Annotated in this window: 56 protein-coding genes, 1 tRNA gene and 6 pseudogenes (1 of these 63 running past the window's edge); 23 read left to right on the top strand and 40 right to left on the bottom strand. The window is 68.8% G+C overall.

Annotated elements, in window-relative coordinates; all coding sequences use genetic code 11:
• Window positions 1-1,282: the 5' portion of a glycoside hydrolase family 15 protein gene (locus BW737_RS04405; RefSeq protein WP_257210469.1), read on the bottom strand. 83 nt of this gene lie to the left of the window's left edge; 1,282 of the gene's 1,365 nt are visible here — the first part of the coding sequence; its start codon is at window positions 1,280-1,282; the stop codon falls past the left edge of the window.
• Window positions 1,215-1,814: a LytR C-terminal domain-containing protein gene (locus BW737_RS04400; protein ID WP_086615046.1), complete on the bottom strand. Its 600-nt coding sequence runs from the start codon at window positions 1,812-1,814 to the stop codon at window positions 1,215-1,217. Before BW737_RS04400 ends, BW737_RS04405 begins: the two co-directional genes overlap by 68 nt.
• Before the next feature lie 83 nt (window positions 1,815-1,897).
• Between BW737_RS04400 and BW737_RS04395 the strand changes: the two are divergent.
• A pseudogene (locus tag BW737_RS04395) lies at window positions 1,898-2,573 on the top strand (uracil-DNA glycosylase).
• 72 nt (window positions 2,574-2,645) lie between these two features.
• On the opposite strand, the gene BW737_RS04390 reads toward BW737_RS04395, so the two are convergent.
• The 5 genes from BW737_RS04390 to BW737_RS17700 form a co-directional block, all read right to left on the bottom strand.
• Window positions 2,646-3,419: a Rossmann-like domain-containing protein gene (locus BW737_RS04390; protein ID WP_086615047.1), complete on the bottom strand. Its 774-nt coding sequence runs from the start codon at window positions 3,417-3,419 to the stop codon at window positions 2,646-2,648.
• A gap of 177 nt (window positions 3,420-3,596) precedes the next feature.
• Window positions 3,597-3,672, bottom strand: a tRNA-Thr gene (locus tag BW737_RS04385).
• A gap of 42 nt (window positions 3,673-3,714) precedes the next feature.
• Complete coding sequence (locus tag BW737_RS04380) at window positions 3,715-4,551, bottom strand: DsbA family protein (protein ID WP_257210468.1); 837 nt, start codon at window positions 4,549-4,551, stop codon at window positions 3,715-3,717.
• A 163-nt stretch (window positions 4,552-4,714) separates the two neighbouring features.
• Window positions 4,715-5,113: a hypothetical protein gene (locus tag BW737_RS17705; protein WP_257210467.1), complete on the bottom strand. Its 399-nt coding sequence runs from the start codon at window positions 5,111-5,113 to the stop codon at window positions 4,715-4,717.
• A gap of 154 nt (window positions 5,114-5,267) precedes the next feature.
• On the bottom strand, window positions 5,268-6,494 hold the full coding sequence (locus tag BW737_RS17700) for a serine/threonine-protein kinase (protein ID WP_257210466.1): 1,227 nt from the start codon (window positions 6,492-6,494) through the stop codon (window positions 5,268-5,270).
• 374 nt (window positions 6,495-6,868) lie between these two features.
• Here BW737_RS17700 and BW737_RS04370 point away from each other — a divergent pair, with 374 nt between their 5' ends.
• The 3 genes from BW737_RS04370 (at window position 6,869) to BW737_RS04360 (ending at window position 10,201) form a co-directional block, all read left to right on the top strand.
• Window positions 6,869-7,996, top strand: coding sequence for an ABC transporter ATP-binding protein (locus BW737_RS04370; RefSeq protein WP_086615048.1), 1,128 nt, complete (start codon window positions 6,869-6,871; stop codon window positions 7,994-7,996).
• Between the two features lie 196 nt (window positions 7,997-8,192).
• Window positions 8,193-9,566, top strand: coding sequence for a DUF4032 domain-containing protein (locus tag BW737_RS04365; RefSeq protein ID WP_086615049.1), 1,374 nt, complete (start codon window positions 8,193-8,195; stop codon window positions 9,564-9,566).
• A gap of 62 nt (window positions 9,567-9,628) precedes the next feature.
• Window positions 9,629-10,201, top strand: a complete 573-nt coding sequence (locus BW737_RS04360) for a hypothetical protein (RefSeq protein WP_143233268.1) — start codon at window positions 9,629-9,631, stop codon at window positions 10,199-10,201.
• 408 nt (window positions 10,202-10,609) lie between these two features.
• Here BW737_RS04360 and BW737_RS04355 read toward each other — a convergent pair whose 3' ends face one another.
• Genes BW737_RS04355 through BW737_RS04335 form a run of 7 tightly spaced genes read right to left on the bottom strand, consistent with a single transcriptional unit; the run spans window position 10,610 to window position 15,822 of the window.
• On the bottom strand, window positions 10,610-11,596 hold the full coding sequence (locus BW737_RS04355) for an ADP-dependent glucokinase/phosphofructokinase (protein WP_257210465.1): 987 nt from the start codon (window positions 11,594-11,596) through the stop codon (window positions 10,610-10,612).
• A gap of 44 nt (window positions 11,597-11,640) precedes the next feature.
• The gene (locus BW737_RS17695; RefSeq protein WP_257210464.1) at window positions 11,641-11,802 is read right to left on the bottom strand and encodes a hypothetical protein; all 162 of its coding nucleotides are present in this window, start codon (window positions 11,800-11,802) and stop codon (window positions 11,641-11,643) included.
• 42 nt (window positions 11,803-11,844) lie between these two features.
• On the bottom strand, window positions 11,845-12,705 hold the full coding sequence (locus BW737_RS04350) for a ketose-bisphosphate aldolase (protein WP_086615051.1): 861 nt from the start codon (window positions 12,703-12,705) through the stop codon (window positions 11,845-11,847).
• Window positions 12,706-12,738: 33 nt separating this feature from the next.
• Complete coding sequence (locus BW737_RS04345) at window positions 12,739-13,590, bottom strand: carbohydrate ABC transporter permease (RefSeq protein ID WP_176760756.1); 852 nt, start codon at window positions 13,588-13,590, stop codon at window positions 12,739-12,741.
• Window positions 13,591-13,594: 4 nt separating this feature from the next.
• Window positions 13,595-13,768, bottom strand: a complete 174-nt coding sequence (locus tag BW737_RS17690) for a hypothetical protein (protein WP_257210463.1) — start codon at window positions 13,766-13,768, stop codon at window positions 13,595-13,597.
• Window positions 13,765-14,532, bottom strand: coding sequence for a carbohydrate ABC transporter permease (locus tag BW737_RS04340; RefSeq protein ID WP_257210462.1), 768 nt, complete (start codon window positions 14,530-14,532; stop codon window positions 13,765-13,767). Before BW737_RS04340 ends, BW737_RS17690 begins: the two co-directional genes overlap by 4 nt.
• Window positions 14,533-14,541: 9 nt before the next feature.
• The gene (locus tag BW737_RS04335) at window positions 14,542-15,822 is read right to left on the bottom strand and encodes an ABC transporter substrate-binding protein (RefSeq protein WP_257210461.1); all 1,281 of its coding nucleotides are present in this window, start codon (window positions 15,820-15,822) and stop codon (window positions 14,542-14,544) included.
• Between the two features lie 174 nt (window positions 15,823-15,996).
• On the opposite strand from BW737_RS04335, the pseudogene BW737_RS17685 reads away from it, so the two are divergent.
• The 3 genes and pseudogenes from BW737_RS17685 to BW737_RS04325 form a co-directional block, all read left to right on the top strand.
• Window positions 15,997-16,422: pseudogene (locus BW737_RS17685) on the top strand (DeoR/GlpR family DNA-binding transcription regulator); the annotation flags it as partial.
• A complete protein-coding gene (locus tag BW737_RS17680; RefSeq protein ID WP_338063863.1) occupies window positions 16,419-16,802 on the top strand; it encodes a DeoR/GlpR family DNA-binding transcription regulator in 384 nt (127 codons plus the stop codon). The pseudogene BW737_RS17685 and the gene BW737_RS17680, both read left to right, overlap by 4 nt.
• Window positions 16,803-16,862: 60 nt before the next feature.
• A complete protein-coding gene (locus BW737_RS04325) occupies window positions 16,863-18,098 on the top strand; it encodes an AGE family epimerase/isomerase (RefSeq protein ID WP_086615053.1) in 1,236 nt (411 codons plus the stop codon).
• Here BW737_RS04325 and BW737_RS04320 read toward each other — a convergent pair.
• Entirely contained in the window at window positions 18,037-18,789 is a 753-nt protein-coding gene (locus BW737_RS04320; protein ID WP_086615054.1) for a hypothetical protein, read from the bottom strand. The genes BW737_RS04325 and BW737_RS04320 overlap by 62 nt on opposite strands.
• A gap of 96 nt (window positions 18,790-18,885) precedes the next feature.
• On the opposite strand from BW737_RS04320, the gene BW737_RS17675 reads away from it, so the two are divergent.
• Both BW737_RS17675 and BW737_RS17670 read left to right on the top strand, forming a co-directional pair.
• Entirely contained in the window at window positions 18,886-20,178 is a 1,293-nt protein-coding gene (locus tag BW737_RS17675; protein ID WP_143233266.1) for a DUF222 domain-containing protein, read from the top strand.
• Window positions 20,157-21,188, top strand: coding sequence for an HNH endonuclease signature motif containing protein (locus BW737_RS17670; protein WP_257210459.1), 1,032 nt, complete (start codon window positions 20,157-20,159; stop codon window positions 21,186-21,188). The genes BW737_RS17675 and BW737_RS17670 overlap by 22 nt, the downstream gene beginning before the upstream one ends.
• Window positions 21,189-21,198: 10 nt before the next feature.
• On the opposite strand, the pseudogene BW737_RS04305 reads toward BW737_RS17670, so the two are convergent.
• From BW737_RS04305 to ispF, 4 genes and pseudogenes are all read right to left on the bottom strand, one after another.
• A pseudogene (locus BW737_RS04305) lies at window positions 21,199-22,438 on the bottom strand (hypothetical protein).
• A 129-nt stretch (window positions 22,439-22,567) separates the two neighbouring features.
• Window positions 22,568-23,563, bottom strand: a complete 996-nt coding sequence (rlmB, locus tag BW737_RS04300) for a 23S rRNA (guanosine(2251)-2'-O)-methyltransferase RlmB (protein WP_086615056.1) — start codon at window positions 23,561-23,563, stop codon at window positions 22,568-22,570.
• 73 nt (window positions 23,564-23,636) lie between these two features.
• Window positions 23,637-25,160, bottom strand: coding sequence for a cysteine--tRNA ligase (gene cysS, locus BW737_RS04295; protein ID WP_086615057.1), 1,524 nt, complete (start codon window positions 25,158-25,160; stop codon window positions 23,637-23,639).
• Window positions 25,161-25,211: 51 nt separating this feature from the next.
• Window positions 25,212-25,790 (bottom strand): 2-C-methyl-D-erythritol 2,4-cyclodiphosphate synthase, encoded by a 579-nt coding sequence (gene ispF, locus BW737_RS04290; protein ID WP_086615058.1) that lies wholly within the window; start codon window positions 25,788-25,790, stop codon window positions 25,212-25,214.
• 221 nt (window positions 25,791-26,011) lie between these two features.
• Here ispF and BW737_RS04285 point away from each other — a divergent pair, with 221 nt between their 5' ends.
• From BW737_RS04285 to BW737_RS04265, 5 genes are all read left to right on the top strand, one after another.
• Window positions 26,012-27,136 (top strand): methyltransferase domain-containing protein, encoded by a 1,125-nt coding sequence (locus tag BW737_RS04285; protein ID WP_257210473.1) that lies wholly within the window; start codon window positions 26,012-26,014, stop codon window positions 27,134-27,136.
• A 63-nt stretch (window positions 27,137-27,199) separates the two neighbouring features.
• The gene (locus BW737_RS04280; protein WP_086615060.1) at window positions 27,200-27,598 is read left to right on the top strand and encodes a hypothetical protein; all 399 of its coding nucleotides are present in this window, start codon (window positions 27,200-27,202) and stop codon (window positions 27,596-27,598) included.
• A complete protein-coding gene (locus tag BW737_RS04275) occupies window positions 27,595-28,227 on the top strand; it encodes a serpin family protein (protein WP_086615061.1) in 633 nt (210 codons plus the stop codon). Before BW737_RS04280 ends, BW737_RS04275 begins: the two co-directional genes overlap by 4 nt.
• Window positions 28,224-28,661 carry a serpin family protein gene (locus BW737_RS04270; protein WP_257210458.1) on the top strand — a complete coding sequence of 146 codons (438 nt, stop codon included), beginning with the start codon at window positions 28,224-28,226 and terminating at the stop codon, window positions 28,659-28,661. Before BW737_RS04275 ends, BW737_RS04270 begins: the two co-directional genes overlap by 4 nt.
• 71 nt (window positions 28,662-28,732) lie before the next feature.
• A complete protein-coding gene (locus BW737_RS04265) occupies window positions 28,733-29,182 on the top strand; it encodes a GNAT family N-acetyltransferase (protein WP_086615063.1) in 450 nt (149 codons plus the stop codon).
• 33 nt (window positions 29,183-29,215) lie between these two features.
• Here BW737_RS04265 and BW737_RS04260 read toward each other — a convergent pair whose 3' ends face one another.
• The 14 genes and pseudogenes from BW737_RS04260 to clpB all read right to left on the bottom strand — a co-directional run bounded on the left by BW737_RS04260 (window position 29,216) and on the right by clpB (window position 44,031).
• The gene (locus BW737_RS04260; RefSeq protein WP_338063860.1) at window positions 29,216-29,851 is read right to left on the bottom strand and encodes an HAD family hydrolase; all 636 of its coding nucleotides are present in this window, start codon (window positions 29,849-29,851) and stop codon (window positions 29,216-29,218) included.
• Window positions 29,852-29,882: 31 nt separating this feature from the next.
• On the bottom strand, window positions 29,883-30,380 hold the full coding sequence (locus tag BW737_RS04255; protein WP_086615064.1) for a hypothetical protein: 498 nt from the start codon (window positions 30,378-30,380) through the stop codon (window positions 29,883-29,885).
• On the bottom strand, window positions 30,377-31,174 hold the full coding sequence (locus BW737_RS04250) for an HAD-IIB family hydrolase (protein WP_086615065.1): 798 nt from the start codon (window positions 31,172-31,174) through the stop codon (window positions 30,377-30,379). Before BW737_RS04250 ends, BW737_RS04255 begins: the two co-directional genes overlap by 4 nt.
• Window positions 31,175-31,279: 105 nt before the next feature.
• Window positions 31,280-31,753, bottom strand: a complete 474-nt coding sequence (locus tag BW737_RS04245) for a hypothetical protein (RefSeq protein WP_086615066.1) — start codon at window positions 31,751-31,753, stop codon at window positions 31,280-31,282.
• Between the two features lie 125 nt (window positions 31,754-31,878).
• A complete protein-coding gene (locus BW737_RS04240) occupies window positions 31,879-32,745 on the bottom strand; it encodes a PTS system mannose/fructose/sorbose family transporter subunit IID (RefSeq protein ID WP_086615067.1) in 867 nt (288 codons plus the stop codon).
• 32 nt (window positions 32,746-32,777) lie between these two features.
• Window positions 32,778-33,633, bottom strand: a pseudogene (locus BW737_RS04235) (PTS mannose/fructose/sorbose transporter subunit IIC).
• Between the two features lie 37 nt (window positions 33,634-33,670).
• A pseudogene (locus BW737_RS19405) lies at window positions 33,671-34,163 on the bottom strand (PTS sugar transporter subunit IIB).
• Window positions 34,163-34,615 carry a PTS sugar transporter subunit IIA gene (locus tag BW737_RS04225; protein ID WP_086615068.1) on the bottom strand — a complete coding sequence of 151 codons (453 nt, stop codon included), beginning with the start codon at window positions 34,613-34,615 and terminating at the stop codon, window positions 34,163-34,165. Before BW737_RS04225 ends, BW737_RS19405 begins: the two are co-directional and overlap by 1 nt.
• Before the next feature lie 152 nt (window positions 34,616-34,767).
• Window positions 34,768-36,933 (bottom strand): NAD(+) synthase, encoded by a 2,166-nt coding sequence (locus tag BW737_RS04220; RefSeq protein WP_086615069.1) that lies wholly within the window; start codon window positions 36,931-36,933, stop codon window positions 34,768-34,770.
• Between the two features lie 1,259 nt (window positions 36,934-38,192).
• Window positions 38,193-39,284: a polymorphic toxin type 15 domain-containing protein gene (locus BW737_RS04210; protein WP_086615071.1), complete on the bottom strand. Its 1,092-nt coding sequence runs from the start codon at window positions 39,282-39,284 to the stop codon at window positions 38,193-38,195.
• Window positions 39,285-39,290: 6 nt separating this feature from the next.
• Window positions 39,291-39,668, bottom strand: coding sequence for a T6SS immunity protein Tdi1 domain-containing protein (locus BW737_RS04205; RefSeq protein ID WP_086615072.1), 378 nt, complete (start codon window positions 39,666-39,668; stop codon window positions 39,291-39,293).
• Window positions 39,653-39,991: a GAD-like domain-containing protein gene (locus tag BW737_RS04200; protein ID WP_086615073.1), complete on the bottom strand. Its 339-nt coding sequence runs from the start codon at window positions 39,989-39,991 to the stop codon at window positions 39,653-39,655. Before BW737_RS04200 ends, BW737_RS04205 begins: the two co-directional genes overlap by 16 nt.
• 547 nt (window positions 39,992-40,538) lie before the next feature.
• Window positions 40,539-41,246, bottom strand: a complete 708-nt coding sequence (locus BW737_RS04195; protein ID WP_086615074.1) for a TetR/AcrR family transcriptional regulator — start codon at window positions 41,244-41,246, stop codon at window positions 40,539-40,541.
• A gap of 82 nt (window positions 41,247-41,328) precedes the next feature.
• A complete protein-coding gene (gene clpB / locus BW737_RS04190) occupies window positions 41,329-44,031 on the bottom strand; it encodes an ATP-dependent chaperone ClpB (RefSeq protein WP_086615075.1) in 2,703 nt (900 codons plus the stop codon).
• A 239-nt stretch (window positions 44,032-44,270) separates the two neighbouring features.
• Between clpB and BW737_RS19125 the strand changes: the two genes are divergently transcribed.
• The 9 genes from BW737_RS19125 to BW737_RS04155 all read left to right on the top strand — a co-directional run bounded on the left by BW737_RS19125 (window position 44,271) and on the right by BW737_RS04155 (window position 50,769).
• Complete coding sequence (locus BW737_RS19125; protein WP_086615076.1) at window positions 44,271-45,005, top strand: hypothetical protein; 735 nt, start codon at window positions 44,271-44,273, stop codon at window positions 45,003-45,005.
• Window positions 45,006-45,128: 123 nt separating this feature from the next.
• Window positions 45,129-45,824 carry a hypothetical protein gene (locus tag BW737_RS04180; protein ID WP_086615077.1) on the top strand — a complete coding sequence of 232 codons (696 nt, stop codon included), beginning with the start codon at window positions 45,129-45,131 and terminating at the stop codon, window positions 45,822-45,824.
• 68 nt (window positions 45,825-45,892) lie between these two features.
• Complete coding sequence (locus BW737_RS04175) at window positions 45,893-46,564, top strand: hypothetical protein (protein ID WP_086615078.1); 672 nt, start codon at window positions 45,893-45,895, stop codon at window positions 46,562-46,564.
• Between the two features lie 72 nt (window positions 46,565-46,636).
• On the top strand, window positions 46,637-47,344 hold the full coding sequence (locus BW737_RS04170) for a hypothetical protein (protein ID WP_086615079.1): 708 nt from the start codon (window positions 46,637-46,639) through the stop codon (window positions 47,342-47,344).
• A gap of 92 nt (window positions 47,345-47,436) precedes the next feature.
• Window positions 47,437-47,706, top strand: coding sequence for a hypothetical protein (locus BW737_RS16025; RefSeq protein WP_180272052.1), 270 nt, complete (start codon window positions 47,437-47,439; stop codon window positions 47,704-47,706).
• Window positions 47,676-48,140, top strand: coding sequence for a hypothetical protein (locus BW737_RS04165; RefSeq protein ID WP_143233264.1), 465 nt, complete (start codon window positions 47,676-47,678; stop codon window positions 48,138-48,140). Before BW737_RS16025 ends, BW737_RS04165 begins: the two co-directional genes overlap by 31 nt.
• 68 nt (window positions 48,141-48,208) lie before the next feature.
• Entirely contained in the window at window positions 48,209-48,391 is a 183-nt protein-coding gene (locus tag BW737_RS04160) for an antitoxin (RefSeq protein WP_086615081.1), read from the top strand.
• A gap of 48 nt (window positions 48,392-48,439) precedes the next feature.
• Window positions 48,440-49,006: a prolyl oligopeptidase family protein gene (locus BW737_RS17650; RefSeq protein WP_257210455.1), complete on the top strand. Its 567-nt coding sequence runs from the start codon at window positions 48,440-48,442 to the stop codon at window positions 49,004-49,006.
• Window positions 48,937-50,769 (top strand): prolyl oligopeptidase family serine peptidase, encoded by a 1,833-nt coding sequence (locus BW737_RS04155; protein WP_257210454.1) that lies wholly within the window; start codon window positions 48,937-48,939, stop codon window positions 50,767-50,769. The genes BW737_RS17650 and BW737_RS04155 overlap by 70 nt, the downstream gene beginning before the upstream one ends.
• On the opposite strand, the gene BW737_RS04150 is transcribed toward BW737_RS04155, so the two are convergent.
• The 7 genes and pseudogenes from BW737_RS04150 to dnaK all read right to left on the bottom strand — a co-directional run bounded on the left by BW737_RS04150 (window position 50,770) and on the right by dnaK (window position 56,119).
• Window positions 50,770-51,291: a hypothetical protein gene (locus tag BW737_RS04150; RefSeq protein ID WP_086615082.1), complete on the bottom strand. Its 522-nt coding sequence runs from the start codon at window positions 51,289-51,291 to the stop codon at window positions 50,770-50,772.
• Window positions 51,288-51,413: a hypothetical protein gene (locus tag BW737_RS17645; protein ID WP_257210453.1), complete on the bottom strand. Its 126-nt coding sequence runs from the start codon at window positions 51,411-51,413 to the stop codon at window positions 51,288-51,290. The genes BW737_RS04150 and BW737_RS17645 overlap by 4 nt, the downstream gene beginning before the upstream one ends.
• A gap of 26 nt (window positions 51,414-51,439) precedes the next feature.
• Window positions 51,440-51,694, bottom strand: a complete 255-nt coding sequence (locus BW737_RS17640; protein WP_257210452.1) for a hypothetical protein — start codon at window positions 51,692-51,694, stop codon at window positions 51,440-51,442.
• Between the two features lie 295 nt (window positions 51,695-51,989).
• Entirely contained in the window at window positions 51,990-52,499 is a 510-nt protein-coding gene (locus BW737_RS04140; RefSeq protein WP_086615083.1) for a heat shock protein transcriptional repressor HspR, read from the bottom strand.
• Window positions 52,496-53,521, bottom strand: coding sequence for a DnaJ C-terminal domain-containing protein (locus BW737_RS04135; protein ID WP_086615084.1), 1,026 nt, complete (start codon window positions 53,519-53,521; stop codon window positions 52,496-52,498). Before BW737_RS04135 ends, BW737_RS04140 begins: the two co-directional genes overlap by 4 nt.
• Window positions 53,522-53,574: 53 nt before the next feature.
• Entirely contained in the window at window positions 53,575-54,144 is a 570-nt protein-coding gene (gene grpE, locus BW737_RS04130) for a nucleotide exchange factor GrpE (RefSeq protein WP_086615091.1), read from the bottom strand.
• 116 nt (window positions 54,145-54,260) lie between these two features.
• Window positions 54,261-56,119, bottom strand: a pseudogene (gene dnaK, locus BW737_RS04125) (molecular chaperone DnaK).
• Between the last annotated feature and the right edge of the window lie 421 nt (window positions 56,120-56,540).

The raw sequence follows: 56,540 nt of genomic DNA, 5'->3' as shown, positions 1-56,540 counted from the left end.
GCAGGCCGTCGGCCCGCACCTTCTCGGGCAGCGCGCCGGCATCCGTGCGGTGCGCCTCCAACCAGTCCAGCAGCGTGCGCGCCTCCTCGTCGCGGCCCAGACCGGCTGCCGACCAGGCCAGCAGGGCGGTCTCCGGCGTCCATGAGATCCCGTCGTCGCGCCACGACTCTCCGGGTGCCACTCCGCCGGCCGGCCGAGACATGCGGGCCACCGCCCCGTCCCTTACCGCCGCGACGCCATCCAGCGCGCGGGTGAACGGTGGGGCGACGAGCGCGATGGCCGCGTCGACGTCGTTCCCGCGCACGTGCCGCCCCCATCCGGGTGCGAAGCCGCGCTCCATGGCCGCACGCACCGTCGTAACGCGCACCTCCAGCAGTTCGGCGTCAGCGCCCACGTTGAGCCCCGCTGCCGCGAGCGCGACGGCGGCCTCCAGACCCAGCAGGGTGGGCGCCGCCGTCCCCAGCGTGACCGTCCGCTCCTCCACCTCCCAGTAGTCGGGCGACGCGGCCGGCAGATGCGAGGGCGTGTCCGTGAGTGCCAGCAGGAAGACGCAGGCCCGCGCGAGTGCCACCCCGAGCCGCTTCCCGAGTTCGCCGGCATCCGCCCCGTCGGCGAGCAGGCGGCCCGCCGCCCACAAGAACCAGCCGGCGCCATCGGATTGGGCGGGGCGGTCGTCGGGTACCACCCCCGTGGCCGTGTAGCGCGCCTCGAAGCCGCCGTCGCCGCGCTGCAGGGTCGCCAGCTGTGCCAGCACGTCGAGAGCCTGCGCCTCAAGCCCGACCGCCGCATACGCCGCAGCGGCGAAGGAGGCGTCCCGCGGCCAGACGTAGCGCCAGATGCTCACCGGGCCGGCCACGACGCCGCCGGACGGAAAACGGGTCGCGGTGCCGGAGTCAGGGGCACCGGGGTCGGCGAGCACGGGCCCGGTCAGGGACAGCAGGTCAATCAGCGCCGTACGGGCGAGTTCCTCCCAGCGGCCGGCCGGCAGCGTGGCCGCATTCAGATTCCGGCGGATTTCGGGAGCCAGCGAAGTCTGGCGTCCTGTCTGCTCGGGCGGCAGCACCACGGCGACGCCGTCGCCTCGCACCCACACGCCCCCGCTCAGCAGCGCGGGGCGTGGCGGCCGCCACGGCAGCAGAGCCACCCCGCCCACCACGGCGGCCGCCACGGGGATGCCGAGCAGCAGCGTGCGCCGGGGAAGGCGCCGCGGCGGATCACTCCTGGTAGTCGCTGCGCAGGACCACCACGATCGGATTGGACTGGGCTTCCGCAGCGGACTCAACCAACTCACCCGCCCCGAGCACGTCAGCGACGGCCTGCGCGGTGGCCGCCTGGTCGGCGGAGGCGTAGTAGACGGTGGTGTAGGCCGGCTCGGCGGCGCTGTATATGCCCTGGGAGACGGTCACGGAGGTGAAGCCGGCGTTATTCAACTTGTCGCCGGTGCGGGTGGCCAGACCGGTGGTGTCGGTGCCGTTGTGCACGGTGATGCCGGTGGTGAAGTCGGCGCTGCCGGTCGGCTCCTCGGTGGGCTGCGCGGTCGGTTCTGCGGTGGCCTGCCCGGCCTGCGTGGCGGCGGTGTCGGCGCTGTCATCGGCGGGGACGGCGGCAGTGGCGGTGGCGGTGGTACCCGTCCCACCGGAGTGGCGCCCGAGCAGTCCCACCGCACCCCACGCCAGCAGCGGCACGATGATCAGGATGGCCAGTAGGGGAATCCAGCTGCGCCAGGCGGGCACCTGGGCGCGATGAACCCCGACGGGCACCGGGCCGTCGGCGTCGGCGTCGAACTCGTCGTCGGGGTAGTCGTAGCGGCTCACACCGCGAGAATACCGGGAGGTCGACGCGGCGGCGGCTAATGCGCGCCGACACCCCGAGGCCGGAGCGGCGCTAGGCTCTTGGCGTGACCGAACCGAAGCCCCTGTCCGAGATCATCCACCCTCCTGGGCTCAGGCGCTCGCGCCAGTGGAGCCGACCATCCACGAGATCGGCGCGAAGCTGCGCGAGGAGATCGCGGCCGGCCGCGGCTACCTGCCCGCGGGCACCGACGTCCTGCGTGCCTTCACCTACCCACTCGACGACGTGAAGGTGCTGATCGTGGGGCAGGACCCCTACCCGACGCCGGGTCACCCGATGGGGCTGAGCTTCTCGGTGCAGCCGGGCGTGCGCCCGCCGCGGAGCCTGGAGAACATCTACACCGAACTGGTTAACGACCTGGGCGTCGCCCGCCCGTCTTCCGGGGACCTGACGCCGTGGTCGCTGCAGGGGGTCATGCTACTCAACCGGGTGTTGACCGTGCAGCCGGGCAAACCGGCCTCGCACCGAGGCTGGGGCTGGGAGGAGGTCACCCAGCGGGCCATTGAGGCACTGGTGGCGCGGAACCAGCCGCTGGTGGCGATTCTGTGGGGGCGGCCGGCGCAGTCGCTGTCCCCCATGCTGGGGGCGACGCCGATCATCGCCTCCCCCCATCCCTCGCCACTGAGCGCCTCACGGGGCTTCTTCGGGTCGCGCCCATTCTCACGAGCGAACGCGGAACTGGAGCGCATGGGGCGACGCCGGTCGACTGGCGTCTGCCCTGAGGCCCGCGTGCGAGTCTCGTATCAAAGCCCCGCGGCACGGGTGGAGCCGCCCCGCGGACCGTGGACAGCAGGTCACTGCCCGACGGCGTGCAGGTGCATGCGCGTGCCGGGGCCGATCTCACCGGAGGCGCCCAGCTTCTCCAGGTCAACGCCACTGCGCACGGAGAGCGCGGGCACGAATCCCGTTACGGTGGCGACCCCGAGGTCGAGGAACAGCGGATGCATGGGGGTGGAGGGTCCCACCAACACCGTATGCGCCCCGCCGCCGACGGCCAGGTCAATCAACCGTGGCATGGTCTTGTTGACCAGACTCGAGGAGGAGATGAACACGTAGTCGGCCTGCGGAAGCAGGTACTCGCAGGCCGAGTCCGGGTAGTCGCCGGGCCGGGGATCCCGCTCCAGCGTCCACACTTCGCCCGCCCGCCCCAGGGCACGGCCGGCGAAGGGAAAGTGGCCGATGATCGCCACTGTCTTGTCGGCGACGGCGTCACGGTATGGGTCGAAGACCTGAGCCCAGGTCAGGCCGTCACCGGTGGGGACGAATCCGTGGGAGGCGGCGACCTCGGAACGCGAGTACCAGGAGTTGATGGCGGCCAGCCCGACGCTTGCCTCGGCGAGGTTCCAACTCTTGACCAGTGCGGCGACGTCGCGCAGGGGCCGACCTGCGTCGGAGATGTCGGCGCAGGCGGCCGGGCGCGTGGTCGCGGTCAGTGACCAGGCAGAGCCCAGGCCGTCAACGGAGTTGAGCACGCGAGTCCAGCGCGGGCCGCGGTCGGAGGCGACGACGGCGACGCCGTCGGGGAGGTCGTCGATGAGAGCTTCGTAGACTTCCCAGGGACTGACCATCGCGGTTCTCCTTAAGGCTAGACAAGACTCGGCCGCAGAACCGAGCCGCACTTCACAGGTAAGGCTGACCTTATCGTTGTGCGCCGCGAGCCGCTATGCGGGTCTCAATAGGTGTCACAGACGCCGACCCGGAGTGCTGTCCGCGTGATCGTGCGGGGTAACCGTGCGGGAAAGTATTGGAGCCGCGTGTCGGACTCGAACCGACGACCTGCTGTTTACAAGACAGCTGCTCTACCAGCTGAGCTAACGCGGCGCGTGGGCGAGCTTACCCGACGCTTGACTACTGCGCCGACGTCTAGTCGGCCGCGGCGGCGCCCTGAATGTGGTCGGTGATGCCGGTCGCGGTGGCGATATCGCCCAGTTCGAGCTTCTCGGTGCCCAGGCAGACCGTCGGCGTGCCGGAGATCGAGGCCTCCGAGAAGGTCTGGTCACAGAGGTCGAGCCAGGCGCCGTAGGTATTCGCAGTGATGGCGGAGGCGATCTGCTCGACCACGTCGTCGCTGACTCCCGCCTCGGTAGCGGCCTGCGTAACCGACTCGGCGGTGATGGCCGAGGCGTCCTGCGAGGCGTAAATCTCAGAGAAGCGGGTCATGACCGCATGGTGGAAGGCGAACGCGGAGGCCGGGTCCTGATCGAGGACGACGCCCATGGCGTTGCACACCATATTGCTCCAACTGCTATCGAGGAACCTCGAAGTGTGCAGCACCAGGTTGATCGTGCCGTCGCCCAGCAGTGTCTCGATCTCCGTCTTGTGGAGCTCCTCGAAGTTGGCGCAGTAATGGCAGGCGTAGTCGAAGTAGATGTGCAGGTTCTGGGCGCCGTCCGTACTGGTGCCGGGCATGAGGTCGGGGCCGAAGACGAGCGAGCCGTCGGCACGAATGGTTGCCGGGAATCCATCACCGCTGGCCAGGTCCGTCACGATCTTTCCCCCCAGAGCACCCTCATCGCGCCCGGTGATCACCACCGCGGCCACCGTCCCGGCAACGGCCAGCCCGCCGATGCCGAGCAGGCTACGACGAGTAATTCGGGCGCGCCGCTCGCGGCGCTCCTGCTCCTCGCGCATGGCCCGGGCCTTAGCGCGCGCCGCCTCGCGGCGCTCGGCCTTGGTAGGACGTGGCTGGTTTGAGGCCACAAGCAACTCCTCAACTCGGGTTCGATGCCGCCGCCAGTCACGCGGCGCCTAGCACATTAAGCATTCTGCCTGTGAACCGCCAGGATGACACGGCTGTCAAATGCGGCCTGCCTCACGCCGTCGACCCGCGTGCCGCCGCCCGACCTCCGGGGCGGGAAGGCGCTTAGAAGCTGAAGGGGGCCAAGCGAGCCAGGGGGATGGCGCCAACGGCGAACAGAAACACGATGGCCACCGCGATGAGCGCGAACACGATGCAGCCGATGCGCCGACTCGAGCGGCTGCGCAGAACCAGGCCGATCAGGCGGGCGCCGCCCCGACGGGTGGGCGCACCCCAGGGCACGAACCACGTCACCAGCATGTAGGCGGTCGCCACCGGCATCAGGCACAGCCCTACCCGGTGGTAGTTGGTCCACGAGGTGAGCAGACTGGGAGGGGTGTCCGAAGCGAAGCCCAACGCCCTACCGGAGAAATAGAACACCACCACGGCAACGACGCCCCCCACCGCGCAGGCGGCGCCGCTGGCGACCAGGGAGCGCAGCAGGTACCAGGGGGTGGACGCCACATGCGGGAGTTATCGGCGGCGGAGGCGTAGCCCATGCGCAGGCGCCGCCAACGGCGGGCGTCGTCGGCCCGGCCGACGGTCCCGGCAATCACAACCAGCAGCGTGAAGCCGATGGCCACCCAACCGGGAATTGGCAACGCCAGCGCCACCAGCATCAGGAAGAACAAGGCGGCAACGGTGCGATGACGCCGGGGCTCCAGCGCCCATTCGGGCACCGCCCCGGGACCAGGCATGGAGGCTGCACCGGGCCCGCGGGGTGGGTGTCCCCGTAGCCGGGGGGCGCCGACTGGACGGGCGCGAATGATGGCGGCGCCGCTCCGTCCCAGCGGGACGCCGGGCCGGAGGGAGGCAGCGAGGCGGGCCTCGGCGCCGCTAGTGCGCCTTCGGAAGGCGCCGGCTGAGCGGCTTCGGCCTGCGGGGCGGGGCTCGCCACGATTCCGTATCCTCCGGGGGGCGACGACGAGTTCACCACCCCGTAGCCGGAGCCGGGCACTCCGCCGGATCCCGGACTCCCGGCGCTGCCGGCGGGCGAATAGGAAGAGTAGATGGCCCCATAGGTGCCGGTGTTGGTGTCCGCCTCGGTGGGCCTGGGAGCAGCCGCAGCGTCGGCATCGGCCTCGATGTCCGGCAGCACCTGGGCCAGGGCCGTCTGGCCGTCGCCGCCGTCGGCGATCTCATCCAGGACGCGCAGCAGGTCGGGGACAGGCAGGCGGTCGGCGGGATCGGGGGCGAGGGCCGCGGTGAAGGCGCGAGCGAGGGCCGGCTGGGTCTGTTCCAGGTCGCCCAGTTCCGGGGTGCCTGCGTACACACGACGGAAGACGGCCTGCCAGGGGCCGGAGCCGAAGGGCGGCCGGCCGGTAATGGTGAACAGCAGGACGCCGGCGCAGGCGTACCAGTCGACGTCGGGGTTGGGCTCGCCGCCATCGAGCATCTCCGGCGGGATGAAACCGGGCGTGCCGGTGACCTGGCCGGTTTGGGTCAGCCGGACGTCGTCGGCCACCTGGGCGATGCCGAAGTCGATCAGGACCGGCCCCTGTGCGCCCAGCATCACGTTGGAGGGCTTGAGGTCGCGGTGGATGACGCCGGCGGCGTGCACGGCGGCCAGCGCGTCGACCAGGCCGTGGGCGAGGTCGGACAGGTCGCGAATGTCGGTGTCCAGCCGGTACACGCCCGCATGGTCGATCTCGTGCTGGAGAGTCGGGCCTTCTATCAACTCGGTGATGACGAAGGTGACACCGGCGCCGTCCGCGCCGTCGCCGGTCTCGATGTCCAGGATGCGGGCCACGCGCGAGTCCTTGACGCGGGCGAGCACGGCAGCCTCGCGGTCCAGGCGCCGGCGGGCCGTCGGGTCCGCCGCGATCTGCGGGTGGAGGATCTTCATGGCGACGCGGTTGCCGTCGCGTCGACGGCTCCCAGACCACGCCCATGCCGCCGGCACCCAGGCGGCGCACCAGCTGGTAGCCGCCGACGTCGGCGCCCGCGCGCAGCCCAGCGAGGGCGGCGGGGGTGGCGCTGTTGGGACTCTGCGGCATGGCGACACAGTACCGGGAGGCGCCCCGGGCATCGCTGACGTGAGTGGATTCACAAGCCTTTGAGCGTTTTCCGGTCCGCTTCTGACTACCCGGACGGCATTGTCGTATGACAAAGTTAGTCCTACCCGGAGCAACCGCCCCGGCACGTGTCAATGCGGACACGCATCGGCACCTTTCACCACGGATCGTCCGGCACGTACCTGCCGGTGAAGGGATACCCCTTATGGCAACCGTCACCTTTGACCACGCCACCCGTATCTACCCGGGGAACGACACCCCGTCGGTGGACAGCCTGAACCTCGAGATCGCCGACGGCGAGTTCCTGGTCCTGGTCGGCCCCTCGGGCTGCGGAAAGTCGACCTCCCTGCGCATGCTCGCAGGCCTCGAGGACGTCAACTCCGGCCGCATCCTCATCGGCGACCGCGACGTGACCGACGTCCAGCCCAAGGACCGTGACATCGCCATGGTCTTCCAGAACTACGCGCTGTACCCGCACATGTCGGTGCACGACAACATGGGCTTCGCCCTCAAGATCGCCGGTACTCCCAAGGATGAGATCGACCGGCGCGTCAAGGAGGCCGCCAAGATCCTCGGCCTGACCGAGTACCTCGACCGCAAGCCTAAGGCCCTGTCCGGTGGTCAGCGTCAGCGTGTGGCCATGGGCCGCGCCATCGTGCGTAAGCCGAAGGTCTTCCTCATGGACGAGCCGCTGTCCAACCTGGACGCCAAGCTGCGTGTGCAGACGCGTACTCAGATCGCGTCCCTGCAGCGCTCGCTGGGCGTCACCACCGTCTACGTCACGCACGACCAGACGGAGGCCCTGACCATGGGTGACCGCATCGCGGTCCTCAAGGACGGCGTGCTCCAGCAGGTCGGTACCCCGCGCGAGATGTACGACAAGCCCGCCAACGACTTCGTCGCCGGGTTCATCGGCTCCCCCGCCATGAACCTGGGCCGTTTCACGGTCGACGGCGACATCGCCTCCATTGGAGCCGCGCGCGTCAAGCTGTCCCGGGCCACGCTCGATGCCATGGTCCCGGAGGACAACAACAAGATCGTCATCGGCTTCCGTCCCGAGTCTCTCGAGGTGGTCTCCGCGGAGGACGAGAACTCCATCCCGGTGCGCCTGTCCTTCGTCGAGGAGCTGGGAAGCGACGCCTACATCTACGGCGAGCTGGTCGGCGCCGAGGGCTCGGAGGACAAGCTCGGCTCCGGTGAGGACTCCAGCCAGATCATCGTCCGCGTTCCTCCGCGCACCGCGCCGGAGCCGGGCGAGACGGTGTACGTGCGCATCAAGCCGGGTGAGGAGCACATCTTCTCCGCCTCCACCGGCAAGCGCCTGCCCGCCTGAGTCGCCCCCGGCGAGACTGTGAGTTGAGCCCCGTTCCTCCGTACGAGGAGCGGGGCTCAGCCACAGGTCGACGGCGAGCATCGAAACCACAGGTATGGTTCGCCGTGAACTATTGAGCCCCAAGGCGATCGGCATCGCCTGCAACAACCCGGCGCCGTCGTCGAGTGAATCGCGGCGGACCTGAGAGAATGCGCCCATGCCCCAGTCCATGCAGATCACCGCGGCCACGATTGACCCGGCGCTGCTCGATCTCCCGTGGGAGATTCCATTGGAGGAGTGGCCGGCCGAGGTACTCGCCGCCCTCCCGCGGGGGCTTTCACGCCACATCGTGCGCTTCGTTAACCTCTCCGAACGCGTCATCGCCGTGAAGGAGATCGGCGAGTCCGTCGCCCACCACGAGTACGAGCTACTGCGCGACCTGCTCCGCCTGGGCGCCCCCTGCGTGACGCCGACCGCGGTCATCACCGGCCGCACCGCCCTGGACGGTTCGGCGCTCAACTCGGTGCTGGTCACCGAGCACCTGTCTTACTCCCTGCCCTACCGGGCACTGTTCAGCCAGTACATGCGCCCCGAGACCGCCACCCGGCTGATCGACGCCCTCGCCGTGCTGCTGGTGCGGCTGCACCTGCTGGGCTTCTACTGGGGGGACGTCTCCCTGTCCAACACGCTGTTCCGCCGCGACGCGGGCGCCTTTGCCGCCTATCTGGTGGACGCCGAAACCGGCGAGCTGCACACCGAGGGACTGACCGACGGCAAGCGCCTGTACGACATCGACATCGCCCGCACGAACATCATCGGCGAGCTGATGGACCTGCAGGCCGGCGCGCTGCTGGAGCCGAGCGTGGACACCATCGAGGTGGGCGATCGGATCGTCAGCCGCTACACCGAGTTGTGGGACGTGCTCACCGCCGAGGAGGCCTTCGACCTGGGCGAGCGGTGGCGGGTGCGTTCCCGCATTGAGAAGCTCAACGAACTGGGCTTCGACGTCGGAGAACTGACCATGAAGACCGAGGCGGACGGCTCGGGCACGCGCATGATCATCCAGCCGAAGGTGGTCGACGCCGGCCACTACCACCGCCAGATCATGCGGCTGACCGGCCTGGATGTGCAGGAGCGCCAGGGCCAGCGCATGCTCAACGATCTGCAGACCTTCCGCACCGTCACCGGCCGGAAGGACCAGCCGGTGGAGCAGGTGGCGCACGCCTGGCTGACCGAGGTGTTCGAGCCCACACTCGCCGCCGTCCCCATGGAGTTGCGCCGCAAGCTGGAGCCGGCCGAGATCTTCCACGAGGTGCTGGAGCACCGCTGGTACATGTCCGAGCAGCGCCAGCACGACGTGACCACCCAGGAGGCCGTGGACGACTACGTGCGCACCGTGCTTCCGCAGCACTGGGACGAGGAGTCCTACCTGTCGCTGGGGGACACCCAGGAGATGGAGGCCATCTTCGACGACGAGGAGCCGGTGCCCGAGGACGACGCGGACTTCGCCGCGCTCGACGAGGCCACGGCCAACGCCTTCGAACTCAACCCCATGGGCTTCACCGCCGGCATGAAGTTCAAGGGCGAGTAGCCCCCCGGTTCCATTGACGAGCGCGCAGCATCGTCGGCACGTCGGCATCAAGGACCCTGACCATGGGATGGCTTGAGACGCAGCCTATGCGCCGCTTCGAGGTGGCGACGCCGCCGCGGGACGCGGTGCGCTTCGTCATCGACCACCTGGCACCGCAGGGGTTCGCCCTGGAGCCTTGGGACCTGGACTCAGTACTGGCCGAACGGGGACCGTGGACCGGTGTGGTCCTGAGCGAAGGCAGCGAGGCCACCACTTTCTTGGCTGATTACCTTACCGAGGTATTTCCGTTCGTACTTGTTCTCCCTTGGATACGCCGCCAGCACGGACGCGTGCGCATGGCGGTCATTGCCCGTCCGCTGCACGGCTACGCGACGGCCAGCGAACTCATCTGCTGGCACTTCTCCCTCAATTCTGGAACCTTCTGGAGCCGCCCAGAGTACTTCGCCATTGATGTTATGGAGGGACTGACGGAGCCCCTGCGCGCGGCGGGCCTACTGCTCGCCGGCCCGGCAAAACCTTCCAGCTGGAAGACTTGGAAGACCCTGCCCACCGATCACCCGCTGCATCCCAAGCAGTGGCGAGCCATCAGCAAGGAGGCACGGCGCCGCGGCCGCCGACACCAAGGCGGAACGTGACCGTCCTGAGCGTCTTCCGGTCGCGACATTCGCGCCCAGGTGCGCTACCACGCCGCCGATGCGAGCGGGGAACCCTGGATGTCCTCCGGCGGGGCGTCCAGGAGCTTCCAGGATGTACGGGATGGACTCCATAAGGCAGCCGTGATGTCGAATCACGACCTTGGGGTACGTTCCACGACCCCGGGGTGGTCGTGGAACGTACCCCAAGGTCGTGGAATGCACCCGATTAAGCCCCAAGCCCAGACGCGTGTGGAGGGCCTGAGGACACGAAGCACGCGGAGTTGTCCAAATCCGGGACAAACGACCGTTGCGCACCGATGGGCATTTCGGAGATCGTTGGAATCACGCGGATCTTGGGAGCAGGCTCGGGCGCACTGGCGGCGTTTGTCCCGAATCTGGACACGCGACCTATAGCGCCCGCGCCAGGTGCGCTACGACGCCGCCGATGAAGGCGTCGCCCAGGCCGATGGTCGTCGGGGAGGCGGTGCTCACCGCGAAGCCGGGGGCGATCATTACCCCCGCCTCGGCGGGCTCGGGGGCGGCGGCCAGGCGCGCCCCGGCCTCATCCCGCGGTGCTCGGCCGACTGCCGCATACTCCGCGGCCCCGTAGCGGTCCCCGTGCAGGAAGCGGGTGGAGGCCATGAGGCAGCCGGCCGCGGCGGCATCGCGGAACAGCTCGGCGCGCTCCCCGATCACCGCCGCGTAGCGGCTGGTGTGCACCATCACCGCTGGAGCCCCAAGCCGCCGGTGCAGCTCCACCATCATGGCGGTTACCTGCGCCGCATCCTCCAGGTCGACGGCACGGCCGAGGTACTGCCGCGCCTCGTCCTCGTTCAGGGAGTGCAGATCCACCAGGCGTGGGATCACCTCCAGGACCACCTCGCGCATGGCGTCGTCGTGGAAGCCCGCATCCTCATACACGACGACGGCGCCGGGCGGCACCGCGGCCAGCGCGGCCTCCAGCTCGGCCAGTCGCGCCCGCAGCTCGGCGGCCGACTTCATGGTGTTGAAGCCGGAGATCAGGACCGCCTGGGCCGAGGCCAGCACCCGGGGCAGCTCCGGGCTCAGCCGCAGGCGCTCGTTGGGCGCGTCGTTGACTGCGATCACCCGGTTGGGACGCCGGGCGGTCACCTCCCCGTCGACCAGGCGCACCGCAGCCCCCGCCGGATACTGGACGATCACGTGCGGGTCAAGCGAATCCGTCTCGGCGCTGCACACCCACTCGACGGCGGGCGGCAGGAGGCGGCGGACGTCGTCGTTGATAGAGACCAGGTGCACCGTCGAGGCGACGCCGATCCGCTCCATGGCCAACGCCGCGCGAACGCAGGTGCCACCCAGGGTGACCTCGTAGGCGAAGCGGCCGGCGAAGGCAAGCAGCGCCCGCTTATCGGCCACGTAGCACTCGCATCCCCGGGACTGCCGCATGGACCGCAGCACCGTCAGTACGATCCCCCGCTCGCCATCGGCGCGCGAACACGGAAGGTCCTCGAGCTCGGCCAGGCGTATGCCTGGGAGTCAACGAGCCGCTGAAACGTGTCTGCGTCCCACTGCAGCTCATAGTCGACGGTCCCGCCGAGCCCGAGGACGATCCGCTCTGCCATCTCACTCTCCTTGTTCGGCCCCGGATGAGCTCAGGGCACCGCTCAGAACAGCTCCGCCTTGCCGGCGGACTCGAACAGGTCGATCTTCTGCGCCGCACAGTCCCGCAGCGCCTCCTCGCAAGGCGGCTCGATCACATTCGGCTCGCGCAGGTGGACGTCCTGAAGCACCTGGCGCATCTTGACGAAGTAGGCGGCCTTGATGTCGGAGGAGATGTTGATCTTGTTGATGCCGCCGCGCACGGCCCCGGCGATCTCGGTGTCGGAGTTGTTCGACCCGCCGTGCAGCACCAGGGGGATGCCCAGGCGAGACTTGATCTCCCCCAGCAGATCCAGGCGCAGCGCGGGCTTGACCGCGGAGGGGTACAGGCCGTGGCGGGTGCCGATGGCGATGGCGAGGGAGTCCGCGCCGGTGGCCTCAATGAACCGGGCGGCGTCATCGGGGTCGGTGTAAAGGATCTCCTCCGTGCCGGTCTCCCCGTACTTGTCGGACACGCCGATGGTGCCCAGCTCGGCCTCCACGGACAGGCCGACGGCGTGGGCCGCGTGGACCACGCGCGCCGTCTCGGCCACGTTCTCCTCGAAGGGCGCGAAGGACTTGTCGATCATCACCGAGGTGAAGCCCGCCTGAATCGCCAGCAGCACCTGTTCATAGCTGGCGCCGTGATCGAGGTGGATCGCCGTCGGCACCGAGGACTCGTGGGCGATCCGGATGATGGAGGCGAGCATCGCCGGGCGGATGTGGCGCAGCTCGTCGGGGTGGATGGCGATGATGTGCGGGGAGCGCTTGTCCTCGCAGACGTCCACCACCGCGCGCAGCATCGAGTACGAGGAGATGTTGAACGCCGGCACCGCGAAGTGATGCGCGTTGGCGACGTTGAGAATGTCACTGCCTGTAACCAGCATTTGAATAGAACCTTTCTGTGGGGTGCGTCAAGCTCAGTTCTTGACGGATCCAGCGGTCATCCCTCCGATGAAGTAGCGCTGGAAGAAAATGAAGAGGAGAACTACGGGAATCGAGCCGAGTACGGACATTGCCATCATCTCGTTCCACTCATACGAGTGCTGCCCCATGAGCAGCTGGATACCGATCGGAACCGTGCGCATGTCATTCGTGCGCGTGAGGGTCAGTGCGAACAGGTACTCGTTCCAGGCGATCATGAAGGTGTAGATGCCCACCGACACGATCCCGGGGATGGAGATCGGGACAAGCACCCTCCACAGCGCCCCGAAGGAGCTGGTGCCATCCACCTTCGCCGCCTCGTCGAGCTCCCGGGGCAGGGTGTTGAAGTACCCGGTGAGCATGATGATGGCGTAGGGAAGGGTGAACACCATGTAGGTCAGAATCAGACCCTGGTAGGTGTTGTACAGCTTCAGCGTCACCATGAGCCCGAAGAAGGGGATCAGCAGGGTGATCGGCGGCACCGCCTGCACGGAGATCACCAGCACGTTCAAGATCCGCTTCCCCGGGAACTCGAACCGGCTGAAGGCGTAGGCGGCCAGGATCGCCACCGTCAGCGTCAACGCGGTCACCGACAGCGCCACGAAGTAGCTGTTGACGAAGAAGCGGATCTTCTCCGGGTCGTGGACGATGGAGACGTACGCGGCGAAGGAGGAGCCCTCCTCAATGATTCGCGGCGGGGTGGCGAAGATCTTCGCATTCGGCTTGAAGGATGACACCAGCATCCAGAAGATCGGCAGCGCCGCGAAGCCCGCCCCCATCAGGAGGCCCGCCCAGACGCCCGCCTTGGTCGCCAGGCGACGCCGCTGCTTGGTAGTCAAAGTGCTCATGGCGCTACTCCCTCGCCTGCTGGCTGCGCACGTAGAAGAACGCAAGGATCATGGACAGGATCAGCACGATCACCGCGCTGGCTGACGCGCTCGAGAAGTCGTACTCGGAGAAGGCCAGCTTGTAGGTGAAGGTGGACAGCATCTCCGTCCGGTTGAGGGGGCCGCCACCAGTGGTCATCCAGATGAGGCGAACTGCTGCGAGGTCCAGATGACGTCGAGCAGCGCCATGGAGATGATGATCGGCCGCAGCTGCGGCAGAGTGATCGACCAGAACCGCCGAATCGCACCGGCGCCGTCAACCTCGGCCGCCTCATACAGGTCCTTCGGGATGCCCTGCAGGCCGGCGAGGATCGAGATCATGAAGAACGGGTACCCGGCCCAGATGTTGATGAAGGTGACCGCGGCCAGAGCGATGTCCGGATCGGCGAGCCACTCGTGCTGTCCGGAGACCACGCCCAGGGCGGACAGGATCGCGTTGACCACCCCGTTGGGGTTGAGCAGCAGCCGCCACAGGATGGCGATGATCGCCACGGTCAGCAGCCACGGCAGTACGAACAGCGTGCGGAAGACGGTCCTGGTGACGGCGGAGACCGCCTCGGAGTTCAGCAGCATGGCGAAGCCGAGCCCTATCAGCATGTGCGCGACGACGCTGACGGCCACGAACCAGAAGGTGTTGGCCAGCGCCGTGCGGAACGCACCGCTGGTGAGGATCTCGATGTAGTTCGCCATCCCCACGAAGTGAGACTCCCCGGCGGTGATGACGGCGTCCATCAGCGAGTACCCGATCACCATGACGATGGGGACGACCATCAGCACGATGAGCAGTATCAGAGTGGGAGACAGATACGCGTAGGGCACCAGGGAGTCGGCCAGACGCCGCCAGTAAGGCGGCGTCTGCGCCGGTTGCGCCCGAGACGCGCCGACGGCATCGGTGGAGCGCATCGCCCGGCCTCAGAACTCCGCGTCCCACGCCTTTTGGGCGTTGGCGAGCATGGTGTCGACGTCGATGTCGCCGCTGAGGTAGGTCTGGAACTGCTCGTCGAACTTGCGCATGAGCGTCTCGGAGACCGGCAGTCCGGTGAACTCGTTGGCGGGCGTGCCCGAACTCCAGATGTCGAAGGCCTGCTTGAACAGCTCGTCTTTCTCCACGTAGTCCGGTGTGGCCGTGCCGTTGCCCGGGAAGGCCTTGGCGTCGTCGGCGAGCACGGCGTTGATGTCTGCGGACATCAGGAACTCGACCAGCTTCCAGGCCTGCTCCGGGTGCTCGGTGGTGCCGGAGACGCCGATGCCCCAGGAGGCGTACGGCATGCCGCGGTCGCCGGTGTAGCCGCTCACCGCCGGCAGGGCGGAGATTCCGAAGTCGAGGTCCGGGTTGCCCTCACGGATGGTGTTCACGTGTGCGAGGGAGTCGATCATCATGCCGACGCGCGCGTTGGTGAAGTCCTCGACCTTGTCCTGCTCCTTCATGGTGAAGGCGCCCGGGGAGACGACGCCCGCGTCCCACAGGCCCTTGATGAACTCGCAGGCGCTCTTGACGTCCGCGTTGCCCTGCAGGTTCGGTCTGCCGTCCTCGGTGAGCATCGAGCCGCCGGAGGCCCAGACCCATGACATGACATCGTTCTGGATCCCGTTGGGAGCCTCCAACGACAGCGGCAGCGCCCAACCGGAGATGTCCCCGCCCGTGGCCGCGACGGCCTTCGCCGCGGCCACGAACTCCTCGCGCGTGGAGGGGATTTCCGAGACTCCGGCCTGCTTCAGCAGATCCATGTTGGCGAACATGGGGTAGACGAAGTTGACCACGGGGATCATGTAGGTCGCGCCGTCGATCTGGATCTGGCTGGCGAGCTCAGCGTCGTCGTATCCCTGCTCGGCCATGAGGGCGGTGAGGTCGGCGATCGCCCCCTGCTGGGCGAAGTCACTCACCCAGGCGCCGTCCAGGCCGACGACGTCCGGCATGGTGTGCGCCGCGGCCCCGGCGACCAGCTGCTCCTTGGTCGAGGCATAGGGCCCGGAGAGGAGCTCGACCTTGATCCCGGGATTGGCCTGCTCGAACTGGTCCATCAACGCCCGCAGCGCCCCGTCGGGGAGCTCGGGCTCCCACCACTGCGTGAACTCCAGCGTCACCTCCCCGCCGTCGCCCGCGCCGCCGGAACCACCACTGCACCCGGCCAGGCCGGCCGCCGCCAGTGCGGTCATGACGGCCGCCATCTGTCCGAATTCACGCCTACGCATCAGCATTGTTACTCCATCATCATTGACATGAGTTGCGACATCATGCGGGTTTCCGCTGTTTCCTGATGTCCGAGACAGAGACTAGTGCGACTTCTTGCGACTGTCTGCACTGATTGGGCAACGATGCCGTAACGCTTGGCTTGAAGTCGCATGTATGCCGCATAGACTTCTGCCATGAACGACGTCGTACCCCGCCTCCCTGGAGGGCGGAAGGCCGAGATCGCCGGCTACGTCAACCGGATGGGCCAGGTGACGGTGACGGCGCTGGCCGACCACTTCGGCGTCTCGGCCGACACCATCCGCCGCGACCTGGATCAACTCGACGCCGACGGCCTGCTCATCCGCGTGCACGGCGGCGCCATGTCCAACTCCGCCGTCCCCTGGCATGACACGAACCTGACCGACCGCGCACGCCTGCAGTCCTCGCAGAAGGAGCGCATCGGCAAGGTCGCCGCCGGGCTGGTGCAGGACGGCAACGTCCTGTTCATCAACGGGGGTACCACGGCACTGTCACTGGTCCACCACCTGACCGACAAGCGGGAACTGATCATCGCCACCAACAACCTGGCGCTGCCGGTGGAGATCAATCCGGAGGCGTGCCGGGATGTGTACGTCATCGGCGGACACGTCCGGCTCTCGGGGCGAGTCACCATCGGCCGGTCGCCTTCGCCTCCGCCATCTCCGGAGTGGAGAACGACATTCACGTCGACCTCGCCCTCATCGGCGTCGGCGCCGTCGACGTCGGCGGCTATTCCACCTCCAATCTGGACGAGGCCGCCATGCTCGGGCAGATGGCCGCCCGCGCCCGCCGTGTGGCCATCCTCGCCGACTCCACCAAGTTCGACCGTCGTCTCTTCGCGGCGATCGGCGAGCTTGCGATCGCCGACTACCTGATCACCAACGAGCAGCCGAGTGCCGAGCTCGCGGCCGCACTGAGTGCCAACTCGGTTCAGGTGCTCACCCCGGATACGCCCTATTGAAACTGAACCGGCGTCCGTGCCACGCTTGGTCGGGCCCCGCCCTGGGTCGAGGAGGAGTCAATGACCACGCTGACCACCCGCCAGCTCTTCGATGCGCAGGCCTGGAGCCTGCTCGCCTTCGGCAAGCGCTCCCGCATCGAGCACGGATTCGGGTGGTTGGACGACGACGGCAACATCGACGTCGGTCGCGGCGTGCACCTGTGGATCACCGGCCGCATGACCCACTGCTTCGCCCTGGGCCATCTCATGGGCGACCCGGACTGCGCAGCCCTGGCCGCACACGGCATCGCCCGTCTCCTGGACAGTCCACTGCACGATGCCTCAACCGGCGCCTGGTTCCGCGCCGTCGACATGGACGGCACACCTCTCCCGGGACCGCTACGCTCCTACGACCACAGCTTCGTCATCCTGGCCGCCGCCTCCGCGCTGCTGGCGGAGGTGCCGCGGGCACAGGAGCTACTGGATGCGGCCCTGCTCACCTTCGAGCGGCTGTGGTGGGACGAAGACGCCGGAATGGTGGTGGACGCTCGTAAGCGCGAGACCCTCGCCGTCGACCCCTACCGCGGGGCGAATGCGAACATGTACACGGTGGAGGCGCTGCTGGCGGCTTACTCGGCCACCCGTGAGCCATTGCACCTGCGACGGGCCGTGCGAATCACCAGTCGGATCGCGCAGGCGGTGGTCACCCACGCCTTCCGCCTGCCCGAGCACTTCGACTCCTCCTGGCGCGCCGTCCTCGACTACAACCGGGACCGCCCCACCGACGCCTTCCGCCCCTACGGGTCTGTGGTGGGGCACTGGCTGGAGTGGGCGCGGCTGATGGTTCAGTTACGCACCGCGTGCTCCGCCGCGGGCATCGGCTTCGACCCGCTGCTGGACAGCCTTCCGAAGCGCATGTACCGACAGGCGTTGCAGGAGGGGTGGGGCACGGACGGCAGTCAGGGCTTCGTGTACACGGTGGACTTTCACGGGCACCCCGTGGTCCGCGAGCGCCTGTCCTGGGTGCTGTGCGAGGGCATCAGCGCCGCGGAAACACTGCGACAGGCCACCGGGGACGACTCCTACGAGCATGACGTCGATATTTACGCCGCCTGGGCCCGAAAGCACCTGATTGAGGATCCCGGCCAGTGGCGCGAGGAACTCCACTCGGATGAGCGATCAATCTCGTCCACGTGGTCGGGCAAGCCCGACATCTACCACGCCCTCCAGGCGATGCTCGTCGGCCGCCTGCCGATCACCCCCTCCTTCGCCGAGGGCCTACTGCTGAGCGAGTCAGAGTCACGCGCACGCCGGTGAGCAGTCCGACGTCGTCGGCCGCCAGCACCAGCGCGCACAGGAAGGCCGCCATCGTGTGCGACCAGTAGGGCACTCGCATGCACAGCTGTGCTCGCCCCGAGCCGACGCGCGGCGAGCCCAACACCTCGTGGCGCAGCTCCCAGCCCGCGGCATCAGCCAGCAGAGACAGCAGCTCGTCGGCGGAGTCGAGTAAGACGCGCACTGCGTCATCCCGAGTCCCCTCCCGCACCTCCGTGGTGATCGTCACCGGCTTCATGGCAGCCTCGCCGTGCGCTGGCAGTCGCTCCGCAATGTAGGTGGCGAAGGAGTGGTCGTATGCGACCCGCTCCGAGAGGAATCGCAGCACCAGCCCCTGGAACGCGAATGGGCCAACGTCCCGGCAGGCGGCATAGGCACACTCGCAGATCAGACTGATGCTGCCGGGGGTCAGGTCCCGTGACACCCCGACCTGGAACCAGCCGACGGCGCCGTCACCAACGAAGTCATCCGCCGCTCCGGGCGGTCGGCCCCACCATCCCTCCTCGATGGCCAGCCCGGCGTAATCGGCCGGGGGTACCAGTGTCAGTCCCCGGATCGCCGCCTCACCGATCAGCGCGCCATAGGCGGCGTCGTCGGGCGGTGTGGCCACACCGGCGTCCTCGCGCGCCCCGAGCATGCTGATCACCAGTGACAACGGTAGCGACCGGACCATGGCTCGCAGTCTACGGATCCGCTCACCGCGGCTCGGCACGTCACCGTGAGTTAAGGGGCCCGAATTCGTGTCGGTGCCGCGCGATACCGTGGCAGCATGTACGAAGGCAATGGTGCTGAGCGGCGATCCGGCGGGGCGTCCCCGTCGGATCGGATGGTGCCGCCCGGCGCCGAGCGGGAGTCCGCGGCTCTGATCGAGCGTCTGGCGGAAGTGCCCGCAGGTGCAGAACTGGCGAGCCTGGTTGAGGGCCTGCTGGCCGGCATGCTGGTCCCCACCAATTCCGACGATGAGGCGGCCGACTCCGCCGCCGGAGAGGCCGCAGCAGACGCGCGCGCCGCGGATGCCGTTGGCGCCGCGGAGCTGGCCGGACTACTGGGGATTCCCGACACCGGCGAACTGTTCAACACCATCACGAGCCCGGCCGACCGCATCCTGGCGCAGACCTCCGCGCAGCAGGGCGTGGACTGGGGCCAAGGTACCGGCCTCGATCGCCTGGCCGCGCTGGGCGGGCAGGTGCTCAGCGAACTGGTGGCGGCATGCCACCGGCTGGTCTCCTGGGCGTCATGGTGCGAAAGTGCGGCGGCTGCCTGCCTTGCCCGCACGCCGGAGATGAACCGCGGTGCAGCCCCCTGGGGGCCGGGCGGGCGCCCCGAGTGTCTGGTGACCGAGGAGGAGCGGCGTTTCACCACCGGCGGTGAGATCGCCTGCCGACTCGGCACCACCCGTCAGGGCGCTTGTCGGATACTGGATCGAGGCGAGGCCCTGCTTCAGCCCGAGTTCGCGGCCACCGAGGCGCTGCACCGGGCCGGTCTGCTGGACGCAGGCAAGACCGCCCTGGTCGTTCGGCGCCTGGAGGGGACCGGTGCGGAGGTGTCGAGGGCGGTGCAGGAGCGGGTCCTGCCCCGCGCCTCCCGTAGAACGACGTCGCAGCTGGCCAAGGATATTGACCGCGCCCTGGCCGCGCTGGACCCCGACGGCGCCGGCAACCGCCGTAAGCGCAACCTGGCCCGCAGGCATGTCACGCGGCCCCGCCAGGCGGGCGAGGGCGTTCATGAAATGCGGTTGCTGTTGCCTAGCCTGGACGCGTTCCTGCTGGATGCGACTCTGGACGCCATCGCCGCGTCCGCCCGGGCAGCCGGAGATGAACGCTCCCCGGCGCAGCTACGGGCCGACGCCATCACCGGCATGACGCTGCGCACCCTGCAAGGCAGCCAGTACGCCGCCTGCCGGCTGCCCTTCACCGTCCCCGGGAGTGCGAGCACGAGCGGTGGAGCACCCGTGTCGACCGGCGCACAGCTGTTGCCCGACGGGGTGCCGTTAGCGGGGCTGTTGGCCGGGCTCAGCAGCCTGGTGGAGCCCGGCCGCCCGTGGTGGACGCCTCCGGGGTAGAGGCCGTCTTCCCGTCACCTGGGATCACCATCAATGTCGACGTCACCGTCCCCTTGGACCATCTGCTCCTTGACGGCGCTGGTACTGGTGTTGGCCCGCCGACCACCGCCAACGCCGCCGATCGGTCCGCATGTGCCGGAGCAAGACTAGAGGGGCGAAGTGTGCCCGAAATGCCCGCTACCGACGGGAGCAGTCTGCCCACTGCGGGTCGCGCAGACTCACCCACGCGCGCCGGGAGCAGTCTGCCCGCGGTTGGGGACGGTCATGGCCCTGTTCCTCTCACCGATGCGGCCGCGGGTGCCGCTCCTGCGGCGGCCGAAGTCACCATCGGCGTTAACAGCGTGGCGGTGCCCGCCGCCGTCGCCCGCGCCCTCGCCGCCGGGGGCGTCTGGCGCAGACTGGTCACCGACCCGGTTTCGGGGACCGTGCTCGACGTGGGCCGCACCCACTACCGGCCCCCGGCCTCCCTGCGCGAACTGGTGCAGGCCAGGGACAACTCCTGCACGTTCCCGGGCTGCACCATCCCCGCCACCCGTTGCGACACGGACCACATCCAACCCTGGGCCGACGGCGGGGCGACCAGCCTGACTAACCTCACCACCCTGTGCCAGGCCCACCACCGGCTCAAGCACACGCCCGGTTGGAGCCTCACGCGCACCGACGCCGGCGACCTGACCTGGTGTACTCCCACCGGGGCCCGCTACCGGCGCAGCCCGGACGGGGGCATCACCCTGCTGGCCCACAAGATCGGCCCTCGCCAGCTGAGCGTCCCCGCCCAACAGGTCCCCGCGCACCTGACCGCGGCCGTCGACGACGCCGTTGTGGGCCGCCTCCAGCACGGCCTCGACCTCAGTGCTCAGGCCGCCAACCGCTGTGGCGGACCCCCGCGGGTCACCAGCCGCGGTCCCCGGCCCGGCCAGCCCGTCGGTGCCTTCGAGACCACCGCCTACCCGCAGGCCCTGCACGACCTCGGCCTGGCGCCACTGCTCGACGAGATTCCGCCTTTTTAGCCGCTTTAGGTCAGGCGCCAAGTTCCTCGGCTACCAGCGCCATCTCCTCGTCCGCGCGGCGCCGCAGCTCCCGGTGCCGGGTCCAGGAGGCAAGGGAGGCCTCGGTGACCGCGTCGACCAGCAGCACCACGCCCGTGGTCAGCAGCCCGCGGTGTACCGCCCCGGTGCGGTCGCGGCGCCGCACCGCCGTGCCGACCAGCAGTCCACCAACCCGGCCTCCAGGGCAACGCCGGCGCGCATGAGCCAGGGCCGCTCGGTGACCACGCGGATGTAGGTCTGCCAGAAGGCTGAACCAGGAGCCTCCGGATCCTGCAGCATGAGCCCAACCGAACGCCCCACGGCGTTGGACAGGCCCCGCGGCTCGTGCACCACGGCGCCGGGCGCCTCCGTGGGCGCCAGCCGGCCGGTCAGCACCGAGGCCACCCAGTCGGGCAGGCCGAGTGCATCGATCAGGCAACCAGGCCGTCGATACCGGGCGTGGAGAAGGCCTCCGCCACTGCCTCCGCGTCGGCCCCGGGCACGGCCGCAGCCACCAGCGACACGTCGGTAGAGTCGGTGAGCATTTCGTCCACCAGGGCGCGCAGGGCCGGGCCCGGCTCGGCCACGCCGCCCCACACGTACTGCGACGTCATCCCCCAGGAGAAGACGGCGTCGTCCTCGCTCTCCCCGGTGGTGACGGCGCGCACCGCAATGTCCCGCGCGTCCACGGTCAACACCAGGGCCGGCAGGGATTCCTGATCCCAGCCGAAGGCGCCCAACTGATTGCCCTCGCCGGAGTACATGACGATGCGCCGGTCGAGCGCGGGCAAGGAGGTGACGGCCAGCGGCCGCTCCAGCAGAGTGGCCTGCAGCGGCACCATGTAGGCGCTAAGCGGGGAGACGACCACGGTGCGGGAGCAGTCCGGCGCCTCCGAGGTAACGGTCGGCAGGGCGACGTCGGCGGGCAGGGCGTTGAAGGAGGCCGGACCGATGGTGACGTCGCCGGAGAACTCGCGGGCGAGGGACTCCACCAGCTCGCTGATGCGAATCCCCGCCGTCACGCCGCCGCGGGACGGCGGGGTGACGGCTACGCGCCCGTCGGCGTCGGCCAGCAGGGTGAGAGACAGCAGGTGGGAGGTCGCCGGATACCACTCGAGGCGAGCAACCACCCGCTCCGCCGCCAGGCGCGCAGCAACCGCGTCCGGCTGGGTTCCGGGCACGACGAGCACTCCCTCAGTGCGGTTCCAGCGCTGTGCGGGGTCTTGAGCCATGAAGGCCTCCTAGTCGGATGGTGACGACCGTCGTCCGCCGGCCCGTCTACGCGACGGGCGGGGACACCACCATTGTGTCAGCATAGAGCCTCCCGGTCAGCCCGGGGAGCCCGGCCGGATCGCCCGGGGCTACTTGCCGGCCTCGGCCCGGCGGCGCAGCCGGTCAACCTCGTACAGGGCAATGCCGGTGGCGACGGCGGCATTGAGAGACTCCACCGTCCCGGCGATCGGGACGGAGACCAGCAGATCACAGGTCTCGCGCACGAGCCGCGACAGTCCGCTGCCCTCCGCGCCGGTGACCACCACCAGCGGAGAGTCCGCCAGATTCAACTCCTCCACCGGCGTGGTCGCCCGCCCGTCCAGGCCGACGACGAAGCAACCCTCCCGCTTGAGCGCCTGCAGGCTGCGCACCAGGTTCGTCTCCCGCGCGACCGGCACCCGCGCAGCGGCACCGGCAGACACCTTCCAGGCAGTGGCGTTCACACCCGCGGAGCGGCGCTCCGGCACGATCACACCGTCGACGCCGAAGGCCCCGGCCGAGCGCAGCACCGCCCCGAGGTTGTGGGGGTCGGTGACCTGGTCGAGCGCCACCAGCAGGGGGGTGTGCCCGGCGTCGCGGGCACGCTCCAGCAGGTCGCGGGCGAGCACGTACTCGTAGGCGGGCACCTCAATGGCAACCCCCTGGTGGGCGGCACCCTCGGTGAGGGCCTCCAGGTCGAGCTTGGTGGCCTCCACCACCGGTGCCCCAACCAGGGCAGCCCGCCGCACCACGGCGTTGAGGCGCTCATCGGATTGGGCGGAGGCCGCCATGAACACGCGGGCGATGGGCACGCGCGCGCGAGCCGCCTCCGCGACGGCGTTGCGGCCGCAGACGATCTCATGGTCCCCCGGCACGCCGAAGCGCCGTCTGGCCTCATCCAGGCGCCCGGCGTGCGTGTGCTGAGCGGCGCGGGACTCGGCCCGGGCCTTGGCGCGCGCCTTCGGGTGACCGACGCGGTCCTCTGCCTTGGGGGTGGGTCCCCGTCCCTCCAGGCCGCGGCGGCGCACCCCGCCGGAGCCCTTGAGCGGGCCCATCTTCTTGCCCTGCTTGCGCATGGCGCCGTGGCGCTGGTCGTTTCCCGGCATCGCGGGCCTCCTGTTCTGCGGTTGGCGGCCGACGGCCGCGATTATGAATGGTGTTGCGGGCCGGGCTTAGGACTCAGGCCAGGTGCCAGCGGGCTCCCGCCGCACTGTCCTCGACGACGACGCCGGCCGCGGACAGTTCGTCGCGCAACGCGTCCGCCTGCGCCCAGTCCTTGGCGGCACGGGCCTGTGCGCGCTGCTCCAGCAGCCCGGTCACCAGCCGGTCCAGGGCGCGCATGGCGGCGTCGTCCGCGCTGCCGCCGGCACCGAGCACGCGATCGCGCCAGGGCTCGGCGAGGGGGTCCAGGCCGAGCACGTCCAACTGGGCGCGCAGGTCCAGGGCCGCCTGGGACACGGCGTCGAGATCGGGGGTGGGCGCGGCCAGGGCCGTGTTGAGCGCCTTGAGGCTGGCGTGGACCACGGCCATGGCGCCGGCGAGGTTGAGATCATCATCCATGGCGGCGGCGTACTGCGCAGGCAGGTCCCGCGCGCGCACCGACTCGGCGGGGGCGTCAACCGGGCTCGGGCCGCCGTCGGCGGGGGCGGTGACCTCCAGCGCGCGCGCGATCGCTCCGGAGAGCCGCTCCCACAGGGCGGCGGCGTCGGCGAGGGTCTCCTCGGAGAACTCCACGGTGGAGCGGTGGTGGACGGTGCCCAGTGCCAGGCGCAGCACCGCCGGGTCGTAGCGCTTGAGCAGCTCGGAGACCACCAGCGAGTTGCCCAGCGACTTGCTCATCTTCTCGCCCTTGATGGTGACCCAGGCGTTGTGCACCCAGTGGCGGGCGAAACCCCAGCCGGCACCGTGCGACTGGGCCTGCTCATTCTCGTGGTGCGGGAAGCGCAGGTCGATGCCGCCCCCGTGGATGTCGAAGGACTCCCCCAGATACCGCCTGCTCATGGCCGAGCACTCCAGGTGCCAGCCGGGCCGGCCCCTGCCCCAGGGGGCGTCCCAGGCGGCGTCGGCCGGTTCGGTGGGCTTGGCTGCCTTCCACAGGGCGAAGTCGCGCGGGTCGCGCTTGTCCGCCTCCACGTCCGCATCGATCTGGGCATCGTCCTCGGTGGTGGCCAGGTCGTCGACGCTCTGGTTGGTTAGTGAGCCGTAGTCCGGTAGGGAACGCACGTCGAAGTAGACATTGCCCGTCTGACCGGTGTAGGCGTGCCCGGCGTCCAGCAACCGCTGCACCAGGTCGATCATCTCGGGGATATGGCCGGTGGCGCGCGGCTCGTAGGTGGGGGCCTGCACGCCGAGGGCCCGGTAGGCGGCGTCGAACTCGCGCTCGTGCCGCTGCGCCCACGCCCACCAGGGCACGGGCGGATCGGCGGCCGCCGACTTGGCCAGGATCTTGTCGTCGATGTCGGTGACGTTGCGGATCAGGATCACGTTCTGTCCGCAGCGGGTCAGCCAGCGGCGCAGCACGTCGAAGGCGATGGCGGAGCGCATGTGACCGATGTGCGGGGAGCCCTGGACCGTGGCACCACACAGGTAGATCGCCACCGTGCCGGGCGTGACGGTGGGCGCCAGAGGTACGACGGCCTGAGCGGCCGTGTCATACAGGCGCAGGTTCAGCGCGGGACGCGCGTCATTCGCGGAGGTGCTCACCCCCGCAGCCTAGCGGGTGCGGCAAGTCCGGCCGTGCTCGCCAGGTGGCGGCTAGGCCTGCGGCACCGGCCAGACCAGGGCAGAGGCGATGGCCGCCAGTCCCTCCTCACGGCCGAGGAAGCCCAGATGGTCGGTCGTCGTGGCCGAGAAGGTCACCCGGGCGCCGGCGGCGTCGCTCAAGGCGGCAGTGGCCTCCCCCATGCGATGGGCCACACGCGGGCGGGCACCGACCAGTTGAACGGCGACGTTCCCGATTTCGAAGCCGGCCTCGCGTACCCGCTTGGCGGTCTCGGCGAGCAGCGCGGCCCCGGCGGCGTTCTTCCACTCCGGCGCGTCCGTGCCGAAGTTGCTGCCCAGGTCTCCCAGGCCCGCGGCGGACAGCAGGGCGTCGCAGCAGGCGTGGGCGACGACGTCGCCGTCGGAATGCCCCGCCAGCCCGACCTCGTCGGGCCAGTTCAGGCAGGCCAACTGCATCGGGGTGCCGGAGTCCGGGTCGGCGAAGGCGTGCACATCGGTGCCGATGCCGGTGCGCGGTGCCCACTGGGCGATCTGCGCGCGGTAGGCGGCGGCATCGGCCGCGTGGCGGGCGGTGCGCCGCGCCGGAATCTCGCTCTCAGGTGCATCACTCATGCGCCACAGTCTGCCGCGTATTCCCTGGGGCCCGTGCAGGCTCCTCCGCCCCGCGCGTCGCGGGGAACACCCGCCGCCTTGACGAGACGGCGGGATACGGCCGGACAATGCGACCCGTGGTTCCCGCACGCACGTCCATCAGCACGCCCCCGGCTGCATCGGCCGGGTCGACGTCGCTGTGCCCGTTGCACGAGGCCGGCACCTGCCGCTCCTGCCCGCACATGTCGACGCCGCTGCCCGCGCAGCTGGCCCGCAAACAGGCCCGGATCGCCGCGCTGCTGTCCGCCGGCGCGAACCCCATCCCGGCCGGGGTGTGGGAGTCGCCGGCCGCGAGTGCGCCGCAGCGCTTCCGCAACAAGGCCAAGATGGTGGTCGCGGGGACGGCGCCCGACCCGATTCTGGGCATCCTCGGGCCGGGCGGACACGGCGTCGACCTGCGCACCTGCCCCCTGCACGTGCCCGAGATCGAGGCGGCACTGCCGGTGCTCGCGCGCACCATCACGGCGCTCGGGCTTACGCCCTACGACGTGTCGGCGCGGCGCGGCGAGCTCAAGCACGTGCTGGTGACGGCCTCCCCGGACGGGGACCTGATGGTGCGCTTCGTGCTGCGCAGCCGCCGGCACATGGCAGACCTGCGCGCGGCCCTGCCGGTTCTGCAGCGGGAACTGCCGACGCTGGCGGTGCTCAGCGCCAACATTCAGCCGGTGCACCAGGCGATCATCGAGGGACCGGAGGAGGTCGTGCTCACTGCGGACGACCGCCTGCTCATGCGGCTGCGTCTGCCGACTCCGGGCACACGTGAGCTGCCCCTGTATTTACCGACGCGCTCCTTCTTCCAGACCAACACCGCCATCGCCGAGCAGCTGTACGCGACCGCCCGCGACTGGGCTGATGCCGCGCTTTCCGGCCCGGCCCGGGTGTGGGACCTGTTCTGCGGGGTCGGCGGCTTCGCCCTCGCGTTGGCAGGACCGAGCCGAAGCGTGCTCGGGGTAGAGGTCTCGGCCTCGGCGATCGACGGCGCCCGGGCCAGTGCTCGGTTGATGCGCCTGCCCGAGGAGCGGGTACGGTTCGAGGCCGGGGACGCCGCGGTGCTGGACCCGGGAGCCGGAGCGATGCCGGACCTGCTGGTGGTCAATCCGCCGCGGCGCGGCATCGGCGCGGAGCTGGCCGCACGTATTGAGGCCTCGGGGGTGGAGCGGGTGCTGTACTCCTCGTGCAACCCGGAGAGCCTGGCGAAGGACCTGGAGCAGATGCCGTCGCTGCGCGTGCAGCGGGCACGGCTGTTCGACATGTTTCCCCACACCGATCACGCCGAGGTCCTAGTTTCCCTCCGCCGAGACCGGTAGATGCGACCTATCTGGGCACACCTACCCATGGACCTGTGCTGCCATGTCACGTAGCCTCGCGGCATGGCGAGCAACGGCGCTTCATCCAGTCCATCCGCATCGGTCGGTCCCGCAGCCCCTGCCTGCCCGGCCCAGGCTCCGACCGCTCATGGCCTGTCTCGCCGCCGGGCGCTGGCCCTTCCGCCCGCCATCGCCGCCCTGGCGGCCCTGGGCGGCTGCGGCATACTCGGCAGCTCCGCCCAGGCCCAGGCCTACGACACCGACGCCACCCACCGTGAAATCCCCCTTGAAGACGCCCCGGCCGCACCGGACGCCGTCGCCGCCTGCGCCGCTCTGAGCGAAGCCCTGCTGCGCTTCCGCCTGCGAGAGGAGCCCGCCAACAACGCCCTGACCTGCCCGGTCGGAATGGCCCTGGCCATCGCCCTGCTCTACGCCGCTCCGACACCCCCGCCGACGGTGTGAACGCCCTACTCGGAGTCGTCGGCAGCGATGACTCAAGCGCGACAAGCACCGGCGACGCCGACCCGACCGCCGCCTCCCCCGCCGCGAATGCGGGCACCATTCGCGACACCACCTGGTCGGCGCTGCAGAACGAACTGCTCGTCTACTACGAACCCGATGAGAAGGCCCTGGACAACTTCAATCCCAAGATGATTCCAGAGCCCCCACTGCTGCACATCGCCAACCGGGTGCTGCTGGTTGGAGACAACCCCGGCGTGGAGCAGTCCTATCTGGATGCCGCCCGCGAGTGGTATGCCGCCACCACCGAACACTCCACCCAGGACCGTGCCAAGGCCACCCTGGACGCCTGGGCCGAACACCACACCGGCGGGCTGATCAAGTCCTCCGGCATCGAGATCACCGAGGACACACGGCTTGTCCTGCAAAACGCCCTGCTGTTCGCCGCAAAATGGGCCTCGCCCTTCGACGCGAACGACACCACCGAGCAGGACTTCACCCTGGCGGACGGCTCAACCGTCACCGCCCGGCTCATGCACGAGGACTTCTTCCTCCCGTACGTGCAGGGCGAGGCTGGCAGGCCGTGCGCCTGCAGTACGCCGAGGGCAGCGGTCGAACGGTTTTGGACGTGATCCTGCCCGACGCCGGAACCACCCCGGCAGACCTGCCCGCAGGTACCTGGGAGCAAGCCTCGGCGGCTCTGGAGACCGAGGCCTTCGAGGAGCAGCAAGAGGTGCGACTCGCCCTGCCCACCTTCGACCTGCAACCCGGCCCCGTGAACCTGCTCGCCTTCCTGGAGGCCCAAGGCATTGAGCTGGACCATCTGGAGCACATCGGGGAGGGGCTGTCCGTAGACCAGGCGGTGCAGCAGGTCCGGCTCATGGTGGGCGAGGAGGGCACCGTGGCCGGGGCGCTCACGGAAGTCGACGTCGCCGTCGCCGCGCCAGCTGAGGTGAACCAGCCGGTGGAATTCACCGTGGACCATCCCTTCGCGCTGCGCGTCTTCGACCAGATCACCGGACTGGTACTGATTGAGGGCGTAATCATGGACCCGACCGCCGAGTAATCGCCGCGCCCCGTACGTCACCAACCGCTACGCTCTTCCTGGAAGCCCACCCCACCCGGACAGGAGAAGTAATGAGCGTCGACGTCGTCAGCCAGTCCACCCCCGAACTCGTTGAGGCGATGGAGCGCCTCATCCCCCAGCTGTCCCGCAGCGCCCCGGCCCTGACCGCCGAGCAGTGCGAGGCATTGGTCGCACAGCCAGGCGTGTACCTGTTCGCCTTCCGCCCCGACACCCCGCTCGCCGACGGCTCCACCCCCATCCTGGGGATGCTGACCCTGGCGACCTTCACCATCCCCACCGGGCTGCGCGCCTGGGTAGAGGACGTCGTCGTCGACGGCGATGCGCGCGGCCAGGGTGCCGGTCAGGCCCTGGTGGAGGCCGCGGTCGCCTACGCCCAGTCGCTGGGTGCCCGCACCGTCGATCTCACCTCGCGTCCCAGCCGGGAGGCGGCCAACCGCCTGTACCGTCGCGCCGGCTTCAAGCTGCGCGAGACAAACGTGTACCGCTTCTCCGGAGAGTGATCCGTACCGGCAGTCGCGGCGACGGCAACGGGCTCAGGGCTCGGCCCACAGCAGCAGATGCGGCGTCACGGCCTTAAGGTCCGGGACGACGACGAGCCCGGGGTCGGCCGGGAAGTGCTTGTGCCCGCCGATCTGGATCACCCGCAGATCGTTGGAGCGGGCCGAGGCGGCGCCGGTGGCGGAGTCCTCGACGACGACGCACTGGTCGGCGCTTAGTCCCAGCAGGTCCATGCCGGCGGCGTAGGGAGCCTGGTCGGGTTTGCCGGGCAGGCCGTCGTCGCCGGTTATCAGGCCGGCGAACACGTCGCCCAGCGCGTGGGCGACCGCCTCGACGATCGGCCGCGGCGACTGGGTGACGATCACCTGCGCCAGCCCCACCTCCAGCAGCGTCTGGGTGATTTCCCGGGCGCCTGGCACCAGCGGCGGATCGGCTCGAACGGCCGCCTCGACGTCGGCCGCCATGCCGGTGAAGATCGCTGCGGCCGCCGGGTCGTCGGGTCCGGAGGCCGCTCCGGTGGCGGCGATCAGTTCGTGGGTGCGGCGGATGGAGGCGCCCTCCAGGGCGGCGACCTGCGCGTCGGTGACGGTGCCGCCGGCCGCCTCGCAGCGACGACGGAAGGCCTCATCCCAGAAGGCTGGGAGTTGATGAGCGTGCCGTCCATGTCCCACAGGACGCCGCGCACGTAGCGGCCGACGTTATTCATTGCTTGCCTCCGGGGTTGCGCCCACCGCGGCCCTTGCGCCGGTCCCGCTTGGCACGCTTGTCCTTCTCCGCGCGCGCCCACTCGATCCGCTCCCCCAACCAGGCGCGGGTGTCCGGGGTGAGCATCTTGTTGTCCTCCAGCATGCCGCCGGCGCGCAGCTCGGTGAAGTCGAGGTATTCGGGATTGCGGGTGCGCACGTATTGGCGTTCGGCTTCCTTCAGGTCGGCGGCGTCCCGAGCAACCTGCCGCTCGATCATTTGCCGCCCCAGCAGCAGGAAGATGGCCAGCACCAGCGCCACGATGCTGCCGTACCCCTTAGTCGGCGCGTACAGCAGTGCCGCGAGGACGGACAGCCCGATGGCGGGACCCATCATGCCGTAGGTGTAGCCCTCGGAGCGGCCGTCGTGACCGCGGGCCCAGGCGCGAAGCTTGGCCCGCCCGTCCGGGTCGCCGCCGTTGAACCAGTCGCGCACCCGCCCGCCGACGCCGCTCACCGTCCTGCCTCCTCGAGCAGCCCATCGATCAGCTCGGCCATGGAACCCACCGACCGCTCACAGGCGGCGACGACGTCGGGCGGGGACCAGGGCAGGCAGATGGCGTGGTCAGCGACGGCGTGCATGGGGATGTCGTTCCAGGAGTCGCCGACACTCCAGGTCTCGATCCGCTCGCCCGGCAGTGGCCCGTCGGCGCCGGTGAGCGTGTCCACCAGGTCGATCAGGCCGGCGCCCTTAGTGGCCCCGGCGGGGATGACGTCGAGGAACTCCTGATTGCGCACTACCTCGATCTGATCCGCCCAGCGCTCGGTGAGGTCGGCGACGATGCGCTCGCGCACGGCGTCGTCGCGCACCCGCATGGGCACACCGATGAAGCGATGATCCGGCATCTCCTCCAGGTCCATGGGCAGGAAGATCTCCAGGATCGGGGAGGTCTCGTGGTAGGTGTCGGACAGGATGTGGTCGGCCTCCATGGTGGTGGCGAAAACCGTGAGCCCGTCGACGCCCTGCAGAAAACTGGCGATCTCGTGCGCGACACCGTCGGGCAGGTAGCGCGCGGAGAGGACCCGATAGTCGCCGTCGATCAGCACGGCGCCGGTGAAGGTAACGGCGTAGTCGAAGTCGAGGCCGACGGGGGTGAGGGTGTTGCGGGTGGCGAAGACGGACTTACCGGTGTCGACCACGAGCAAGTTGCCGGCATCCCGCCAGCGCTGCATGGCGTCCAGGTCGGCGTCCGAGACGCGCCGGTCGAACAGGACCGTGCCGTCCAGGTCGGTGGCGATGAGTTGGCGCACTACTGCTCCTGCCAGGCCGAGTTATGTGCTGGGTAACAGCTTACTGACTGCGGGCGGGAAGCGCGCCGGGACTCGGGAGAGAATGAATTGAAGTGGGACGGCCGCTCAGCCGAAGATGACGCGGATGAGTGCCGCCACCAGCAGCGCGGCACCGCCGGCGGCTTCGATGACGCCCCAGTACTGCACGGGGATCCAGAACATGGTGTGCCGGTTGCGCAGGGCCTGTTCCGCCTGGGACCGCCGCTGCGCGACGAGGTAGCCGACCTGCTGCTGCGCCTCGGCGGCGCTGCTCGGTGCGGGGGTCCCGGGCGCCGCCTGGAAGGCGCCGGCCTGCACCCGGTTGTATAGCTCCTGCTCATAGGCACGCACGTGATGCTTCGCCTTCTCGGCCGGGCCCGTCACGTTGATTCGTTGTCCCACGAACCAGCCGATGACGCCGAAGATCAGGAAGCCGATGCCCATGCAGAGCATGGTCACCGACTCCTCCTCTGAGAAGGCCGATGCCACGGCGGCGCCGCCTCCGCCACCCAGGACCAGAAACAAAGCGGCGAGTATGCCGCCGCCACGCCAAATGATCATGCGGCTACGCTAGCCGAACTACCCAAACAGTCACAACTCGGTCACAGACAAGACGTCGAGGTCGACCGAAGTGTGCAACTTCGACCGACCTCGACGGTTGTCTCTACCGATCTCGGCGGGTGGGGCTAGAGGCCGAGCCAGCCGGTCCAGGCCCCGAGGATGCCAATGGCGAACATGCCGAGGATGATCCACAGGGCGTTGATCTTCTTGTTCAGCAGCCACATGCACAAGAAGGTCAGCCCCAGGGCGGCGACGCCGGGCAGCAACTGATCGAGGATGTCCTGCAGGGTGGTCTGGGTGACGGTGCCGTCGTCCGCGGTCACCGAGGAGATCACCCCGGGGAAATTGATCGTCGTCCACTTGGCCACCAGAGCGCCCATGACGAACAGACCGGTGATGGCGGCGATCTGGGTGATGCGCTTGAGTTGGCCGCCGCCGACCTCGCTAACCATCGCGGTGCCGCGCTCATAGCCCCACTTCAGGCCGTACCAGCGCACCAGGATGCGAATGATATTGATGCCGAGGAAGTAGATGAGCGGGCCAAGCCACGCACTGCCCGAGCCGGTGAGGGCCAAGGAGGCGCCCAGGGCACCGAGCACGGGCCGGACAGTGCCCCAGAAGATGGGGTCACCGACGCCGGCTAGCGGGCCCATGAGGCCGACCTTGACGTTGGTGATGGTGTCATCACCGATGTCCTCGCCCTTGGCGCGCTGCTCCTCCATGGCGGCGGTGACGCCGAAGACCACCGAGGAGATCCAGGGGTGGGTGTTGTAGAACTCCAGGTGCCGCTTGAGGGCGGCCGCCTGCTCGGTCTTGTTGGACGGGTAGAACTTCCGGATCGCCGGCATGAGGGTGATGCAGAAGCCCATGGCCTGCATGCGCTCGAAGTTGAAGGAGCCCAGCAGGAACGTAGAGCGCCAGTACATGCTCCGCAGGTCGCGGTCGGTGAGCATGCGGCCGGTGTCAGCAGCGGCGTCGATTTCAGTGGACATGGTCGTGTTTCCTTCCCTGTTCCTTGCCGCGGTCAGTCGAGCTCATCGTCGAGTTCGTCGTCCAGGTCATCGTCCAGACCGCCGGAGCCGCCGCCCACGGCCGCGGGGGCGGGACGCGGCAACTGGACCGACTCGTGGAAGTCGGGGTTGAGCTGCACGTAGATGAAAGCGAGGCACACGCCCATGATGCCCAGGGCGACCAGAGTGATGCCGGTGTCCAGAGTCGTCATGGACTGGGCCACGATGAAGCCGATGAAGAAGAACGGCATGAGCTTGCGCGCCCGCATCATGTTGATGACCATGGCGTATCCGACGACGACGATGAACCCGCCGGCGATCTGCAGGCCCTCGGTGACGACGTCGGGTATCAGCCCCAGCGCGCGCGCCACGGCGTCACCCGATGCGACGGCGGCGACGGCTGCGGTGGGGATGGCCACGCGCAGGCCCTGCAGGGAAAGTGCGATAAAGTGCATGATCTGAATGCCCCGCATATTGCCGTCTTCCGCGAAGCGGTCGGCCTGGTGGGCGAAGAACACGTTGACGGTACGCACGAAGATGGTCAGGGCCTGGCCGGCGACGGCCAGGGGGACGGCGACGGCGATGGCCTCCTCGTGGGTCTGGCCGCCGGCGATGGCGATGACGGTGGAGATGGTGGAGGCCAGTGCGGCGTCGGGCGCCATGGCGGCGCCGACGTTCATCCAGCCGAGCTGAGCAGCTCAAGCTGCCGCCGACCATGATGCCGGTGGTCGGATCGCCCAGGGCGAGCCCGGTGAGGGTACAGGCGATGATGGGTCGATAGAACATGCGTTCGTCCAGCACCGAGTCGCAACCGGCGAGGAAGGCCACGAGGGTCACGAGGATGATCTGGACAGCACCGATTTCATGCATGAGAGTGCTTCCTGGTGGGGATGGATGAGGGGAGAGATCAGCTGACGAAGCCCTTGGACTTCAGCGTTTCCATGAGGCCGGTGCGCCCGGAGGAGGGGACCTGCTGGATGTACTGGGTAATGCCGCGGGAGTCGATCTCCTGGAAGTTCTTGACATCCTCGTCGGAGACGTAGACGGCCTGGGACAGGGCCTTGGTGCCCTGCTTGAAGGTCATGCCGCCGACGTTGACCTCATCGGCCTTGATGCCCAGGTCGAGCAGGCGCACGATGTCGGCCGGGGTCTCCACGACGATGACGGCCTTGAGGTTCTCGTACTTGGGGTTCTTGTAGACGCGGGCACCTTGGCGACGGTCAGCACGTGGACCTTGACCTTGCCGCCGCCGGTCTGGAGCATGAGCGTCTTGCGCAGCTCGTCGTTGGCGGCGCGTCGGAGACGGCGAGGATGGCCTCGGCCCCCAGGGCGCCGGCCCAGTTGTTGGCGACCTGGCCGTGGACCAGGCGGGAATCGATGCGCAGGAGCTTGATGTCCATCAGAGCTCGTCTCCTTCGTCGTCGTCGGAATCGGTGGTGGTGGGTGGGGTGAAGATCTCGGACAGGACCTTGACGCCGCCAGCGCCCGAGGTCTTGGCGACCTCGATCAACTCGGCCAGGTCGCCGCCGGCCAGGCGGCGCCCCAGGACCTCGATGAGCATGGGCAGGTTCACCCCGGTGACGACGTCGGCGTCGTCGCGGGTGGCGGCGAAGCGGGCGGCAGCGTTGTAGGGGCTGCCGCCGAGCAGGTCCACAAGGATGAGGTACTGGCCCGAGGCGGAGGAGTCGACGGCATCGGCGTATTTGGCCAACAGGTCGTCCGGTCCTTCACCGGGATCAAAACTGATGGGTACGACGTCATCCTGCGGACCGGCGATCATGGCGGCGGAGTTGAGCAACCCCTCCGCCAAATGACCGTGGGCCGCAACGATTACTGCGACTGATGACTGCAAGGGCGGACTCCTGCCAGTGAGGCACCGCGGGGACGGTGCTGCGCGGATACTGCGGCCATAGCGACGGCGTCACGTCGGTGGCCGACAAGCAGTCACCGGCCACAAAAGTGACGATCGTCTATGACTTAGCACACACTAGCACCCTGCCGCCCTCAAATCTCGGGAACGTTGCGTTCAATCTCGGCCAACCACGGGCCGGCGTTGGCGTCGGAGGGCATGCGCCAGTCGCCGCGCGGAGACAGAGTGCCGCCGCCGACCACCTTGGGGCCGTTGGGCAGCGTCGAGCGCTTGAACTGGCTGGAGAAGAAGCGCCGGAAGAAGACCAGTTCCCACTTGCGGATGTCGGCCAGGCTGTAGGCGACCCTCTCCTCCTCCGGCAGTCCGGCCGGCCACTGGCCCACGGCCGGGTCGGCCCAGGCCTTCTCCGCCAGGAAGGCGATGCGGGAGGGGCGCTCGCCGCGACGCAGCACGTGCCACAGGGTGAAGTCCTGCAACGCATAGGGACCGATGCGCGCCTGCGTGGACTGGATCGGCTCACCGGCACTGGCCGGCACCAGTTCGGGGCTGATCTCGGTGTTCAGCACGGCCAGCAGCACCTGACTGGCCTCGTCGGAGAAGAGCTTCTCGGACACCACCCAACGAATCAGGTGCTGGATGAGCGTCTTGGGCACGCCCGCATTGACGCCGTAGTGAGCCATCTGGTCGCCCACCCCGAAGGTGCACCAGCCCAGGGCCAGCTCGGACAGGTCGCCGGTGCCCAGCACGATGCCGCCGCGGGCGCCGGCGATGCGGAACAGGAAGTCGGTGCGTAGCCCGGCCTGCACGTTCTCGAAGGTGACGTCATAGACCTCCCGGCCGCGCTCGCCGCGCCCGTAGGGGTGGTCCATGGCGGTGAGCATCTGCTCGGCGACGGGCCGGATGTCCAGCTCCTCCACATGGCAGCCGAGCGCGTCGGCCAGGGCGAGGGCGTTGTGCTTGGTGGCGGCGGAGGTGGCGAAGCCGGGCATGGTGATGGCGTGGATGTCGGTGCGCGGGCGGCCGAGCCGGTCCATGGCGCGCGCGGCGACGATGAGGGCATGGGTGGAGTCCAGGCCGCCGGAGACGCCGATGATGATCTTGGGGTTGCCGATGGCGCGAAGCCGCTGCTCCAGGGCGGCCACCTGGATGTTGTAGGCCTCGTAGCAGTCCTGGGCCAGGCGGTCGGGGTCGTTGGGAACGAAGGGGAAGCGGCTGACCTCACGGCGCAGCCCGATGTCGGTGCGGGGCGCGGTCAGCGCGTCCCGCGGGATGCACACCGCGCGGAAGGCGTCGGGATTGGTGGGGGCCGCGCCACCGCGGGCGAAGGTGCGGCGGTTGTCGTCAAAGGTGCCCTGGCGCAAACGCTCGGCACGCAGACCCTCCAGGTCGACGTCGACGATCGTGGCGCGCGGGCAGTCGGGGAAGCGCTCGGTCTTGCCCAACAGGGTGCCGTTCTCGTAGACGAAGGTCTGCCCATCCCAGGCCAGGTCGGTGGAGGACTCGCCCTGCCCCGCGGCGGCGTATACGTAGGCGGCCAGGTCCCGGGCGCTGGAGGCGCGGGCCATTAGGCGGCGTTGCTCGGCGCGGCCCACGGTGACCGGGGAGCCGGAGATGTTGACCAGCACGGTGGCGCCGGCCAGAGCCGCCATGGACGACGGCGGTACCGGCACCCACATGTCCTCGCAAATCTCTACGTGAAAGACCAGCCCGGGCACGTCCTCCACGGAGAAGAGCAGGTCCGCCCCGAGCGGCACGCTCACGCCGTCGGCATCGGGGCCGACACCGGGCAGGCGGACAGTGGTGGGCAGATTGCCAACTCCGGCGGCAAAGTGCCGGGACTCGTAGAACTCGCGGTAGGTGGGCAGGTATGACTTGGGGGCGATGCCGCGCACCGCCCCTCCCTGGATGACGACGGCGCAGTTGAGCAGTCGGTCGCCCACGCGCAGGGGGGCACCGACGACGAGTGCCGGCAAGAGATCGGCGCTCGCAGCGCGGATGGTTTCGAGTGCGGCCAGCACGTTGGCGGTCAGCAAGTCGTCCAGGAGCAGATCGTCGATGGAGTAGCCGGTCAGGGTCAGCTCGGGGAAGGCCGCCAGAACCACGCCGTCGGCGGCGAGGGCGCGGGCCTGCTCCACCACAGCGGTCGCATTGGCGGCGGGATCACCCATGCTCACCGGCAGGGTTACGGCGGCCACCCGCGCAAAGCCCTGGTCGTAGGCGGAGTGGAAGACGAAATCGGGATGCGCGTCCGCGCGGGGATCGGCGGGGCCAGTGCTGTCGGTGCGCTCCGGGTTGCTCATGCCCCGATCCTGGCACAGCGCGACTCACAGTGTCCGTAGGACAGCCTGTGTGCCATCTGCTGAGCGACGGGGTGAACCCCGGAGTTCCGCGCGCATCCGGCTCCGGCTGGCACACCCCCAGCCAACCGCAACCCATCCGTTACCGGACTCCCGCAGAATTCCGGGCTTTCCTGGATGGATTAACCACGCGGGACGGCATATGATTACGCATGTCGGAACGCTCGCGGCATCGAGGAGGTTCAGGGACTCCGATGACGTGCCGGTGCGTTTGGGGTTGACGCGTTTCAGGGACCGCGCCCCCAAAGTCCGACCGAGGCCCCGCGCCGATGGCGCGGGGCCTCTTTTTTCGCCCTGGCGGCTCGAGGGTGAGTTATCGCGCGTTATCGGCGCGAACGTGGTGCTCCAGACCGGCGTGTCGCGGGGATTCCCACTGCCGACCTCCCCTGTTTGGACCGCGAAAGTCTGTTTGGACCGCTTTCCTCTGTTTGGACCGCGAAAGTCTGTTTGGACCGCTGTTGCATGCCGCGTGGGCGGTCCAAACCGACGTAGGGGGTCCAAACCGACGTGGACGGTCCAAACTCGGGGTGGTTCGGCGTCTGTCCACAGTCGATGCGCGCCTGGAAGCACGTCCGGCTGGGCGGGAGCGGGCGGTCCAGCATCAGGCGACGCGGCGGCCAATGCCCGTGATGTTCATCCGCCGCTGGGCGTGTAGTGGTGGTGTGGCCAGGCTTCCCTCTCATCGCGGTCCGGCGGGGCGTGTTCAATGGTCTGTATAAGCCCTGATTGACAGAAGCGACGGTCCGCGAGATCAGAGAGGCTCTGCTGCCTGGGTGCAGAGCGATTGTGTGGGGCGTCCTTGGCCCGGCACCTGGCAAATCAGCACAGGCCCCTGGCGGACTCCACGTAACGGCGGATCATCGGGACGGGCGGTGCGAGCACCGGTCGCGAAAACAGCCGACGCACTCCTCAAGATCGCGTTGGCCCGTCCCGACCCGCGGCCCTCCTCCAGACCCTTTGAATGCAATCAGCGACGCTCGTGGTGATCCCGGACCGTGCTCCCCGGCCCACTTCCGCCCGCCGCACCCACGTACGCAGAACTAGCCCAGCTCGCCGACGGATCCACTTGATCGCTCCCCATCAACCTCGCTGCGTCAGCCAGAGCCTCCAACGTCATCCTCATCGCCCGATCCCTCAACCCCAGCAGGAGCTTCCCCTGCCCCATGCGCAGTGATCCTTCCTATCCAGGACACAACAGCCGGCTATCGGCTGAGTCTTGGATGTTTGGGGTTGGTGTGAGTTCTGGTGGTTTGTGGTGTTCGGGCGTTCTGGCGGATTTGCTGGGCGTGGGTGTTGATGGCGGTCTTGATGTCCTCGGGGGTGCGTTTGCGGGCGGCGCGTGGTTTGCGTAGGGCAGCGGAGTTCTCGGGGTCCCGGCCGGGTCTGGATGTCGGCGGGGAGGGCTGCAGGGTTGGCGCGTCGTGGGTGAGCTGCCGCTGAGGCGGAGTGGTTGTCTGCGTTTGCGTGTCGGTGGGTCGTGGTTGCCAGGGGGTGGTGTTGTTGGCGATGTCGGTGGCGACCTTGGTGGGGGTCCAGGGCGGTGCTCTGGGACTGGTTGACGTCTTCTGAGTCTGAGAGCGGGGCTCCAACGCCGCCTGGCCAGTGCGCAGCTGCTTGGCCAGTTCGGGACTGTCTGTGAGTACTGCCCGTATCAGGATGCGTACGCCAGCGCGCTGCTCGGCGGGGACGGCTAGGGCTGCTTGTTCGAGTGCGGTGGCCATGGGCTTGCCCTGGGAGCCGATGGAGGAGTTGACCGGCCCATGCCCCATCGACGGGTAGCCATCCGCACTCAACCCCGGCTGCGAAGGACCGAACGTCACCTGATCCGACTCATGCAACACCACCAGCGCATCATTGATCTCGGCCGTCTTGGCACGCGCATCCTTCTTTGAGAACTGGTATTTGTCCCGCAGTTCGCGCATAACGTCTTTCATGAAGTCCTTGCGGGCTTTCCTGACAGACTCGGACGTGGGCTCGCGGCCTTGTTCCCGGTAGGTGCGTATGCCTTCGAGTAGGCGCTGGGCGGACAGGAGTGACAGGGCTGAGAGCTGGCGGTCCAGCTGGCGGGTGAACTCCTGGAGCAGCGCCCGGGTGCCGGGCCTGTGCCCGGTGTGGAAGAAGACCTCCACCGGCGTGCTCGAGTGCCAGGGCAGCGGACTGGCCGGGGCGGCCGCGCTGCCTTCCCACACCAGCACGTCCCTGCCCCCGGCACGACCCGGCGTGAACATATCCGCAGCCACCAAGCCCGGGACGGCGTTGTTGGCAGGGCTGGGGTTGTTGGGGTGTGGGGGCATCAAGACTCAGTTTCCCGAGGCGTCGGTATCGTCTTGGTCCACAGAGCGGTCTTGGCTGCCGACACCTTGACTGTCTGCGGCGATGCCTGCGGCTATGCCGGCGACCGCGTCGGAGAAGTCCTCCACTAGTTGGTGCTCCTGGGCCTGGGCGAGGAAGGTCAGGTGCGCTACCGCGTCCTCGATGCCCACCTGGCTGGTGCTGGTCTTGCCGGTGAAGCAGTAGGCGGGGGTCAGCCCGTAGACCTGGCCCGGGCCCAGGGTGCCCAGGTGCTCAATCGCCCAGTCCACCAGCAGCTCGCCGGTGTGATCATCCTCGAACGTATCCTCCAACTCTGAGGTCATGATGGTGCAGCCCATGCGCTCGCGCATCACCGGGTCGGACATCCTGCCTGCGCTTCTGGCGTGTGGTCGTATCCAGCCAGGGTGGGGGTGATGGTAAGTGCGGGGCCGGAGACCTCCCCCCACAGCTCCATGTCGCCCATGGCGGAGCGGGACAGGCACCACCACTTCTGCTCGGGGAAGGGCACCTCGGTGTCCTCGAGCCAGGCGTCCACTACTGGCTGCCACTCCAGGGGGTCGGTGAACCACCAGCGGCCCTGGCCGAAGCCGTCGAAGCCGAAGCGGCGCCACAGCTGCAGCACCGAGGCCGGCAGCACTTCCTTGAATCGCTCCAGGTGCTGCTCGCTGGCCTGCTGGCCCACCCCCATGGGCGACCAGCCTCTTCCAACATCTCGTCTATCTCCGAGTCCACCCACTGCGGGGTGGCGTGCAGCCACGCCTCATGCCGGGTGGCCTTGTCCATCCTCATAACCCCGACCCTACCCGATACCAGAACGGTAACACCGAGGTTTCACAAACCATGCACCGCCGCTGCTGACGTTGGAGGAGTTCTTCGAGGGCAACCACGTCACCGGCAGCATCATGGCCAACGCGGTGCTCGACGGAGAGCCGCAGGACATGCCCGACCCCCAGCAGGCATGCGCCGTCCTTGAGGAGCTTCTCTCCCGGGACGACGTTGACGACGTGCGGGTGGCGATCTCCATGTTTGACGACCCGGACTGCCCGTTCGCCGAGGAAGTCATGATCGTCACCGACGCCCGAGCCGAGGAGAGCCGTGGCTGGTTTCCCGAGGCGCCGGCCCCGACCAAGTGCTGCCAGTACTTCCCGACCGTGAACTCGAGGACATCGGTTGGCCCACCTAGCGGATTCGCGTGTGTTGGTGCGACTGAGCTGGCGTTGGCGGCGCGGGGAGAATCAGTCGATCCGCCAGCGCTGTTTGAGGTCCTCCACGTACAGGCGCATCTCGTCGACCATCCCGGTACCGACGTTCGACGCCGCAGCCGTGTCGGGCGTGGTCGCGCACAGCCACTGGATCTGCAGCCCATCACTGAGCGCCACCACCGAGCGCGCGATCAGACGCGAGGGCGCCTCAAGACGCACCGTGCCGATGACCTTGCCCCGCTCCAGGCTCGCCTCGATCTGCGCGATGGACTCCGCCAGGTGCTGGGCCAGCCAGGCGTGCGCCGGGTGGTCGGCGGCCAGAACGGCCGGCGTCGTTGCCGTGTAGATCGCCACCAGCTCGCGGTGGCGGGTGTTGTGCTCAACCAGGGCCACGAAGGCGTCCAGCAAGCTCCAGGGATCGTCCTTGAGCTGTTCATCGCCCAGCAGGCTCGCACGGTCCTCGCGGTCGCGACGCGCAAGCACCTGGGCGAACAGCGCCTCCTTGGAGGAGAAGTGATGCAGCAGGCCGGCCTTGGAGATCTCGGCGGCGGCCGCGATATCCGCGAGCGAGGTGCCCGCGTAGCCATGGGCGCCGAACAGGGCGACGGCCTCGTTGAGAATGCGTTCACGCTTGTCCTCACTGCCCGCCGGCGGACGGCCGGGGCCGCGCCAGCGTCCACCTGAAGCGGCAGTAGTGGTCGCGGGTGAGGCGGCTTGAGAATGGGCCGAGGTAGAAGACATGACCCCATTCTCGCACTGGTGTGCGCCGGACCCGGGCGCCGTGTTGCAGCGCTCGGGCCCGGCACGGCCTGGTGCTGACCGGTCAGGCCACCGGGGTGGCGGCCGACGGCGCCCAGGCCTCCCCGCGAGCCGTCAGCGCCAGGCCGGCCAGCACACCCTCGGGGCTGACGTCGACGACGACCTCCTGCCCGTCGAGTACCTCGCCGGCCAGCAGCATCTTGGCCAGCCGGTCACCGATCTCGCGCTGCACCAGACGGCGCAACGGCCGGGCGCCGAAGGAGGGGTCGTAACCCTCGTCGGCGAGCCACTCCCGGGCATCGTCGGTGACCGTGAGCGTGAGCCGGTGGCTGGCGAGCCGCTCGGCCATGCGGGCCAGCTGGATGTCGACGATCTTGCCGAGCTCCTCCTTGGTGAGCGCGTCGAAGATCAGCGTGTCATCCAACCGGTTGAGGAACTCCGGCTTGAAGGCGGCGCGCACGGCGGTCATCACCTCCTCGCGCTTCTCATCCGGGGACAGCATCGGATCAATGAGGAACTGGCTGCCCAGGTTCGAGGTGAGCACGAGGATGGTGTTGCGGAAGTCGACGGTGCGGCCCTGGCCGTCGGTCAGGCGACCGTCGTCGAGCACCTGCAGCAGGATGTCGAAGACCTCCGGGTGGGCCTTCTCCACCTCGTCCAGCAGCACCACCGAGTAGGGGCGGCGCCGTACGGCCTCCGTGAGCTGGCCGCCCTCTTCGTAGCCGACGTACCCCGGAGGGGCGCCGACCAGTCGGGCCACCGAGTGCTTCTCGGAGTACTCGGACATGTCGATGCGCACAATGGCGCGCTCGTCGTCGAACAGGAAGTCCGCCAGGGCCTTGGCCAGCTCGGTCTTGCCCACGCCGGTGGGGCCGAGGAATAGGAAGGATCCGGTGGGCCGGTCGGGGTCGGATACGCCCGCGCGAGAGCGGCGCACGGCGTCGGACACGGCGGTCACGGCGGCCTTCTGACCGATCAACCGCTCGCCGATGACCTCCTCCATGTGCAGCAGCTTGGCCTGCTCGCCCTGCATGAGCTTGCCGACCGGAATGCCGGTCCAGGCGGAGATGACCTCGGCGATCTCGGTGGGGCCGACCTTCTCCGCGATCATCGGCTCCGGGGCGGCCCCTTCACGCTCGACGCCGTCCGGGCCGACGACGGTGGTGTCGCTGGCCTCGACGTCGCGGATCTGCTTCTCCAGGGCGGGCATCTCGCCATAGCGCAGACGGCCGGCCTCCTCGAAGCGGCCCTCGCGCTCGGCCAGGTCCGCCTTGGTGCGCAACTCATCCAGCTGCGCACGCAGCTCGCCGACCTTGTTGTGGCCGGCCTTCTCCGCCTCCCAGCGGGCATTGAGCGCCGTCAGCTTCTCGGAGGCGTCGGCCAGTTCGGCGCGCAGCCGCTCCAGGCGGTCCACGGCGGCGGGGTCGGCGCGGTCGCCTCCCTCTTCCAGGGAGTCCGCCAGGTAGGACTCCTCCATGCGCATGCGGTCCACCCGGCGGCGCAGTTCATCGATCTCCACGGGCGAGGAGTCCAGCTCCATGCGCAGCCTGGAGGCGGCCTCATCGATCAGGTCGATGGCCTTGTCGGGCAGCTGCCGGCCGGAGATGTAGCGGTCGGACAGGGTGGCGGCGGCCACGAGCGCACCGTCGGAGATGGTGACCTGGTGGTGGGCCTCGTACTTGGGGGCGACGCCACGCAGGATCGCGACCGTGTCATCCACGGAGGGCTCACCCACATACACCTGCTGGAAACGGCGCTCCAGCGCGGGGTCCTTCTCCACGTGCTCGCGGTATTCGTCCAGCGTGGTGGCGCCGACCAGGCGCAGCTCGCCGCGGGCCAGCATGGGCTTGAGCATGTTGCCGGCGTCCATGGCGCCCTCGGAACCGGCGCCCGCGCCGACGACGGTGTGCAGCTCGTCGATGAAGGTGATGATCTCGCCGTCGGAGTCCTTGATCTCCTTCAGTACGGCCTTCAGGCGCTCCTCGAACTCGCCGCGGTACTTGGCGCCCGCGACCATGCCGGCCAGATCCAGGGCCACGAGGCGCTTGCCGCGCAGGGAGTCGGGCACATCGCCGGCGACGATGCGCTGGGCCAGCCCCTCGACGACGGCGGTCTTGCCGACGCCGGGCTCACCGATGAGCACGGGGTTGTTCTTGGTACGGCGGGACAGTACTTGCACCACCCTGCGGATCTCGGCGTCGCGGCCGATCACCGGGTCGAGCTTGCCCTCGCGAGCCGCCTCCGTTAAATCGGTGCCGTACTTCTCCAAGGACTTGTAGGTGCCCTCGGGGTTCGGGGAGGTGACGCGGGCAGAGCCACGCACCTGCGGCAGAGCCTCACGCAGCTTCCGAGCGGTGGCACCGGCGTCGGCCAGGAGCTTGGCGACGGGGTCGGCGGAGGCGTTACCGGCGGCCAGGCCGATCAGCAGGTGCTCGGTGGAGACGTACTCATCCCCGAGCTGCTTGGCCTCATTCCCGGCGGCCTCCAGGGCGGCCAGGAAGGCACGCGAGGGCTGCGGCTGGGCGACGGAGGAGCCGGAACTGGCCGGTAGCGAAGTCAGCACGCGGCGCGTGGCCGCCCCCACGGCTTGGCGAGCCGCGGCGTCGGGAACGACGGCGGCGAGCAGACCGGCGGCGACGCCGTCCGTCTGGGCCAGCAGTTCGGAGAGCAGGTGAGCGGTGTCGACCTGCGGGTTGCCCGCGGCGGCGGCCGCCTGCATGGCTCCGGAAATCGCCTCCTGCGAGCGGGTGGTGAAGTTCGTGTCCATAGGGACCTCCTTGACGTGGATGCCCGGACGCAGACGGTCCGGAGTTCTGCACGCCTCAACCGACGCAACCTTGAGTCTATTCCACTCAACTTTATGAACGCCGACCCACCGAGTGTGTCTCAAATCACTGCCCGCATGGGCGGGTAGTTCTCCCAGGGGAACCCTACCCATTTCGTTATCAACGGTTCTTCGAGTAGCGTGTTTGTTACACACAGTCCCAGCAGAGATTGGAATCTCCCATGTCCCGTCTGTCCCACCTAACCACTATCGCGGCTACCGGCCTGACCGCCGTCGCCCTGACGGCGTCCATGTCCGCCTGCTCCTCCAGCTCCGACGACGCCGCGGATCAGGGCTCCGACCAGCAGGTCAGCGCCGCGGCCGATACGGACGCCGGCTCCGACAGCACCGACGAGACCGAAGCAGCCGCCGAGCCGACCGTGCCCGACGGTTACACCCTCACCGAGGTGCCCGGCGCCGAGCTGTCCATCGCCGTCCCCTCCGATTGGACTACCCTCACCAGCGACACCGTCGCCAACACCGAGTTCGTCTCCGCCCTGGCCACGACCCTCGGCCGCACCGAGGACGAAACCATCGCCATGCTCGACTCCCTCGCCCTGTACACCATGGACACCAGCGGCACCAGCGACTACGCCGAGAACTTGAACGTAGAGATCGCCGAGGGCTTCAGCAGCATGCCCTCCGAGAACGACATGGTCGCCCTGCTGGAGAATCAGAACAACGAGGACGCGGGCATGGTCTTCCAGCCCGGTACCTACACCGAGACGACCACCGCCAGTGGCCAGGACGCCGTCGTGGAGACTTACACTCTGCCGATCGATGGCGGGCCGACCACCGAGGGCACCTACGTGGTCGTCTACGCCAACGGCGGTGACGACTTGGCGCTCATCGCCATCAGCACCGACGATGCCGAGCGGACCCAGGAACTGGCCGACGTGATCCTCGGCTCCATCTGACTCGCAACATACTGACACCTAATTCGTTACCGTTGGGGTAGGAGCGCAACCGGCGTTCCTACCCCAACGGCTTCCAGCCGCTGATCAAGGCAACACCCGCGTAGCCAACCGCGAAGGACTCCCATGACCCGGCTATCCCGCAGAACCGCTCTGACCACGGCATTCGCCGCCGCACTGGCAACCTCGCTTGCCGCCTGCTCCGGCTCCGACAATGCGGAGGGCGCCGACACCGCCACCGGCCAGGAGACCGGCGAGGCCACAGCTACGGCGGACGCGGACGACGGCTCAGCCTCAGCCGTGACCATCCCCGACGGGTACACCGCCGTGGAGATCCCGGACACCAACGTCGCCTTCGCGGTTCCCTCCGACTGGACCGTACTCACCAGCGACGACGCCGACGACGACGAGCGCGTCAATGCCTTCATTCAGACCACGGGCCTGGATGCAGACACCGTGCGGCTGAAGCTCGATGCGTACACCGTGATTGCCGCCAGCGGCGCGGACTCCGGCATAACCGAAGAGCTTGACGTCCAGACCGACAGCCACGCGACCGAGTTGCGCTCGGAGGAGGAGATCTCCGCCGACATGGAGGAATACGGTCTCAAGCCCGATGACATCAGCATCAGCACCGCGACTACGGGCAGCGGCGCCGAGGCCAGGCTCATGTCCTACTCCCTGGATCTGGTCCAGGCGCAGTACACGACCATGATCAACGTACTCAACCCCAAGGCCACCGGGATCATCGTTTTCACCATCACCAGCACCGACTCCGCAGAGCGCGCCCAGGAACTGGCCGACGCGATCCTCAGCTCCATCTGACCCCGGTGGCCTCGACCTCAAGCCGCCGTTCCAGGCAATAGCCGCGTAGTCAACCGCGAAGGACTCCCATGACCCACCTGTCCCGTAGAACCGGCCTGACCGCCGCCTTCGCCGGCGTGCTGGCGGCATCGCTCGCCGCCTGCTCCGGCTCCGACAATGCGGAGGACGCCAGCACGGCAACCGCGCAGGAGACGCTCTCGCCCACTCCGGAGCCGAGTCCAACCCCCACCAGCGCCCACACCTTTGTCGACTTTCCCGACGGCAGTTACGTGGTCATGATCCCGTCCAACTGGGCGTCCCTCACCAGCGACGACGCCGACGACGACGAGCTCGTGGACGCCTACGTCCAGGCCACGGGCCAGAATGCGGACACGGTGCGGCAGAAGCTCGGGACCTACCAAGTCATCGGCGCCAGCCCCGCGGACTCCGGCGAAACCACGGAGATCACCGGCCAGGTCGACTACGACAGCGCCGAGTTGCGCATGAAGGAGTACTTCATACAGGAACTCGAAGAGAGCGGCATCCAGTACACCGACTTTGACGGCACCACCCTGATGTCAGCGTCCGGCACCTACACGACAGTCAGCTACACCCTGAACCAGGGCGAGACCCAGCAGTACGTTGCCGCTATCCACACGATCGCCCCGGGGGAGAACGGCACGGTCACCGTGACGGTCTCCACCGACGCATCCGCCGAGCGAGCGCAGGAGCTGGTCAATAGCGCGGTCCCGCTGTTCTAGCCGTCGAGCACAGCCCGCCACACGCTCGATAACCGAGCCATCCACCCATACCTGCTCATGAAGGAATCACCCATGACCCGTTCCACCCGCCTGGCCACCCTGGCCGCCACCGGTCTGACCGCGGTCGCCCTGACCGCCTCCATGTCCGCCTGCTCATCCGGCTCCGACTCTGACGACACCGCAGCCACGGCATCCGTATCCGCCACCGCCGCGGTCGCGTCGTCTGCAAGTGCAACACCCACCGAAGACGCGACCGCGATGTCCTATACGCCTATCGAGGTGCCGGAGACCGAGCTCGTCATTCCTGTTCCGGCCGATTGGCAGGTACTGACCGAGTCCGACGCCGCCGACGAAGAACTGGTGAGTTCCACCGCCACCGCCACGGGGCAGTCGACAGACACCATCATCAGCACACTGCAGAACACATCTCTCTACATCCTCGACACCACCGAGCTGACCGGAAGTATGACCGTCACGGTCCGTCCCGTCGGCACCGGCCTGTCAACCGAGAACGACTTTGCGGAGACCATCGGCTCCATGTATCCCGACAATGACGACATCTCCACGGAGCTAGGTGACTACACCACTACGACCACTGAGGCGGGAGCCGAAGCGGTGATACAGACGTATAGCGTCAACGTAGACAGCACCGGCGAGGTCGCCCATGCCACCGTCGTGGAGTTCACCGCACCGGACACGCGAACCGTAGCCGTCCACGTGGGCACCAGCTCTGCTGAGCTTAACCAGGAAATCATCGACGGCGTTCTTGGCTCGGCCTGAGGCCGAATACGATCCGTAACCACTCGCCTACCGACCGCCATCCAAACCAGCACCGATCCCAATCCAACACAACCATGAAGGAGACCTGCCAAATGGCCCGTTCCATCCGCCTGCACCGCCCGCTGACTCTGGCCGCCACCGGTCTGACCGCCGTTGCCCTGACCATCTCGATGTCTGCCTGCTCCTCCAGCTCCGACGACGCCGCCGACCAGGCTCCGACCAGCAGGTCACCGCAACCGCGGACGCCGACGCTGACACCACGGCCGACGCCGATGAAAATGCCGTTCCAGAGGGCTTCACCCTGGTGGAGGTCCCGGAGTACAGCGTCTCCGTGGCCGTCCCCTCCGACTGGGATACTCTGACCTCCGCCAACACCTCCGACACCGAGCTGGTTGGACGCATCGCGCAGGCACTCGATCAATCCGAGGACGAGGTCATCGACGATCTGGAGGAGGACACGCCGCTTACCAGCGTTGACACCTCCGCAGACGCCGATGTCGCGCCGTACCTCGTCCTGGGCCGGATCGACGGGGAGGGCGCCCTGCCGTCCGAGGAACAGATGCGGTCACTGGCAGAAAACGAAGACGCCGATATCACCGGCTACGAGCAGACCACCTCCGGCAGCGGCGCCGACGCCGCCATCATCACCCTAAGCGCCACCGAGTACGGCACGCAGTACCACCTCTCCGCCTTCGCCGTGTCGGACGGTGATGACGCCTACTACGCGGCGGTGATCGTCACCGACTCCGAGGAACAGCTCAAGGAAATCTCCGACGCCATGCTCGCCTCCCTCTGATCCGCACGTGTCATACTGCACGAATGGGACGCCGCCCGGCTTCCCGTTGGTCGACGAAAGGAAGCGCTATGGGACTTGATGACCTGAAGAAGAAGGCCGAGGGCGTCGTTAGCTCCGACAAGGTCGAGGAGGTCTCCGACACGGTCCTGGACAAGGCCGCGGAGGCCGCCAAGAAGGTCACCGGCGGCAAGTTCGACTCCCAGGTCGACTCCGCTCGCGACGCCGCCGACAAGGCCATCGGCAACGACTGATGCCCGCTGTGGCATCCTCAGGCACCGACCGGCCGTAGAGTCGGTCAGGTGACTACCGCGCCCGCCTCCCCTCCGTCCACGCTCGAGCCCGTCCCCGACTGGCTTGACGAGATCGAGGGGGAGCGGGCGCTCGCATGGGTGGCGCAGCGTAATGCCGCCACCCGCGCCGCCTTCGACGACGCCCCCGGGTTCGCCGAGCTGCGCGCCGACATCGAGACGATTCTCGACGCCCCGGATCGGATTCCCCGGGTCGGCCAGGCGGTCGGCGCGCTGTACAACTTCTGGACCGACGCCGGCCACCCACGCGGCCTGTGGCGGCGCACCACCTGGGACTCATACCGGGCCGGCTCCCCCGCTGGTAGTGAACAGACCGACTGGGAGGTGCTGCTCGACCTCGATGCGCTCGGTGAGGAGGAGGACACCGCCTGGGTGTGGCATGGCGCCGCGGTGTTGCGTACCGGCCCGCACGCCGGCCGCCGTGCCCTGGTCACGCTGTCCGCGGGCGGTGCCGACACCGACGTCACGCGCGAGTTCGACCTGGACTCGTGCCGCTTCGTCCCCACCGACCCCGACGGCGACGCCGGCTTCCACCGCGACGCTCCAAGGGTTTCCTGACCTGGGCCGACGACGCCGGCGAGACGGTGTTGCTGGCCGACGACTTCGGCACCGGTTCCCTATCCCCCGCCGGCTACCCGCGACAGGTGCGCCGACTGCGCCGCGGACAAGGCCCGCAGGAAGCGGAAGTGCTGCTCACCGCCGCAGCCGACGACGACGGCGCCTGGGCCTACCGCGACCGCTGGGGGCGCACCTGGCTGCTGACCCACCCCGACTTCTACACCGAGGAGCTGTGGCTGCTGCCCGACGGCGCCCCGACGTTCTCGGCCGCCGACGCCGACCGCCACCTGGCCGGTGCCGACACGGTGGTGGCGCCGGGTGCCCTGCACGTGGACGTGCCCGCGTCAGCGACGGTCACCCCCGCCTGGGACCTGTTGCTGATCGAGTTGCGCGAGGACTGGGAGGTCACCACGGACTGCATCTACCCGGCCGGTTCGCTCCTGGCCGCCCCCATCGACGCCTTCCTCGACGGCGCGCATCGGCTGACAGTGCTATTCACTCCGACGCCGGCCACCTCCCTGAGCGGCTTCACCGTCACCGCCCATCACCTGGTGCTCACGCTCCTGGACGACTGCGTCACCACGCTGGAGGTGCTCACCCCCGCCGACCCGGACGGCGTCGGCCCCTGGTCGCGGCACCGCCCCCGGCTGGGAGCTCTCCTCGGCGACGCCGCCGCGCCCGTGGCCCCGCAGGCCCCCTCGGCACCGGCAGCCGCGCCCGGGGGCCTCACCGCCTCGGCCGGTTCTCCGAGTCCCGCAGCCGCAGACCCGACCCTGCTGCGGCCCGGGCGAGCCCTGCTGAACGTGTCCGCGAGCGCCGTCGATCCCCTGGAGGACGACCGGCTGTGGCTGACCAGTTCCTCCTTCACCCGTCCCACCACGCTCGCGGTCGGGGAACTGGGCCCGGACGGCGAGCTGGACGGCGTCGAGGTGCTGCGGGCCGCGCCCGCGCGCTTCGACGCGCGCGGAGTGGTCGTTACTCAGCACGTGGCCGTCTCGGACGACGGCACGCGGGTGCCGTACTTCCAGATCGGCCGGCCCCGGCTCGACGACGCGGGCAGTCCGCTGCCGTCGCCGACGCTCCTGTACGGCTACGGCGGCTTCGAGGTCTCGCTCGGTATCAACTATCTGCCGATCACCGGCCGCGCCTGGCTGGAGCGCGGCGGCACCTACGTGGTGGCGAACATTCGCGGTGGCGGCGAGTATGGGCCGGCCTGGCACCGGGCGGGGCTCAAGCGGAACCGGCATCGGGTCTACGAGGACTTCGCGGCCGTGGCCCGGGCGCTGGTGGAACGCGGCGTGACCACGCCGCGGCAGTTGGCGGTGCAGGGCGGCTCGAATGGCGGCCTGCTGGTGGGCGTCATGCTCACCCGCTACCCGCAACTGGTGGGCGCGGTGGTGTGCGAGGTGCCCCTGCTGGATATGCGCCGCTACCACCATCTGCTGGCGGGCGCCTCCTGGGAGGCGGAGTACGGCGACCCGGACGATCCGGAGCAGTGGGAGTTCATCCGCGAGTTCTCCCCCTTCCATCTGCTGCAGCCGGGGCGCACCTACCCGCCGGTGCTGCTGATCACCTCCACGCGCGATGACCGAGTGCATCCGGCCCACGCCCGCACCATGGCCTATCGCATGCTGGCACTGGGCCAGGACGTGACCTACTTCGAGAACAGCGAGGGCGGGCACGGACGCGCATCCACCAACGCACAACGGGCCTACATGCAGGCCCTGGAGTACGAGTTCGCCTGGCGGAGGCTGGCCGGCTAATCAGCGGCGGGCCCGGATGACCCCGACAACGGCGACGACCAACCCGGACAGGCCAACCGCGCCTGCACCCAGTATCAGCGCCGCTGCCAGTGGAACGTGACTGAAGTTCATGGGCGGACCCACCACCAGGCCGGCGGTGCCCGCGGGGCAGGTGACGGTATAGGGTCCGCTGCGCGCGGGCGTGAAGGTGACGTAGGGAACGCCCGGTTCGGGAGCGTCCAGGTTGACCGCGGTGCCTTCGGGGTCGGCGACCGTGCAGCCGACCAGTGCCGCCGCGGAAGTGCCGTACAGGGCGGTCGCCGTGTCGGATTCCAGGTAGACCACCCCGTCCTCGCCGAGCGTTGTGCTCTGGGTCAGGGAGCCGTCCAGGACGGTCAGCACGCCGGCCAGCAGCAGTAGGGGCGCCATCACCAACATGAGCACCAGACCGACGCCGAAGGTGCGCCACCGGCGCGCCGGGCGGCCGGACCCGAGCGTCGAAGCGCCACCGCCCCAGCGGGTGGCCGACGCAGGCCCGTTCACACCGGCGGAGCCGGTCCCGGCCGGAGGTCTATGCCCTGCTCACGCAGGTAGGCGGCTAACTCCTCCGGGCTCAGGCGCTTGCCGTAGCGGGGCTCGCCGTCGTCGGTCTCGTAGTCCGCCACCGGTCCTCCGTTATGAGCCGGCGCCGTCAGGCGGCCGGGGTGTCGGTCTTGGGGGCGCCGATCTTCGCCGCGATCTCAATAATGAGCCGCAGGATCAGGATCTTGACCAGGGCCTCTGGCGCCGCCTTCAGCAGGTCCAGCAGGAAGTCGCCGAAGTCGAAGTAGGTGAAGTTGATGGCTTTAAGAATCCAGTCGGCCACGGACAGCACGAAGCCCACAATGAAGATCGTCTTGCCGTACTTGGAGGCGAAGTCGCGGGCGCCGTCGAACAGGTTGGTCATGAAGGAGTCGGCCTTGGGCGCGGCGGGCTGCGCGTAGGAGCCGGCCTGGTAGGCGGCCGGCTGGTACTGGGCCGGGGCCGCCTGAGCGGGCTGCGCCTGGCGGGCGGTACGGGGCCGGCTGCTGACCCTGCGGGGGGTACTGCTGCGGGTTGTAGCTGCCCGAGGCGGAGCCGGCAGACGGCGGGATATACGGCTGTCCGGAGTTTGGCGACTGGGTCATTGCACGCATTCCTTCACTTCGTGTTGCGGTAACGCGATCAGCCTACCGCGCTGTACCCGGGCCGGGAGTGCCCTCTCACAGTCGGTCCGCCCAGGTGCGGCGCACCACAATGGCGGTACTGGGCCGGGTCGAACCGCCAACGGTCTCGCTTGCAGCGCCGGGCGTATCCGCATGCAGGCGGGCACGCCGCCCGGGAGTAACCGGCACCACCTGCACCTCGCCGTCGGCGGCCGCGGCGAAGACCCGCTCGACGGCGGCCTGGCGGGCGCGCAGGGAACGGTTCTCCTCCTCCAACCGCTCCACGCGCCGCTCCAGCTCGAGGATGCGGCGGATGCCCTCCAGGTTGATGCCCTCCTGGCTGAGGGCCTGCACGCGCCGCAGCCGCTGCACGTCGCGGTGCGAGTAGCGCCGCCCCCGCCCGGAGGTGCGGGCGGGTGTGACCAGCCCGAGCCGGTCGTACTGCCGCAGAGTCTGCGGATGCATGCCAGCCAGCTCCGCGGCCACGGAGATGACATAGACCGCCCGCTCGTCGGCGTCCTCGGCGAGGAAGTCGACGCCCTGTCCGGTCAGCCGCCGCGCACTCACCGAGCCGCCTCCCGGGCAAGGTTGGCACGCGGATCGGACTCCATCGCCGCATCGAAGGCCTCCAGGGCGGCCTTGGCATCCTTGGACAGCTTCTTGGGTACGGCCACCTGCACGGTCACCAGCAGATCGCCGGTCTTCTTAGCAGTGGCGACGCCCTTGCCGCGCAGGCGCAGCACGGTGCCGGAGGAGGTTCCGGGCTTGATGCGCACGCGGCTGGTCTTGCCGTCCAGGAGGGGCACCTCGACGGTGGCACCGAGGGCCGCCTCCTTGAGAGTGACCGGCAGATCCATGCGCAGGTTGGCGGGGTTGACCGGGTCGATCGAGTACACCGGGTGTTTGGCCACCGAGATGGTCACCACCATGTCCCCGTTCTCACCACCGTTCGTGCCGGGGCGCCCCTTGCCGCGCAGGCGGATCTTCTGTCCGTCATGCACGCCGGCGGGGATGCGCACGGTGATGGTGCGCCCGTCGGCGGTCAGTTCGGCCAGCGTCCCGGCCACGGCGTCGCGCAGGGAGAGCGTGGCATTGGTGAGCACATCCGGCCCCTTGACCGGCTGCGGCTGGGAGGAGAAGCCGCCGAAGCCGAAGGGGCCACGTGCGCGCCGCCCGCCCCCGGCGCCCGCCCCGCCGCCGAACATGCGCAGCAGGTCCTCCAGGTCCTCCTGGGAGGCACCGCCGGAGGTGGAGTAGCGCACATTGGGTCCGCCGCCGCCGAACATGGAGGAGAAGATGTCCTCGAAGCCGGCACCGGCACCCCCGGAGCCGGAGGTGAAGCGGGCGCCACCACCGGCCATGGAGCGGATGGCGTCATACTGCTGACGCTCCTTGGGATCTGACAGCACGGCGTAAGCCTCGCCGATCTCCTTGAACTTCTCCGCCGCGGCGGCGTCACCGGGATTGCGGTCGGGGTGGTACTTCTTGGCGAGCGCGCGGTAGGCCTTCTTGATGGCGGCTGAGTCGGCGTCCTTGGCAACGCCGAGAACCGCATAGAAGTCCTTGGTCATCCAGTCCTGACTGGCCATGCTCACCGCCTCCTGTGTTCCTGCTGCTCCTGTTATTCGTTGCGGATACCACCTCAGGCCGGGTTGGCGACCTGGACGCGGGCCGCCCGGACCACGCGCTCGCCGAGCTTGTAACCGGGCTGGAGCACCAGCGCGATGCTCGGCTCGGTGACCTCCGCGGACTCGGTGGCCATGAGGGCCTCGTGCAGCTTGGGGTCGAAGGGCTCCCCGACCTCGCCGAAGCGCTCCAGGCCGAACTTGTCGGCCAGGATCTGCTCCAGCTTGCCGGCGATCGTGGCGAAGGTGCCGGTCAGGTCGCCGTGCTGGCGGGCCAGCTCGATCTCGTCCAGGACCGGGATCAGGGTCTCGACGACGCTAGCCTGCCCCGCCTCGCGGTGTCCGGCCGCACTCTCGCGCGAGCGGCGCACGAAGCCCTGGTACTCCTGCTGCAGGTTGTACAGGTCCGCGCGGGCGCGGGCCAGGTCGTCGGCCGCCTGGGCGGCCTGGGCCCGGGCCTGCTCCAGCTCGGAGGGAGCCTCGAGCTCGGTGGTCTCCGCGCTCTCTGCCCCCGCCGGGGCGGCGTCGGCCTGGGCCGCGGAGCCCAGGTCGACGCCGTCGAAAGCGGACTCGATCTCGTCGGCCAGCGCCGGGTCGACCGCGCCGGCGTCGGCGGCGTCGGCGGGCCGGTTCTGACCGTTGTCGGCGCCGTGCCCCGGCTGCGTCTCAGAGCCCTCCTCCGGGCGCTTGTCCGGGTCGGTGCTCACTTGGCGTCCTCGTCGTCGACGATCTCGGCGTCCACGACGTCGTCGTCCTCGGAGGAGGACTGCGCCTGGGGGGAGTCGGAGCCGCCGGCGGCCTGGGCGGCCTGCTCGGAGGCGTACAGGGCCTGGCCGATCTTCTGGGCGACCTCGTTCAGCTTCTCCTGGGCGGCCTTGACCGGCTCGATGTCCGTACCCTCGAGGGCCTTCTTGAGCTCGTCGACGGCGGCGGACACCTCGGAGTTGACGTCCTGCGGGAGCTTGTCCTTGTTCTCCTTCAGGAGCTTCTCGATGGAGTAGGCCTGCTGCTCCGCCATGTTGCGGGTCTCGGCCTCCTCGCGACGCTTCTTGTCCTCCTCGGCGTGGGCCTCGGCCTCCTTGACCATGCGGTCGATGTCCTCCTTTGGCAGGGCGGAGCCGCCGGAGATGGTCATCGACTGCTCCTTGCCGGTGCCGCGGTCCTTGGCGGACACGTGCACGATGCCGTTGGCGTCGATGTCGAAGGAGACCTCGATCTGCGGAATGCCGCGGGGGGCCGGGGCGATGCCGGTCAGCTCGAAGGTGCCCAGGGGCTTGTTGTCGCGGGCGAACTCGCGCTCGCCCTGGTAGACCTGGATCAGCACCGACGGCTGGTTGTCCTCGGCGGTGGAGAAGACCTCGGAGCGCTGGGTCGGGATGGCCGTGTTGCGCTCGATCAGCCTGGTCATCACGCCGCCCTTGGTCTCGATGCCGAGGCTGAGTGGGGTGACGTCGATGAGCAGCACGTCCTTGCGGTCGCCCTGGATGACGCCGGCCTGCAGGGAGGCGCCAATGGCGACGACCTCATCGGGGTTGACGCCCTTGTTGGGCTCCTTGCCGCCAGTCAACTCGCGCACGACGTCGGTGACGGCGGGCATACGGGTGGAGCCGCCGACCAGGACGACGTGGTCGATCTCGGACAGGGACACACCGGCGTCCTTGATGACGTTGTGGAAGGGGACCTTGGTGCGCTCGAGCAGGTCCGCGGTCATCTCCTCGAACTGGGCACGGGTCAGGCGCTCATCGAGGTGGATGGGGCCGGCCTCGCTCATAGACAGGTACTGCAGGTTGATGTCGGTGCTCATCGCGGAGGAGAGCTCCTTCTTGGCCTGCTCGGAGGCGTCGCGCAGACGCTGCATGGCGATCTTGTCCTTGGACAGGTCCACGCCCGACTTGTCCTTGACCTGCTTGACCAGCCAGTTGACGATGCGGGCGTCCCAGTCGTCGCCGCCCAGGCGGTTGTCGCCGTTGGTGGCGCGCACCTGGATGGTGGAGAAGCCGTCCTCGTCCTTGCCAACCTCCAGCAGGGAGACGTCGAAGGTGCCGCCGCCCAGGTCGAAGACCAGGATGAGCTCGTCCTCCTTGCCCTTGTCCAGGCCGTAGGCGAGGGCCGCGGCGGTGGGCTCGTTGACGATGCGGTCCACCGTGAGGCCCGCGATGGTGCCGGCCTCCTTGGTGGCCTGACGCTCGGCGTCGTTGAAGTAGGCGGGGACGGTGATGACCGCGTTGGTGACGCTCTCGCCCAGGTAGGCCTCGGCGTCGGCCTTCAGCTTGGCCAGGATGCGGGCGCTGATCTCCTGGGCGGTGTACTTCTTGCCGTCGATGTCGACGGTCCAATCGGTGCCCATGTGGCGCTTGACGGAGGAGATGGTGCGCTCGACGTTGGTGACCGCCTGGCGCTTGGCGACCTCGCCGACCAGTACCTCGCCGGACTTGGAGAAGGCGACCACGGACGGCGTGGTGCGCCCGCCCTCGGCGTTCGGATGATGGTGGGCTCGCCACCCTCGAGTACGGCGATGGCGGAGTTGGTGGTTCCGAGGTCGATGCCTACAGCACGTGCCATGGGAGCTCCTTGATGTCTCGTAGTGTTGAAGTTGAGCGGTATGCACTCAGGATCATGGTTGAGCGGGGGCTTGTCAATTCCACACGCCACAACCTTGAGTCTGATGCACTCAACCTTGAGCGGGGCGGTTCTATTCCGCGGCGGTCATGACCTGGATTACGCCCCGCCCCTGGAAGCCGCCCGAACACACCCCGCACGCCACCCGAGCGCTACCAGAGCACCCCCCTGAGCGCCCCGCCCCCTGCGCCGAAGTTGCTCGGCGCCCGGGCCGAGCCCCCAGCACTGCCAGCGGTCGGGCCGCCGACGCATTACGGGCGCACATTGATGCTCCTATGGTTGTCAAGTGGTTAGGGGTGGGTGGGTGTTGAGCCATTGGCGGTAGTTGTTGGTCAGGGTGGTGTCGTGGTGGAGTCCGCGTTCT

It is taken from the genome of Actinomyces ruminis, from assembly GCF_002154335.2.
Taxonomy (GTDB): domain Bacteria; phylum Actinomycetota; class Actinomycetes; order Actinomycetales; family Actinomycetaceae; genus Actinomyces; species Actinomyces ruminis.
This window is presented reverse-complemented; position numbering and strand designations above follow the sequence as displayed.

Coding starts and splice junctions, on each gene's coding strand:
- clpB (WP_086615075.1), bottom strand. CDS start 44,031: ATGGACACGAACTTCACCACCCGCTCGCAGGAGGCGATTTCCGGAGCC.
- BW737_RS04390 (WP_086615047.1), bottom strand. CDS start 3,419: ATGGTCAGTCCCTGGGAAGTCTACGAAGCTCTCATCGACGACCTCCCC.
- BW737_RS17675 (WP_143233266.1), top strand. CDS start 18,886: ATGTACGAAGGCAATGGTGCTGAGCGGCGATCCGGCGGGGCGTCCCCG.
- BW737_RS04180 (WP_086615077.1), top strand. CDS start 45,129: ATGACCCGGCTATCCCGCAGAACCGCTCTGACCACGGCATTCGCCGCC.
- BW737_RS04195 (WP_086615074.1), bottom strand. CDS start 41,246: ATGTCTTCTACCTCGGCCCATTCTCAAGCCGCCTCACCCGCGACCACT.
- BW737_RS04320 (WP_086615054.1), bottom strand. CDS start 18,789: ATGGTCCGGTCGCTACCGTTGTCACTGGTGATCAGCATGCTCGGGGCG.
- BW737_RS17690 (WP_257210463.1), bottom strand. CDS start 13,768: ATGACCACTGGTGGCGGCCCCCTCAACCGGACGGAGATGCTGTCCACC.
- BW737_RS04370 (WP_086615048.1), top strand. CDS start 6,869: ATGGCAACCGTCACCTTTGACCACGCCACCCGTATCTACCCGGGGAAC.
- BW737_RS04285 (WP_257210473.1), top strand. CDS start 26,012: ATGTCGACGCCGCTGCCCGCGCAGCTGGCCCGCAAACAGGCCCGGATC.
- BW737_RS04365 (WP_086615049.1), top strand. CDS start 8,193: ATGCCCCAGTCCATGCAGATCACCGCGGCCACGATTGACCCGGCGCTG.
- BW737_RS04345 (WP_176760756.1), bottom strand. CDS start 13,590: ATGAGCACTTTGACTACCAAGCAGCGGCGTCGCCTGGCGACCAAGGCG.
- BW737_RS04170 (WP_086615079.1), top strand. CDS start 46,637: ATGACCCGTTCCACCCGCCTGGCCACCCTGGCCGCCACCGGTCTGACC.
- BW737_RS17695 (WP_257210464.1), bottom strand. CDS start 11,802: ATGGCAGAGCGGATCGTCCTCGGGCTCGGCGGGACCGTCGACTATGAG.
- BW737_RS04240 (WP_086615067.1), bottom strand. CDS start 32,745: ATGTCCACTGAAATCGACGCCGCTGCTGACACCGGCCGCATGCTCACC.
- BW737_RS04245 (WP_086615066.1), bottom strand. CDS start 31,753: ATGATCATTTGGCGTGGCGGCGGCATACTCGCCGCTTTGTTTCTGGTC.
- BW737_RS17640 (WP_257210452.1), bottom strand. CDS start 51,694: ATGACCAACCTGTTCGACGGCGCCCGCGACTTCGCCTCCAAGTACGGC.
- BW737_RS04280 (WP_086615060.1), top strand. CDS start 27,200: ATGGCGAGCAACGGCGCTTCATCCAGTCCATCCGCATCGGTCGGTCCC.
- BW737_RS04205 (WP_086615072.1), bottom strand. CDS start 39,668: ATGTCCGACCCGGTGATGCGCGAGCGCATGGGCTGCACCATCATGACC.
- BW737_RS04265 (WP_086615063.1), top strand. CDS start 28,733: ATGAGCGTCGACGTCGTCAGCCAGTCCACCCCCGAACTCGTTGAGGCG.
- BW737_RS04210 (WP_086615071.1), bottom strand. CDS start 39,284: ATGCCCCCACACCCCAACAACCCCAGCCCTGCCAACAACGCCGTCCCG.
- rlmB (WP_086615056.1), bottom strand. CDS start 23,563: ATGCCGGGAAACGACCAGCGCCACGGCGCCATGCGCAAGCAGGGCAAG.
- BW737_RS04175 (WP_086615078.1), top strand. CDS start 45,893: ATGACCCACCTGTCCCGTAGAACCGGCCTGACCGCCGCCTTCGCCGGC.
- BW737_RS04340 (WP_257210462.1), bottom strand. CDS start 14,532: ATGCGCTCCACCGATGCCGTCGGCGCGTCTCGGGCGCAACCGGCGCAG.
- BW737_RS04200 (WP_086615073.1), bottom strand. CDS start 39,991: ATGGGGGTGGGCCAGCAGGCCAGCGAGCAGCACCTGGAGCGATTCAAG.
- BW737_RS04135 (WP_086615084.1), bottom strand. CDS start 53,521: ATGGCCAGTCAGGACTGGATGACCAAGGACTTCTATGCGGTTCTCGGC.
- BW737_RS04220 (WP_086615069.1), bottom strand. CDS start 36,933: ATGAGCAACCCGGAGCGCACCGACAGCACTGGCCCCGCCGATCCCCGC.
- BW737_RS04160 (WP_086615081.1), top strand. CDS start 48,209: ATGGGACTTGATGACCTGAAGAAGAAGGCCGAGGGCGTCGTTAGCTCC.
- BW737_RS04350 (WP_086615051.1), bottom strand. CDS start 12,705: ATGCTGGTTACAGGCAGTGACATTCTCAACGTCGCCAACGCGCATCAC.
- BW737_RS19125 (WP_086615076.1), top strand. CDS start 44,271: ATGTCCCGTCTGTCCCACCTAACCACTATCGCGGCTACCGGCCTGACC.
- BW737_RS04325 (WP_086615053.1), top strand. CDS start 16,863: ATGACCACGCTGACCACCCGCCAGCTCTTCGATGCGCAGGCCTGGAGC.
- BW737_RS04335 (WP_257210461.1), bottom strand. CDS start 15,822: ATGCGTAGGCGTGAATTCGGACAGATGGCGGCCGTCATGACCGCACTG.
- ispF (WP_086615058.1), bottom strand. CDS start 25,790: ATGAGTGATGCACCTGAGAGCGAGATTCCGGCGCGGCGCACCGCCCGC.
- BW737_RS04360 (WP_143233268.1), top strand. CDS start 9,629: ATGGGATGGCTTGAGACGCAGCCTATGCGCCGCTTCGAGGTGGCGACG.
- BW737_RS16025 (WP_180272052.1), top strand. CDS start 47,437: ATGGCCCGTTCCATCCGCCTGCACCGCCCGCTGACTCTGGCCGCCACC.
- BW737_RS17700 (WP_257210466.1), bottom strand. CDS start 6,494: ATGAAGATCCTCCACCCGCAGATCGCGGCGGACCCGACGGCCCGCCGG.